At 60.0% G+C, this 57,442-nt stretch carries 51 protein-coding genes and 1 pseudogene; 16 read left to right on the top strand and 36 right to left on the bottom strand.

The window, feature by feature from the left end:
- Positions 1-353: hypothetical protein (locus tag D8U18_RS14855; protein ID WP_131107884.1), on the bottom strand; the 353-nt coding region annotated here is incomplete at its 3' end.
- Positions 354-739: 386 nt separating this feature from the next.
- Here D8U18_RS14855 and D8U18_RS14850 point away from each other — a divergent pair.
- The gene (locus D8U18_RS14850; protein ID WP_131107883.1) at positions 740-2,815 is read left to right on the top strand and encodes an AsmA family protein; all 2,076 of its coding nucleotides are present in this window, start codon (positions 740-742) and stop codon (positions 2,813-2,815) included.
- Between the two features lie 90 nt (positions 2,816-2,905).
- Here the strand turns inward: D8U18_RS14850 and D8U18_RS14845 are convergent, their stop codons facing one another.
- The gene (locus tag D8U18_RS14845; protein ID WP_162250566.1) at positions 2,906-3,820 is read right to left on the bottom strand and encodes a LysR substrate-binding domain-containing protein; all 915 of its coding nucleotides are present in this window, start codon (positions 3,818-3,820) and stop codon (positions 2,906-2,908) included.
- Positions 3,821-3,930: 110 nt separating this feature from the next.
- Between D8U18_RS14845 and D8U18_RS14840 the strand changes: the two genes are divergently transcribed.
- The 3 genes from D8U18_RS14840 to D8U18_RS14830 all read left to right on the top strand — a co-directional run bounded on the left by D8U18_RS14840 (position 3,931) and on the right by D8U18_RS14830 (position 5,873).
- Complete coding sequence (locus tag D8U18_RS14840; protein WP_131107882.1) at positions 3,931-4,569, top strand: NAD(P)H-dependent oxidoreductase; 639 nt, start codon at positions 3,931-3,933, stop codon at positions 4,567-4,569.
- Positions 4,570-4,875, top strand: a complete 306-nt coding sequence (locus D8U18_RS14835; protein ID WP_131107881.1) for a multidrug efflux SMR transporter — start codon at positions 4,570-4,572, stop codon at positions 4,873-4,875.
- 107 nt (positions 4,876-4,982) lie between these two features.
- Positions 4,983-5,873 (top strand): triacylglycerol lipase, encoded by an 891-nt coding sequence (locus D8U18_RS14830; protein ID WP_056852417.1) that lies wholly within the window; start codon positions 4,983-4,985, stop codon positions 5,871-5,873.
- 114 nt (positions 5,874-5,987) lie between these two features.
- Here D8U18_RS14830 and D8U18_RS14825 read toward each other — a convergent pair whose 3' ends face one another.
- Positions 5,988-6,875 (bottom strand): DMT family transporter, encoded by an 888-nt coding sequence (locus D8U18_RS14825; protein ID WP_056852418.1) that lies wholly within the window; start codon positions 6,873-6,875, stop codon positions 5,988-5,990.
- A gap of 96 nt (positions 6,876-6,971) precedes the next feature.
- On the opposite strand from D8U18_RS14825, the gene D8U18_RS14820 reads away from it, so the two are divergent.
- The 3 genes from D8U18_RS14820 to D8U18_RS14810 all read left to right on the top strand — a co-directional run bounded on the left by D8U18_RS14820 (position 6,972) and on the right by D8U18_RS14810 (position 9,251).
- Positions 6,972-7,766, top strand: coding sequence for a helix-turn-helix transcriptional regulator (locus tag D8U18_RS14820; RefSeq protein ID WP_131107880.1), 795 nt, complete (start codon positions 6,972-6,974; stop codon positions 7,764-7,766).
- 64 nt (positions 7,767-7,830) lie between these two features.
- Positions 7,831-8,139 carry a PsiF family protein gene (locus D8U18_RS14815; protein WP_056852420.1) on the top strand — a complete coding sequence of 103 codons (309 nt, stop codon included), beginning with the start codon at positions 7,831-7,833 and terminating at the stop codon, positions 8,137-8,139.
- Positions 8,140-8,237: 98 nt separating this feature from the next.
- Positions 8,238-9,251 carry a hypothetical protein gene (locus D8U18_RS14810; RefSeq protein WP_056852421.1) on the top strand — a complete coding sequence of 338 codons (1,014 nt, stop codon included), beginning with the start codon at positions 8,238-8,240 and terminating at the stop codon, positions 9,249-9,251.
- A 151-nt stretch (positions 9,252-9,402) separates the two neighbouring features.
- On the opposite strand, the gene D8U18_RS14805 is transcribed toward D8U18_RS14810, so the two are convergent.
- Positions 9,403-10,677, bottom strand: coding sequence for an Hsp70 family protein (locus tag D8U18_RS14805; protein WP_056852422.1), 1,275 nt, complete (start codon positions 10,675-10,677; stop codon positions 9,403-9,405).
- A gap of 296 nt (positions 10,678-10,973) precedes the next feature.
- Here D8U18_RS14805 and D8U18_RS14800 point away from each other — a divergent pair, with 296 nt between their 5' ends.
- Together D8U18_RS14800 and D8U18_RS14795 are read left to right on the top strand one after the other, a co-directional pair.
- On the top strand, positions 10,974-11,918 hold the full coding sequence (locus tag D8U18_RS14800; protein WP_056852423.1) for a DnaJ C-terminal domain-containing protein: 945 nt from the start codon (positions 10,974-10,976) through the stop codon (positions 11,916-11,918).
- 23 nt (positions 11,919-11,941) lie between these two features.
- On the top strand, positions 11,942-12,247 hold the full coding sequence (locus tag D8U18_RS14795) for a chaperone modulator CbpM (protein ID WP_056852424.1): 306 nt from the start codon (positions 11,942-11,944) through the stop codon (positions 12,245-12,247).
- 59 nt (positions 12,248-12,306) lie between these two features.
- Here the strand turns inward: D8U18_RS14795 and D8U18_RS14790 are convergent, their stop codons facing one another.
- Both D8U18_RS14790 and D8U18_RS14785 read right to left on the bottom strand, forming a co-directional pair.
- The gene (locus tag D8U18_RS14790; RefSeq protein ID WP_131107879.1) at positions 12,307-13,170 is read right to left on the bottom strand and encodes an RHS repeat-associated core domain-containing protein; all 864 of its coding nucleotides are present in this window, start codon (positions 13,168-13,170) and stop codon (positions 12,307-12,309) included.
- Positions 13,171-13,268: 98 nt separating this feature from the next.
- A complete protein-coding gene (locus D8U18_RS14785; protein ID WP_131107878.1) occupies positions 13,269-14,396 on the bottom strand; it encodes a HAMP domain-containing sensor histidine kinase in 1,128 nt (375 codons plus the stop codon).
- 346 nt (positions 14,397-14,742) lie between these two features.
- Between D8U18_RS14785 and D8U18_RS14780 the strand changes: the two genes are divergently transcribed.
- Complete coding sequence (locus D8U18_RS14780; protein WP_131107877.1) at positions 14,743-20,040, top strand: NEL-type E3 ubiquitin ligase domain-containing protein; 5,298 nt, start codon at positions 14,743-14,745, stop codon at positions 20,038-20,040.
- Between the two features lie 102 nt (positions 20,041-20,142).
- On the opposite strand, the gene ureC is transcribed toward D8U18_RS14780, so the two are convergent.
- The 24 genes from ureC to D8U18_RS14650 form a co-directional block, all read right to left on the bottom strand.
- Positions 20,143-21,843: an urease subunit alpha gene (ureC, locus tag D8U18_RS14775; RefSeq protein ID WP_131107876.1), complete on the bottom strand. Its 1,701-nt coding sequence runs from the start codon at positions 21,841-21,843 to the stop codon at positions 20,143-20,145.
- A 184-nt stretch (positions 21,844-22,027) separates the two neighbouring features.
- A complete protein-coding gene (locus D8U18_RS14770) occupies positions 22,028-22,336 on the bottom strand; it encodes an urease subunit beta (protein ID WP_056852428.1) in 309 nt (102 codons plus the stop codon).
- Positions 22,336-22,869, bottom strand: coding sequence for a GNAT family N-acetyltransferase (locus D8U18_RS14765; RefSeq protein WP_131107875.1), 534 nt, complete (start codon positions 22,867-22,869; stop codon positions 22,336-22,338). Before D8U18_RS14765 ends, D8U18_RS14770 begins: the two co-directional genes overlap by 1 nt.
- A 6-nt stretch (positions 22,870-22,875) precedes the next feature.
- Entirely contained in the window at positions 22,876-23,409 is a 534-nt protein-coding gene (locus D8U18_RS14760; protein WP_056852430.1) for a GNAT family N-acetyltransferase, read from the bottom strand.
- A gap of 9 nt (positions 23,410-23,418) precedes the next feature.
- The gene (gene ureA, locus D8U18_RS14755; RefSeq protein WP_056852431.1) at positions 23,419-23,721 is read right to left on the bottom strand and encodes an urease subunit gamma; all 303 of its coding nucleotides are present in this window, start codon (positions 23,719-23,721) and stop codon (positions 23,419-23,421) included.
- A 138-nt stretch (positions 23,722-23,859) separates the two neighbouring features.
- Complete coding sequence (locus D8U18_RS14750) at positions 23,860-24,699, bottom strand: urease accessory protein UreD (protein ID WP_131107874.1); 840 nt, start codon at positions 24,697-24,699, stop codon at positions 23,860-23,862.
- Between the two features lie 148 nt (positions 24,700-24,847).
- On the bottom strand, positions 24,848-25,546 hold the full coding sequence (urtE, locus tag D8U18_RS14745; protein ID WP_007945247.1) for an urea ABC transporter ATP-binding subunit UrtE: 699 nt from the start codon (positions 25,544-25,546) through the stop codon (positions 24,848-24,850).
- Between the two features lie 162 nt (positions 25,547-25,708).
- Positions 25,709-26,578, bottom strand: coding sequence for an urea ABC transporter ATP-binding protein UrtD (gene urtD / locus D8U18_RS14735; protein ID WP_056852433.1), 870 nt, complete (start codon positions 26,576-26,578; stop codon positions 25,709-25,711).
- A complete protein-coding gene (gene urtC / locus D8U18_RS14730) occupies positions 26,575-27,654 on the bottom strand; it encodes an urea ABC transporter permease subunit UrtC (RefSeq protein WP_131107873.1) in 1,080 nt (359 codons plus the stop codon). Before urtC ends, urtD begins: the two co-directional genes overlap by 4 nt.
- Positions 27,654-29,156, bottom strand: coding sequence for an urea ABC transporter permease subunit UrtB (gene urtB / locus D8U18_RS14725; RefSeq protein ID WP_056852435.1), 1,503 nt, complete (start codon positions 29,154-29,156; stop codon positions 27,654-27,656). Before urtB ends, urtC begins: the two co-directional genes overlap by 1 nt.
- Before the next feature lie 283 nt (positions 29,157-29,439).
- Entirely contained in the window at positions 29,440-30,705 is a 1,266-nt protein-coding gene (urtA, locus tag D8U18_RS14715) for an urea ABC transporter substrate-binding protein (RefSeq protein ID WP_131107872.1), read from the bottom strand.
- A 324-nt stretch (positions 30,706-31,029) separates the two neighbouring features.
- Positions 31,030-31,452, bottom strand: coding sequence for a hypothetical protein (locus D8U18_RS14710; protein ID WP_056852437.1), 423 nt, complete (start codon positions 31,450-31,452; stop codon positions 31,030-31,032).
- A 198-nt stretch (positions 31,453-31,650) separates the two neighbouring features.
- Positions 31,651-32,661: an iron ABC transporter permease gene (locus tag D8U18_RS14705; RefSeq protein ID WP_130903999.1), complete on the bottom strand. Its 1,011-nt coding sequence runs from the start codon at positions 32,659-32,661 to the stop codon at positions 31,651-31,653.
- Entirely contained in the window at positions 32,658-33,608 is a 951-nt protein-coding gene (locus D8U18_RS14700) for an ABC transporter substrate-binding protein (protein WP_131107871.1), read from the bottom strand. The genes D8U18_RS14705 and D8U18_RS14700 overlap by 4 nt, the downstream gene beginning before the upstream one ends.
- A complete protein-coding gene (locus tag D8U18_RS14695) occupies positions 33,605-34,393 on the bottom strand; it encodes an ABC transporter ATP-binding protein (RefSeq protein ID WP_131107870.1) in 789 nt (262 codons plus the stop codon). Before D8U18_RS14695 ends, D8U18_RS14700 begins: the two co-directional genes overlap by 4 nt.
- Positions 34,394-34,595: 202 nt before the next feature.
- Positions 34,596-35,975: a PepSY domain-containing protein gene (locus D8U18_RS14690; RefSeq protein WP_131107869.1), complete on the bottom strand. Its 1,380-nt coding sequence runs from the start codon at positions 35,973-35,975 to the stop codon at positions 34,596-34,598.
- A gap of 113 nt (positions 35,976-36,088) precedes the next feature.
- On the bottom strand, positions 36,089-38,206 hold the full coding sequence (locus D8U18_RS14685) for a TonB-dependent copper receptor (RefSeq protein ID WP_131107868.1): 2,118 nt from the start codon (positions 38,204-38,206) through the stop codon (positions 36,089-36,091).
- Between the two features lie 83 nt (positions 38,207-38,289).
- On the bottom strand, positions 38,290-38,736 hold the full coding sequence (locus D8U18_RS14680) for a DUF2946 domain-containing protein (protein ID WP_056852443.1): 447 nt from the start codon (positions 38,734-38,736) through the stop codon (positions 38,290-38,292).
- A gap of 21 nt (positions 38,737-38,757) precedes the next feature.
- Entirely contained in the window at positions 38,758-39,237 is a 480-nt protein-coding gene (locus D8U18_RS14675; RefSeq protein ID WP_056852444.1) for a copper chaperone PCu(A)C, read from the bottom strand.
- A 48-nt stretch (positions 39,238-39,285) separates the two neighbouring features.
- The gene (locus D8U18_RS14670; protein ID WP_056852445.1) at positions 39,286-39,684 is read right to left on the bottom strand and encodes a DUF2946 domain-containing protein; all 399 of its coding nucleotides are present in this window, start codon (positions 39,682-39,684) and stop codon (positions 39,286-39,288) included.
- A 261-nt stretch (positions 39,685-39,945) separates the two neighbouring features.
- A complete protein-coding gene (locus D8U18_RS14665; protein WP_131107867.1) occupies positions 39,946-40,674 on the bottom strand; it encodes a cobalt-precorrin-6A reductase in 729 nt (242 codons plus the stop codon).
- A complete protein-coding gene (locus tag D8U18_RS14660; protein WP_056852447.1) occupies positions 40,671-41,768 on the bottom strand; it encodes a cobalt-precorrin-5B (C(1))-methyltransferase in 1,098 nt (365 codons plus the stop codon). Before D8U18_RS14660 ends, D8U18_RS14665 begins: the two co-directional genes overlap by 4 nt.
- Complete coding sequence (cbiE, locus tag D8U18_RS14655) at positions 41,761-42,972, bottom strand: precorrin-6y C5,15-methyltransferase (decarboxylating) subunit CbiE (protein ID WP_131107866.1); 1,212 nt, start codon at positions 42,970-42,972, stop codon at positions 41,761-41,763. Before cbiE ends, D8U18_RS14660 begins: the two co-directional genes overlap by 8 nt.
- Before the next feature lie 163 nt (positions 42,973-43,135).
- Positions 43,136-43,780, bottom strand: a complete 645-nt coding sequence (locus tag D8U18_RS14650) for a hypothetical protein (protein WP_131107865.1) — start codon at positions 43,778-43,780, stop codon at positions 43,136-43,138.
- Between the two features lie 284 nt (positions 43,781-44,064).
- Between D8U18_RS14650 and cobG the strand changes: the two genes are divergently transcribed.
- The 6 genes from cobG to D8U18_RS14620 all read left to right on the top strand — a co-directional run bounded on the left by cobG (position 44,065) and on the right by D8U18_RS14620 (position 50,270).
- The gene (gene cobG, locus D8U18_RS14645) at positions 44,065-45,387 is read left to right on the top strand and encodes a precorrin-3B synthase (RefSeq protein ID WP_130931431.1); all 1,323 of its coding nucleotides are present in this window, start codon (positions 44,065-44,067) and stop codon (positions 45,385-45,387) included.
- Positions 45,380-46,006 carry a precorrin-8X methylmutase gene (locus D8U18_RS14640; protein ID WP_056852451.1) on the top strand — a complete coding sequence of 209 codons (627 nt, stop codon included), beginning with the start codon at positions 45,380-45,382 and terminating at the stop codon, positions 46,004-46,006. The genes cobG and D8U18_RS14640 overlap by 8 nt, the downstream gene beginning before the upstream one ends.
- Positions 46,006-46,737: a precorrin-2 C(20)-methyltransferase gene (locus D8U18_RS14635; protein WP_056852452.1), complete on the top strand. Its 732-nt coding sequence runs from the start codon at positions 46,006-46,008 to the stop codon at positions 46,735-46,737. Before D8U18_RS14640 ends, D8U18_RS14635 begins: the two co-directional genes overlap by 1 nt.
- A complete protein-coding gene (gene cobJ / locus D8U18_RS14630) occupies positions 46,737-48,443 on the top strand; it encodes a precorrin-3B C(17)-methyltransferase (RefSeq protein ID WP_131107864.1) in 1,707 nt (568 codons plus the stop codon). Before D8U18_RS14635 ends, cobJ begins: the two co-directional genes overlap by 1 nt.
- A gap of 207 nt (positions 48,444-48,650) precedes the next feature.
- A complete protein-coding gene (locus D8U18_RS14625) occupies positions 48,651-49,466 on the top strand; it encodes a hypothetical protein (protein WP_056852454.1) in 816 nt (271 codons plus the stop codon).
- A 54-nt stretch (positions 49,467-49,520) separates the two neighbouring features.
- Positions 49,521-50,270: a hypothetical protein gene (locus D8U18_RS14620; protein WP_131107863.1), complete on the top strand. Its 750-nt coding sequence runs from the start codon at positions 49,521-49,523 to the stop codon at positions 50,268-50,270.
- A gap of 19 nt (positions 50,271-50,289) precedes the next feature.
- Here D8U18_RS14620 and D8U18_RS14615 read toward each other — a convergent pair whose 3' ends face one another.
- The 6 genes and pseudogenes from D8U18_RS14615 to D8U18_RS14590 all read right to left on the bottom strand — a co-directional run.
- Entirely contained in the window at positions 50,290-50,886 is a 597-nt protein-coding gene (locus D8U18_RS14615) for a MarC family protein (protein ID WP_056852456.1), read from the bottom strand.
- 64 nt (positions 50,887-50,950) lie between these two features.
- The gene (locus D8U18_RS14610) at positions 50,951-53,728 is read right to left on the bottom strand and encodes a hybrid sensor histidine kinase/response regulator (protein WP_131107862.1); all 2,778 of its coding nucleotides are present in this window, start codon (positions 53,726-53,728) and stop codon (positions 50,951-50,953) included.
- A gap of 99 nt (positions 53,729-53,827) precedes the next feature.
- Positions 53,828-55,123 (bottom strand): phosphoribosylamine--glycine ligase, encoded by a 1,296-nt coding sequence (gene purD, locus D8U18_RS14605; protein WP_131107861.1) that lies wholly within the window; start codon positions 55,121-55,123, stop codon positions 53,828-53,830.
- 151 nt (positions 55,124-55,274) lie between these two features.
- The gene (gene purH, locus D8U18_RS14600; RefSeq protein WP_056852459.1) at positions 55,275-56,882 is read right to left on the bottom strand and encodes a bifunctional phosphoribosylaminoimidazolecarboxamide formyltransferase/IMP cyclohydrolase; all 1,608 of its coding nucleotides are present in this window, start codon (positions 56,880-56,882) and stop codon (positions 55,275-55,277) included.
- Positions 56,883-56,963: 81 nt separating this feature from the next.
- Positions 56,964-57,284, bottom strand: coding sequence for a DNA-binding transcriptional regulator Fis (gene fis / locus D8U18_RS14595; RefSeq protein WP_015093301.1), 321 nt, complete (start codon positions 57,282-57,284; stop codon positions 56,964-56,966).
- Positions 57,281-57,442, bottom strand: a pseudogene (locus D8U18_RS14590) (tRNA dihydrouridine synthase DusB); the annotation flags it as partial. The pseudogene D8U18_RS14590 and the gene fis, both read right to left, overlap by 4 nt.

Genomic DNA, 57,442 nt, shown 5'->3' with positions numbered 1-57,442 from the left:
GGAGTGCGGTCGGAGCCGTCAGCGGCGAGGGTTTGGCCTGGAGTGCGGTCGGAACCATCGGCTGCAAGGGTTTGGCCCGGCGTGCGGTCGGAACCGTCAGCGGCAACCGTTTGACCTTGTGGGGTTTGGTCGTAGCCGTCTTCAGTGATCAGGTTTTTTTCTTTCAGGCGATCGTTACCGCCTTCAGCCAGAGTTTGGCCCGGCGTGCGGTCAGAACCATCGGCAGCGACAGTCTGGCTGAATACCGAGTGGTGATCTTTGGCTTGTGGAGTAGCCTGTTCAGCGGCTGGCAGGGCGAAAGCCGTACTGGCCAGCATGGAGAGGGTAAGACTGAGTAGCAATTGGCGTTTCATGATGAGGTGCTCCGTAGGAGGGCAATAAATTGGGTACGAGGGCAATGCTACTCTCGATAAGTCGATATAAAAGTTCATAAACGCAATGGTAATAATCAACGGAATTGATTGTTCTCTGCAGGCCTTGTAGACCGGGGCTTTGCGGGCGGTGCTTTTGCACCGCGGTGGGTATTTTCGACTCACTCACGCCGCGCAAAAGTGCGGGGCCGGTAACGCTGAGGGCGAGAAGAGAGCGCAAGTGAAGGGGTGGTTGCGGCAAAATCGGTTATTCGATTAAACCTGCCGAGCGTTTTTCAGTCGTAGATTCCATAGCGGGTCGGTTTTGGCCCGGCGTTTCTCATGGGCGTCGCCGTCGGGGCGTTCAGTCGTATCAGGAGCTTTGTGCAATGACGCGCACCCGTAGAATTCTCACCTGGTCCCTGGCCAGTCTCGTTGTATTACTGGCTGTGCTGGTGATGATCATCGTGTTTTTCGACTGGAACCGGATCAAGCCCCCCCTCAACGCCAAAGTCTCCGAAGAGTTGCATCGTCCATTCGCCATCAACGGCAACCTGGCGGTGATCTGGCGTCGCGAGCTCGACGAAGGCGGCTGGCGGGCCTGGGTGCCGTGGCCGCATGTCGTGGCTGAAGACCTGACCCTTGGCAACCCGGACTGGTCGAAAACGCCGCAGATGGCCAGTCTCAAACGGGTAGAGCTGCGCATCTCGCCGTTGGCCTTGCTGGGGCAGCGTGTGGTCATCCCGCGCATCGATCTCACTGAACCCAATGCCAAACTGCAGCGCCTGGCCGACGGGCGTGCCAACTGGGTGTTCAAGTTCGACCCCAAGGACCCGAACGCCGAACCTTCCCCGTGGGTCGTTGATATCGGTGCCATAGGCTTCGACAAGGGCCATGTCACCCTCGACGATCAAAACCTGAAGACGCAGCTCGACTTGTTGATCGACCCGTTGGGCAAGCCGATTCCCTTCAGTGACATCGTCGGTGACAAAGCCGCGAAAAACGCTTCGCAGCGGGGCGCCACGCCGATGGACTACGCGTTTGGCCTGAAGGTCAAAGGCCAATACCACGGCCAGGCACTCGCCGGTCAAGGCAAGATCGGTGGTCTGCTGGCACTGCAGGATGCGACCAGGCCATTTCCACTTCAGGCACAGGCGAAAATCGGCGATACCAGCGTCGAACTGGCCGGCACCCTGACCGATCCGATGAGCCTGGGCGCTCTGGACTTGCAGCTCAAACTGGCCGGCACCAGCCTGGGTAATCTCTACCCGTTGACCGGCGTTACCTTGCCGGATACGCCGCCATACGCCACTGACGGCCACTTGATCGCCAAGTTGCATGAGCCTGGCGGGGCGGTGTTCCGTTATGAAGCATTCAACGGCAAGATTGGCGAAAGTGACATCCACGGCGATTTGACTTACGTCGCGGGTCAGCCACGACCAAAGCTCAGCGGCTCGTTGCTGTCCAACCAATTGCTGTTTGCTGACCTGGCCCCACTGATTGGTGCCGATTCCAATGCCAAGCAGAAAGCCCGTGGCGGCGACAGCAAACAGCCGGCGGACAAAGTGCTGCCGGTCGAAGCGTTCAAGACCGACCGCTGGCGCGATATGGATGCCGACGTCGAGTTCACCGGCAAACGCATCGTTCATAGCGAAAAACTGCCCTTCAACGATCTCTACACGCACTTGGTGCTGACCGATGGCGTGCTCAGTCTCGAACCGCTGCGCTTCGGTGTGGCTGGCGGCAACCTGGAGGCGCAGATTCGTCTGAATGGTCACACCGAGCCATTGGAAGGGCGGGCGAAAATCACTGCTCGCGGTTTCAAGCTCAAGCAGTTGTTCCCGACCTTCGAGCCGATGAAAACCAGTTTCGGCGAGCTCAATGGCGATGCCGACATCACCGGTCGCGGCAATTCGGTGGCCGCGTTGTTGGGCAGTGCCAACGGCAACTTGAAAATGCTGATCAACGATGGCGCCATCAGCCGCGAATTGATGGAGTTGGCGGGGTTGAACGTCGGTAACTACGTGGTCGGCAAAATCTTCGGTGACAAGGAAGTGAAGATCAACTGCGCAGCCTCTGACTTCGACATCAAGAATGGTCTGGCGACCACGCGCCTGTTCGTCTTCGATACCGAGAACGCGATCATCTATATCGATGGCACAGCGAACATGGCCACTGAGCAACTGGACTTGACCATCACGCCGGAGTCCAAGGGCTGGCGTTTGATTTCGTTGCGTTCGCCGCTGTACGTGCGTGGCAAGTTCATCAAGCCGGATGCAGGTGTGAAAGCAGTGCCGTTGATGTTGCGCGGGGCCGGGATGGTGGCGTTGGGGGTGATTGCTGCACCCGCAGCGGGGCTGCTGGCGTTGGTGGCACCGAGTGGCGGCGAGCCGAATCAGTGCGCGCCGTTGCTGGAACAGATGAAATCGGGCAAGGCGCCGGTGACCGTCAAACCGACAAAATAATCGGGCGCGTGCAGGGCCTCATCGCGAGCAGCTCCCCTGCCGGAGCGAGCCTGCTCGCAATGGCGGATTGGCAGTGACTGCGTCCGGTCTTCATGCCAAGGCATGCCCCGACGCCAGCGCCTCCTCCCTCAACCACGCAAAAAACGCCCGCACCGGTGGATGCCGCTCGCGTCCCGGCACGCATAACGCGCTGTAACCGGCGCCATCCACTTGCACGTCACCGCGATAAGCCAGCAACAATCCGCTGGCCACACTTTCCGACACCAGGATATTGCTCGCCAACACCAGGCCCTGCCCGGCGATGGCCGCTTGCAGGGCGTAATGCTCTTCGTCGTATTCGCGCACGGCGGGTTGGCCGGCCAGCCAGGTTTCGCCTGACTGCGCGCACCAGGCCTCCCAGCCATGGGCATAGAGCTTGGAGTTGTGCCAATGCACGCTGATCAGCGTCGGTGCGCGGGTCGACGCCAGCGCCACCTGTTCTGGCGATCCGTAGACGCCAAACGACTCATCGAACAGGCATGAACCATAAAGATGGGGATATGTTTCGAGGCTGTAGCGCACCACCAGATCGACGCTGGCGTCCTGATGCAGGTCGATAACTTCGCAATGGGTGTCCAGGCGTACGTTGATATTCGGGTGCCGGGCATAGAAACGTCCCAGGCGAGGGACCAGCCAAAGGGCGGCGAAAGCAGCGGTGGTGGAGATCGTCAGACTGGTTCCGCTGCGTTGCGGGCGCAGGGTATCGACGCTTTGCGCCACATCGAGAAAAGCACCGTGCAGGCTGCGGAACAGCCGTTCGCCGCATTCAGTCAGGCGCACCCGACGGGGGAGGCGCTCGAACAGCGGCACCCCGAGCCAGGTTTCCAGCGAGCGGATCTGATGGGACACCGCCGTGGGTGTCACTGACAGTTCTTCGGCGGCCGCCTTGAAGCTAAGCAGGCGTGAGGCGGATTCAAAGGCGCGCAAGGCAGTCAGCGGCAACGAAGCAAACATTGATTTCTCCACGGATGAAATGGATTCATCCCGACTGATTTTTGCTCATTTGAATGACTGAGGCGGTCAGCGTCAATCTGCAGCCACTTGTGTTTTCAGTCTAGACCTTGAGGAAGATTCAGATGAGTAAAATTCTTGCAGTGCATGCCAGCCCACGGGGTGAACGTTCGCACTCGCGGCGATTGGCCGAGGTGTTTCTTTCGGCGTTGCAGGCGCGCAATCCGCAGGTGCAATTGACTCGCCGGGAAGTGGGTCGGGCGTTGATACCGCCGGTCAACGAAGCATTCGTGGCTGCGGCGTTTTATCCCGAGCCCGAGGCCCGCCCCTTGTCGATGCAAGCGGATCTGGCGTTCAGCGATGAGCTGGTCGGGGAGTTGCTTGACCACGATGTGCTGGTGATTTCTACACCGATGCACAACTTCAGCGTGCCTAGCGGCCTCAAAGCATGGATCGATCAGATCGTGCGGCTCGGCCTGACCTTCAATCACACGCTGGACAATGGCGTGGCTCAATACGAACCCTTGGTGCAGGGCAAAAAGGCGCTGATCATCAGCAGCCGTGGCGGCTTCGGTTTTGGCCCTGGCGGTGAGCTGGAAGCCATGAACCACGCCGACACGTTGCTGCGCACAGTGTTGGGATTCATTGGCATCACCGACGTCACCGTGGTCGCCGCCGAGGGCGAGGAGTCCGAGGCGCGGACCTTCGCGGTGTCCGCCGCCGAGGCCGAACAGCGCTTGCTGGCGCTGGCCAGGGAGTTCTAGATGGCCTGGCTGTTTTTACTGATCGCCGCCGGGTTCGAAGTCACGTTCGCCATGGGCATGAAGTACGCCGAGGGCTTCACCCGGCTCTGGCCATCGCTGATCACCGTGGTGGCGGCGGTGGCCGGGATCTACTTCCTGACCCTGGCCATGCGTGAGTTGCCGGTGAGCATCGCCTACCCGATCTGGACTGCCATTGGTTCGCTGGGCACGGTGTTTCTCGGATTTGCGTTGCTGGGTGAAAGCCTGACCGCTGTCAAGTTGCTGTCGGTGGGGCTGATCGTGGCGGGAGTGGCGGGGCTGAAGTAGGCGGGATGTCATAGACTGGTCGTCGAGTTGTCATGTTCGCTGGCGATGCTTGGCGGGTGTCTTGCATCACGCCTTGCGTCACCTATCGATCACAAGGATGTCCGCCCATGTCGCAAGGTTCTGCCCCGCGTTATCCAATGGTGCTGGTCCCGGGAATGCTCGGGTTTATCCGTCTGGTGCTCTACCCGTACTGGTACGGCATCGTCGAGGCGCTGCGTCGTGGTGGTGCCGTGGTGTTCGCGGTGCAGGTGTCGCCGCTCAATTCCAACGAGGTACGTGGTGAGCAATTGCTGGCGCGGATCGAAGAGATTCTGCGCGAGACCGGGGCCGACAAGGTCAACCTGATCGGCCACAGCCAGGGCTCGCTGACCGCCCGATACGCGGCGGCCAAACGTCCCGACCTGGTCGCCTCGGTCACTTCGGTCGCGGGCCCGAACCATGGTTCGGAGCTGGCCGATTACCTGCACCGGCACTATGCCCATGACAGCCTCAAGGGCCGCTTGCTGAGCTGGTTGTTGCGAGTGATCAATGCCTTGATGTGTCTGCTCGATACCGGTTATCACGGGCCGAAGTTGCCGGTGGACGTTCATGGATCGCACCATTCACTTACCACAGAAGGCGTCGCGCTGTTCAATCAGCGTTATCCACAGGGCCTGCCCGAGACGTGGGGCGGGCACGGCCCGGAAGAAGTGAACGGGGTGCGTTACTACTCCTGGTCCGGGACCCTGCAACCGGGCAAGACCGATCGCGGGCGCAACCTGTTCGATGGCACCAACCGCAGTTGCCGGTTGTTCGCCAAAACCTTCGTGCGCGAAGCCGGACATTGCGACGGAATGGTCGGCCGCTACAGCTCGCACCTGGGAACGGTGATTGGCGACGATTTTCCGCTGGATCACTTCGACATCGTCAATCAGTCACTGGGATTGGTCGGCAAGGGCGCCGAGCCGATACGTTTGTTTTTGGAGCATGCGGCGCGGCTGAAAGCGGCCGGGCTTTAGATCGCGTTATCGTTCATCGCGGGCAAGCCACGCTCCCACAGGTTTTGTGTCGGATTTGATTTCTGTGAGCAACCGAAAACCTGTGGGAGCTGGCTTGCCAGCGATGGCGGCAAATCAGGCAACGCTGACCTTGCGGCCTAACACGGTGGTCCAACGCTCGGAAACAATCACCCCACCCAACGTCAATACCCCGCCCACCAAGTGATACAGCGCCAGCTGCTCACGCAGCACCACCGCCGCGATCAGCGCAGTAATCACCGGCAGCAAATTGAAAAACATCACCGTCCGACTCGGCCCCAGGCGCACCACCGCCTGCATCCATGCCAGTGGCGCGACCATCGAAGCCAACAGGCAGGCATACAGCACCAGCGGAATATTGTGCAACGTCGGACCGACTTTCGCTGACGCGAGGAACAGCGGAAACAACACCACTACCGCCACCAGCACCTGCAAGTAAAGCAACACCAGCGGCGGCAATTTCAGCTGCCATTTTTTCAACAGGGTGCTGTAGACCGCGTAGGCCAGCGTTGCCACCAGCATCATCGCGTCGCCCAGGTTCACGCCGTGTTCCAGCAGCAAGCCGAGGCTGCCGGAGGACACGACCACCAACACGCCGGCAAACGACAGCACCGCACCGGCCAGTGCGCCGGCGGTCAGGCGCTGGCCGAGGCTGATGATCGCCATGGCCAGCGACATCAGAGGCATCAAGGACAGGATGATGCCCATGTTGGTGGCTGAGGTCAGGGCCGCGGCGAAGTACGCCAGGCTCTGATAGACCGCCATGCCAAGCACGCCGAGGATGAAAATCTTGCCCAGGTTCGGGCGAATCGCTGGCCAGTGCGCGATCACCGGTTTGAGCATGAAAGGCGTGAACAACAAACCGGCGAGCAGCCAGCGGTAGAATCCGATCTCGGCGGGGAAGATCGCCCCGGCCGACATTTTGGTGATCACGGTGTTGCCGGCCCAGATAAAGATGGCCAACAGGGGATAAGCGTATTGCATCGGGAAAAACCAGAACGTTAATGAAGGGCAATTATCCTCTGTCTGGATACGAGCCTATACTTCAATCCAGACAACCTGCCCCTGAATCCGGACAGCATGACCCGTAAACACATCGACCTGCTGGATTTCAGCGAACTGCCTGCCCCCGTGTATTTCCGCTACGCCGATTTCGATGCGCACCGCTTTGCCTCGGCCCACCGGCATCCGTGGGGCACACTGGAATACTCGGCACATGGTGTGTTGCACATGGAGATTGGCGGCAGCCGCTTCATGTCGCCGCCGCAGTACGCAGTGTGGGTGCCGCCCGAGACTGAGCACAGCTTTTACAGCCATCAGCCGATCAATTATCGAGCGGTGTGCCTGGCGCCGACGATGTGCGCCGATTTACCGCAACAAGCCTGCACCCTCGCCATCAGCGACATCCTCAAGGCAATCCTCAAGGACTTTGCTGCCCGCGACGTAAAGGTGCCGAGGCAGGAGGCAGACCAACGTCTGGCCCAAGTGCTGGTCGATCAACTGAAGCAGGCGCCGGTGCATGAGTGCTATTTACCCTACGCGCGCAGTGCCGGGTTGCTGAGTATCCTCGAAGCCTTGCAGGCCGAACCCGGGGATAACCGGCCCCTGGCGGATTGGGCTGCGCAGATTCATGTCAGTGAGCGCACCCTGGCGCGGCAGTTCGTGCGTGAGTTGGGCATGAGCTTCGGCGAGTGGCGCCAGCGCGTGCGTTTTCTCGCCGCCATCGATGCCCTGGACAGCAACCGCAGTGTCCAGGACGTTGCCTTCGACATGGGCTACAGCACCGGTTCGGCGTTTATCGCGATGTTCCAGCGTCAAGCCGGGAGCACGCCGGAGCAGTATCGACGCAGTCATTTGACGAACAGGAAGGTGTAACAGGCGTTGTCTACACTCCAGAGCAAGGCCGTTCCCCTTGGTGCGGCGATAAGGAGAAAACTCCATGCAAATGTTGCGTGCCCCTTTATTGATGATCGGTTTGCTGCTCTGTTCCCAGGGTTTCGCCGCCACTGACCAACAGAACAAGATGACCACCTGCAACGCCGAGGCGACTGCCAAAACCCTCAAGGGCGATGAACGCAAAGCCTTCATGAGCAATTGCCTGAAGGCCACCCCGGCGGCCAACGATGCCGGCAAAGCCTTGACCCCGCAGCAAGAGAAAATGAAAACCTGCAATGCCGATGCCGCCACCAAGGCCTTGAAGGGTGATGAGCGCAAGGCGTTCATGAGCGATTGCCTGAAGAAAAAATAGCCAGAACCCAGACCAAGGTCGCCCCACACAATCCCTAGTGCTGACACCGGATCGCTGGCAGACTGCCAATCCTTTTACGCCGTTCGTTTTGAGGCTGTATGCCAACGTTTTCTCAGCGTCAAGTTTTGCTGGTCATCAGCTGGGTCATTATTTTTGGCGGACTGCTGCTGGTTATCCCGCTGCGATTGCTGCCCAGCCTGCTGGCCGGGTTGCTGGTGTTCGAACTGGTCAACATGCTCACCCCGCAGTTGCAGCGGTTGATCGAAGGGCGCCGTGCGCGCTGGCTGGCAGTGGCGTTGCTGGGGACGTTGATTGTCAGTGTGCTGGCGCTGGTTTTCGCCGGCGCCATCAGCTTCCTGCTGCACGAAGCAGAAAATCCCGGGGCTTCCCTGGACAAATTCATGGGCGTGGTCGACCGCGCACGCGGGCAATTGCCGCCGTTCATCGACGCCTATCTGCCGGCCAGCGCCGCCGAGTTCCGGGTGGCGATTGGCGAATGGATCAGCAAGCACCTCAGCGATTTGCAGCTGGTGGGCAAGGACGCGGCGCACATGTTCGTGACGCTGCTGATTGGCATGGTGCTGGGCGCGATCATCGCCTTGCAGCGCATTCCCGACCTGACCAAGCGCAAGCCGCTGGCCGCCGCACTGTTCGATCGCCTGCACCTGCTGGTCCAGGCCTTTCGCAACATTGTGTTCGCGCAGATCAAGATTTCCCTGCTCAACACCTTCTTCACCGGGATCTTCCTGGCGGTGGTGCTGCCGATGTTCGGCATCAAGCTGCCGCTGACCAAGACCCTGATCGTCCTGACCTTCCTGCTCGGCCTGTTGCCAGTGATCGGCAACCTGATGTCGAACACCCTGATCACCATCGTCGGCCTGTCGCTGTCGATCTGGGTGGCGATGGCAGCGCTGGGCTACCTGATCGTCATCCACAAGCTCGAGTACTTCCTCAACGCGCGCATCGTCGGCGGGCAGATCAGTGCCAAGTCGTGGGAGTTGCTCTTGGCGATGCTGGTGTTCGAGGCCGCGTTCGGCCTGCCGGGTGTGGTGGCGGGGCCGATCTACTACGCGTATCTGAAGAGTGAGTTGAAGCAGGTGGGGATGGTGTAACCCCGCCCGATCATTCCCACGCTCTGCGTGGGAATGCATCCCGTGACGCTCCGCGTCACAGCCTCAACAGCGGACGCAGAGCGTCCATGGCGGCATTCCCACGCAGAGCGTGGGAACGATCATTAAAGCTCCCTCGCCACAGAGGACCTGATCAGCCCATCGGGCCGTAGCGTTTTGCAGCTTCGATCGCCAGACCGCTGCCGATGCTGCCAAAGATGTTGCCTTCCACATGCCGCGCATTCGGCAACATTGCCGAGACGCTGTTGCGCAGTGCCGGGATGCCGCTCGAGCCACCGGTAAAGAACACCGTATCCACCTGATCGACCCGCACATCGGCGTCCGCCAGCAACTGGGTGACGCTGTTGCGCACGCGTTCGAGCAGGTTGTCGATGGCCGATTCGAACAGGGCGCGACTCAGCTCCACGCTCAATCCGGCTTCGATGCGGTCCAGCGGCACATGGCGGCTGTCGGCATGGGTCAACTGAATTTTGGTTTCTTCGACTTCCATTGCCAGCCAGTGCCCGGCGCGCTGCTCGATCAGCTTGAACAGGCGATCGATGCCGCCGGTGTCTTCGATGTCGTAGCGCATGCTGCCCAGCGCCAGCGTGGACTTCTGCGAGTACACCGAGTTGATCGTGTGCCAGGTCGCCAGGTTCATGTGGTGGCTGGTCGGCATGTAGGCGCCGCTCTTCATGCGGCTGCCGTAGCCGAACAATGGCATCAGGCCTTGCAGGCTCAGTTGTTTGTCGAAGTCGGTCCCGCCGATGTGCACGCCGCCGGTGGCGAGGATGTCATCGTGACGGTTGTCGTGGTTGCGACGTTCCGGGGACAGGCGCACCAGCGAGAAGTCGGAAGTACCACCGCCGATGTCGACGATCAGCACCAACTCTTCTTTTTCGATGGTCGACTCGTAGTCGAACGCCGCGGCAATCGGTTCGTACTGGAACGAGACTTCCTTGAAACCGATGGCGCGGGCCACGTCCACCAGCGTGTTTTCCGCTTCCTGGTCAGCCATTTCGTCGTCGTCGACGAAGAACACCGGACGACCCAGCACCACTTCTTCGAATTCCCGACCGGCGGTGGCTTCGGCACGCTTCTTCAACTGGCCGATGAACAGCCCGAGCAGGTCCTTGAACGGCATCGCCGTGCCCAGGACACTGGTGTCGTGCTTGATCAGCTTGGAACCCAGCAGGCTCTTGAGCGAGCGCATCAACCGGCCTTCGTAGCCTTCCAGGTACTCGTGCAGCGCCAGCCGGCCGTACACCGGGCGGCGTTCTTCGATGTTGAAGAACACCACCGACGGCAGGGTGATCTTGTCGTCCTCCAGCGCGATCAGCGTTTCCACGCCGGGACGCAGCCAGCCGACAGTGGAGTTGGACGTGCCAAAATCGATACCAACGGCACGGGCTGGAGATGCGTTGTTCATGTCTTTCAAGTTCCGGTTAAAAAACGGCCGCGCAGTGTATGTCAGTGCGGCACAGAATCGAAGGCCGACTATCCGCTAAATCTTGCCTTTCGGCGCCTTGAAAGATGCCTCGGCACCCCCAAACTACCCTGCATCAACCGGACAGCCTGGGGCAACCGCAAGAAGCCCCGCCCGCTGCCGATAAACTTCTGATGCGCTGCCCGGTCACAAACTTGAGATTGGTCAAGCCCTGCGCTGCAAACAGGCGCATGCTGTGGCAGGTAGCGCGATTTCGATAACGGATGGTGATTCGAGCGATGGACTTCAAAGACTATTACAAGATTCTCGGCGTGGAGCCGACGGCGGACGACAAGGCGATCAAGGCCGCCTATCGCAAGCTCGCCCGCAAATACCACCCCGATGTCAGCAAGGAAAAGGACGCCGAGGCCAAGTTCAAGGACGCCTCTGAAGCCTATGAAGCCCTGAAAAGCGCCGACAAGCGTGCCGAATACGACGACCTGCGCCGTTATGGCCAGCATGGCCAGCCGTTCCAGGGACCACCGGGCTGGCAGAGCCGTGGCGGTTTCGGTGGCGGTGGTCAGGACACCGGCGATTTCTCGGATTTCTTCAGTTCGATCTTCGGTAACCGTGGCCCCGGTTTTGGCGCTGGACAGTCGCGTCGCAGCAGCGGACGCAGAGGGCAAGACGTGGAAATGGAACTGGGGATTTTTCTTGAAGAAACCCTCTCGAACGAATCGAAGAAGGTCACTTTCCAGGTACCGCAATACAACGCCGCCGGCCAGCACGTCAGCAATACCCCGAAAAGCCTGAATGTGAAGATTCCCGCCGGCGTGAGCGACGGCGAGCGCATCCGGCTCAAGGGCCAGGGCGCACCGGGTGTCGGTGGTGGTGCCAATGGCGATCTGTACCTGACCATTCGGTTTGCGCCGCATCCGAAATTCGACGTCGAAGGCGAGAACCTGATCATCACGTTGCCCCTGGCACCGTGGGAGTTGGCGCTGGGCACTGAAGTGGCGGTGCCAACGCTGACCGGCAAGATCAACCTCAAGGTCCCGGCCGGCAGCCAGAATGGCCAGCGCATGCGCGCCAAGGGCCACGGCCTGCTGAACAAAGCGGGCGAGCGCGGTTACCTGTTCGTGCAATTGAAGGCCGTCATGCCGAAAAAATCGGACGATGACATCAAGGCCTTGTGGCAAGAACTGGCGAAGAAAGCCGCCTTCGACCCGAGAGAAAATTTCTGATCCCCGAGACGGAGTAGCCCATCATGAGCAACCCCCTGATCGTTCAACTGGACCTGGCAGAATTCTGTGAGGCGACCGATTTGTCGGACGTCTACGTGATCGAAATCGTCGAGCACGGCATCCTCGAACCTCAGGGCACCGTGCCCAGGGACTGGCGTTTCACCGATTACGAACTAACCCTGGCCAAACGCGCCGCCAAGCTGCGGCGTGATCTGGAACTGGACTGGGAAGGCGTCGCCCTGGCGCTGGACCTGTTGGAAGAGGTCCAGCAACTGCGGGCGGAGAACCGGATGTTGAAGCAGCGGTTGGGGCGGTTGGTGGTGGAGTAGACCAATGTTGATGTAAGTGAAGTAACTTCGACGCTGCCCTGTGTGATGCTGTTGGTGCCTTACGTTAGTCTCAGAAGCTCGGAGTACTTTGCCAAGTCCACACGTTCGACATCGTCAGGATCAATAGTAGAGACGGAACGATACTCATCGGCAGTAAGTTCACGAATATGTTGGGAAGCTCTCTTCGGCTTAGTGGACCTGTCAACATAGGGAGCAGAAGGTGATTGGCTTGCCAAACTTGATGTCGAACCACTTCCAGCGGAGCGTTCTCGTTGAGCCATTTGTTCATATGTCATCATCTCTTTCGGTAGAGGAGATGATGACTGAGGAGTCCAGGTTCGCCGCGAAGGCAAAGCCTGGAAAATTGGCTCGCCAGTACTTTCATCCAGTGGAAAGGACGAAACGGTTGACTCTTCAATAGTTCCCGGTAAAGCGGGAAGCGGACGTTTTACTACAGGGGGAGTATCGGGCTTGATAAGTGGGCTAAGGCTCGATGTACTGGGTGCTGATGTCAAAGTCTTAGGCGTTTTTTTCGTAAAAAATTTTAAAATTTTCTTGGGCATATGCCCCGTCGGATCCGAATAATTCACCGGATCTCCCACGCAATACACATACGCATTCAACCCGCCCTTGCCAAACGGGCTCAAACTATCCGGGCTATGAAAACGCATCAACGCCGGGTTATAAGCCCTGTAGCCATTACCCAACAGATACCAGCCCATGCGAGCCTCGCGCAGCTCACCGTTAAAACCCAGCCGCCCGCTAATCGCCTGCCGCCCGGATTGTTCACCATAGGCTGAATACGCAATTGAGCTTGTCTTGCCGTCCACTGCTTCGGCGAGCACCGAGTTTTTGCTGTCGGTGGCCAGCAGGAGAATATGTGACTGGCGCAAAGGGTAATTACTGCTGACGGAGCGGGACATCGCGAGGCCTGCCTTTCATATTGAATGTGTGCTCCAGTTTTACTCAGGCGGCCAGGACTTGGGAACTATCAGAACTGATAGTGCGGTGGCCCCGGCTTTCAGACATTCCTGGGCAACACCACCGTAAACAACGTGCCATCGGCCTCATTGGAAGTGACGTCGATCGTGCCCTTATGGGCATCGACCACTTCCTTGACGATAAACAAGCCCAACCCAAGACTGGTGGTGGGCTCGCCGAGCTCTTCGCTGGCGCTGCGCACCAGCGGGTCGAAAATCGTCGGGATCGCGTCGGCGGGAATCGGGATTCCGTCATTGTGCACCGTCAGTTGGACGCTGTTTTGCTCCCCCCTGATTGTCACGGTCACCTGGCGTTTGTCCGAGCCATGCTGGAGCGCGTTGCCGATCAGGTTTTGCAGCATTTGATCCAGCCGTCGCGAGTCCCACACGCCCTTGGTGTCTCCGAGAATATTCAGGATCGGATCACATTCCGGTTGCGCGGCACATGCCCGGGCAATGGCTTCCTGTGCCGTTTCGGCCAGGTCCATGGGCGCGGGCTCGATGGGCAGGCTCTTGCCCAGACGGCTGCGCACCAGTTCCAGCAAGTCGTTGACCATCATCACCATGTGCCCGGTGCCGCGTTTGATGTTGCCCGCGCATTTCAACGCATCACCTTCGAGGGCGGCTTTACGCAGCAGCATTTCAGTAGACATGCTCACCGCTTGCAAAGGTGAACGCAGGTCGTGGCCGAGGACGGCGAGGAAAATGTCCCGCGAACGATTGACCCTTTCGGCATAGGCGGCCGTGGACTCGGCCAGGGCTTCGTCGATGGCTTCATTGAAACGAATCATGTCCTGGAAATAGGTCATGTCGGGGGACTCGAGGCTGTCGACCCACAGACGGATCACACAGGCGCGCAAGTGGCGAAATTCGCTGGTCATCTGCACCAGATCGAAACCCACGGTGTGACGCAGTTCGCCGTGACTGGCGCCGGCCTCATCCAGGCTCGGAGTTTTTTCCGGGCCTTCGCCTTTGGCCTTGGCCGCTTGTTCATCGGGCGTTTGAGGCTTGCTCATGTCCCGAGCGGCGGCCAGCAGGATCGCCCTCGAATGGTCGCGTAGCGCGGCGCTGTCCATGAGATCGGCCGCGGGGGTGATGGTTTCGGCGAACAGCTCCCATTCATCGACGATTCGATCAACGTTCAGCACGATGAACTCGGAAAGACGCATGGCAATTTCCTGAACATGAACAAGGGAGACCGATTCGAATAGTAGCCCCTTTGGCGAGAAATACACGACCGCTCATGCCGAGGCAAAACCCGTCGACATCGCCCCGCCGAAATCGGGCCTGTGAATGGCAATCGAGCGCTCGAGGGCATTTCCAGGCTAATAACAGCATGTCGCCGGCGGCGGACATAGTTGGCAGGCGTGTGGTGTTATTTATATATGTGCAACTCTTTGATGTTCGAAGGGTTATTCAGTTTTATCCAGAGGAGTTCAGCAGGTTTTTAGTCTTTTGTTTTATGTCTGGCGGCTTAAGCTGAAGGCTTCTCGGGTTGTTCTGGATTGTAAGTCAATGGATGAGTTACAGAATATTAATGAAGTTTCAAGTTCGTCGTTGTCACCGGCGCAAAACAACGGTGTTCATTATGAGCGTATTGTTCAGGTGCTTCCGCCCGCCATAAAAACGGCGCCGCCACCGAGGGTATCGAGGCTTGCCAGCACCACGGTCTCGACACCGGGCTGGTACCTGAAAGCTTCCGCCGTCGATCGGCAATACCTCAAGGAGTTGATCGACAAGCGCTGGTTGTTGCAGCGACTGGTGGAGGCGCCGTTGCAAGACCTGCAACAGGACATCAGAGCGTTTGCCAAACCCTTGCTGTCCCAGTTGATGAGTTCGAACTTCAACAGTCATGACGACGTCGGCCAGTTGACCCTTAAACTGTATGTGCCGGACAAAATCATCTTCGGTATCGATCGCGGTGCCAGCCATATGCGTGAGTCCACCCTGTTGGACGCGGCGCTGCATAACTTCGAAGAGCCGGAAACCGCCGCTGATTATTTCAGGAGTGGTTCCGGTGTTTACCGCAGCGACTTGCGAGGGGAGCCGTCGCTGATACCGTCGATGTCAGTCAGCAAAATCGCCAGGCTGTGTCGCCGGCTGGACGTCGGCGCCCAGTATCAAAACCATCTGAAATCCCTGCTGCTGCCGGCCGACACGCAGCAAAGGCAAGTGCTGGAGCAGCGCGGTGCGGCCAGTGAGAAAGCGGCGTTTGAACTGGCTTCACTGATTGCCCTGTTGAAAGACGATATCAGTTCGTATGCCTACGGTGTCCTGCGTGATGTTCGCGACAATAAAAGCGCCATCAGTTTCCATCACCGACCGCTGCATCGACATCGGCTGTCCCTGATGGGTTTTTCGCTGCACGGTGTGGTGTTGTTCAGCGCCGAGGGCGACGGCGGCAAAATCCAGGCTGCCGTGGAGGCCCTCGCGCCTGATGAGCGTGCTGCCTGGCTTAACCTGTCAAGCATGTTATCGGTGGTATTGCCAGGCAACGACATCGACAAGTTCAAACTGCTGCAGGCGTTTTTCGCCAACGGCCCTACCGGGGTCAGCGAAGAGATGCTGCGCCAGCGGGACATCTATAAACAAAACCGCTTGAGCGGCCCGGTGATCGCCTATGTACCGGACGACCCAGTGCACCCTTTGAAAGAATACGCTTCGCTGACGGACTTCATGAAAGTGCTGATCATCCAGCTGCGTGAGCCGGACTATCAGGCATTCTTCAGCCGTTTCGTGGCGCAGAAAGACAAGGGCCGGTTCTTTGCCCGGGTCAGGGAACGGCTGAGCCGGATAACCTGGCAGCAACGCGAACCGCTGGACATGGGGCCATGGTGGCGGGAAACCGCGGTCGAGAATCCGAATGCCGAGCCCGTCACCCACCGGCTGTCCGGTGAGCTGTGGGCACAGCTGTACCGACTAAAACGTGACAAGGCGATCAGCGATGCTCGGGTCATCGCGGTGCCGACCGGCGATGAAGACGCCACCACCCGCTGGAAACGCCTGACCAGCTATCTGGACATTGGCTGGAACCTGTTCAACTTTGCCGCGATGCTGGTTCCAGGGCTGGGCGAAGCCATGCTGGCGTTGATGGTGGCGCAGATTGGCGAAGAGCTGCTGGAGGGAATCGAGGACTGGAGCAAGGGCGATCGGGACGAAGCATCGACGCACATCAACTCGGTCTTGATCAACTTTGCGCAACTGGCCTTGATGACCACCGGGCATGTCTTGCCCAGCGGCGCCCGGGTGGCGGTCACACCCAGCCCGATGATCGACAGCCTCAAACCGGTGGAGCTGCCCGATGGCAAGACCCGCCTCTGGAAACCGGATCTGGCGCCTTATGAGCAGTCGGCGATGCTGCCGGCGGAGGCCAGGCCCAATGATCTGGGGATTTATCAGTACAACGATCAGCAGTGGCTGCGCCTGGAGAAAAAGCATTATCGGGTGCGCCAGGACCCGGTGACGGGCGAGCATCGTCTGCAGCATCCGACCCGGCCAAGCGCCTATCAGCCCAGGGTGGAGCACAATAATGCCGGCGCCTGGAAAGCTGAAACCGAGCACCCCTTGAGGTGGGACGCGGCTCAACTGATGTCTCGCCTGGACAACTCACTGGATAATTACTCGGCATCTACCCTGACCAGGATCCAGCAAGTGAGCGGCGTTGAAGAGGGGCTGTTGCGCCGGTTGCATGTTGAACATGAAACGCCGCCTGCGCTGTTGCGCGATACGTTGACACGTTTCAATACCTATGCGGACGCGCAACGCTATCCCGAGCAAATCCTGTCGGATCAGGTGTCGGAGGAAATGTCCGGTTTTCTGCCGGCGACGCTGGTCGAGCTGCCGCGCTGGCCGGAGTCCCGGGCCCTGGAGGTGTTTGAACGCGATGACCGCACCGGTGCGTCCGTCAAACATGGCAACACCCTGGCCGCTGAGCCACAGACCCTCAAAATCAGCCGCTCGGAGTTGGTGGCCGGGAAACTGCCTGAACGGGTGATTGAGTCGCTGGACACGGCTGAACTTCGCGAGATGCTGGGTGCGAAGGTCGCCAATGACACGTCCTCACGGATCGACGCGCTGCGCAGTCGCCTGGCCATGCAGGCGCGCAAGCAACAAAAGCGTCTGTTCGACGCACTCTACAAGAGCCGCGATGTGTCCGGCAGCGCGCAAGTGCGTTTGCTGGTGGATGATTTTGCGCAGCTGCCCGCCAGCGTCGCGCAAGAATTACTCGAGAGTGCCGAGCCTGCGGACCTGCAGCATCTGACCGAGAAACGCCGCCTGCCGCTGCGTTTGCGCCGGCAGGCCCGCCTGGCGCAGGAGCACGTGCGCTTGAACCGGGCCTATGAGGGGCTTTACCTCGATGAACTGGTAAGTGCCGATACCCGCCGGCTCGAACTCGCCACGCTGGCCAGCCTGCCCGGTTGGTCGACGCAAGTGCGGATCGAAATTCGTCATCTGGGATTTTCCGGGGATTTGCTCGCCAGCGTGGGGCCGGCGCAGGCACCGATCCGTAAGGTGCTGGTGCTGGACGAAGATGGCCTCTACCAGGCGCGTGACGCAAATGATCACCACTTGCACGGTACCGACGACCTCTATGCTTCGGTGCTGCATGCGCTGCCTGACAATGAGCGCAACGCACTGGGTTATGACATTCACGAAAATGCACGGCTCAAGGAAGCGGTGCGGCGTTCGCCACTGAGCCATGAGCAGTTCGAGCCGATTCTGCTGGAGCAGCCGATCCGTAAACCGTTGTACGACCCGCAAGCCATGCGTTTGCCAGGTGGAATGTTGGGGTATTTGCGTGAACTCGTTGGCGGGCGTGCTGAGCAAAGTCCGCAGGCGCGGATAAGAAGGCTCTATCCCGCTTTCACGGAGCAAGAGTCCACTGCGTTGCTGGAGCGTTTCAACCGCCAAGGGATATTGGTCGACCTGCAGCTTGAAGCACTTGAACTTGAATTCGAACGGTTGAGCTCAACGCTCAAGCAATGGGTGAACTCGCCGACCCGGGATTTCCGTTTTAGCCCCAGTGGCTTCGACGAACGGAACGCGAGGAGTCAGTTCGCCCGCAAGATCAGGCAATGCTGGCAACGCACGGGGCCAAAACAGTTCGACTCATTCGGCAATGTGATTGGAGAGAAACTGGACTTGAGCAGCTTTCCTCTGAACCTGCATTTCAAAAACATGCCGGCGCTGGAAGGCAATTTCGACCATGTCACTTATCTGAAGATGTTCAACTGCGGCGTGACCGATGCGCAACAATCCTTTCTTCAGCCGTTTCGCAAGTTGCGCGCCCTGGACCTTGGCAACAATCGACTGACGGCTTTGCCGCGACACATCGCCCAGATGCCGCACCTCAATTTCCTCGAGCTCTCGGGCAACCGGATTGTGCTGATGGCCTCCGATGTCGACGTGCTCGGTCGCTGCACGAAGCTGCAAACCCTGGGGCTGGCAGGAAACCCGTTGGGTCTGCTGCCGAACATCAGTCGCATGCCCGACCTGCATACGCTGCTGCTGTACGACACCGGCGCGACCACGTGGCCTGCGGGGCTGTTCGACCTTCCACGCCCCCGGCATATCCATCTGGACCTGCAACGCAACGTGCTAACGCACATACCCGAAGTCACCCCGGGTTCGGTCGATGCAGAGTTACTGGCGCGTACGTTGCTCAGCCGCCAGCCGCCCTTCATGTCAGCCGAAAACCTGGAACGGCTCAAGGAGTACATCAGGTCGACAGGGCTGGACCCCGATCGCCCGTACCCTCCCCGGGGCGTGCGTGACACCCTGCAATGGCAGCAAGGCATTACCTTTGACCAATGGGTACAAAATCAAATGCTCTGGGATGCGCTTGAAGATGAGTTCAACTCGCACGGTTTCTTCGACGAGATCAGGCGCCTGACCCAATCGGCAGACTTCACCGCGGGCGGCGCCTATCGAACCGATCTGACGGCCAAGGTGTGGCGAATGATCGAGACCATGGCGAGGGACGCTGAGCTGCGCACAAAATTTTTCAGCGAAGCGTCGATGCGCACCCAATGTGTGGATGGCGCGACCCAGCTGTTCAATGTTCTGGGGGTCGATGTGCTGGTCCAGGAAGCCCTCGAACTGGGCAACGCCAGTTTGATCGAAACGCAGTTGGTCGAATTGGCCCGGGGCAAGAGCCGCCTGGATGAAATCGAGCGAATCGCCCGTCGTCATATCATCGACCGCGAAGCCGCGGGCGAGCGATTTCGACGCATCGATGAGGAAGGCAATGTGACTGGAACCATCGATGAGGTCGAGGTCCATCTCGCCTTCATGACGGACCTGGCGGAGCGCCTTGACCTGCCCTGGCAGGCGCGCGGTATGCAGTTTCGCCAGATCGCAGGCGTTACCAGTGAAATGATCGAGGACGCCTACCAGCGGGTCCTGGGGCTGGAGGAGGGCGATCTGCTGCGTGATTCGATTGCCGAGCAGCCGTTTTGGCGGACCTATGTGCAGCGCTCGAATCGCGCACGGTTCAGGGTCTTTGATCGCAAGATGGAAGCGACGACCGAGTTCAAGGTCGCTCTGGATGATCGTGCCGCCGGTTCGGACCTGACGCTCAAGGAAAGAGAGAAGCTGAAGGAAGACATCAGGGTGCTGGCCGCGGAACTCGGTAAACCTGAAAGCGCCTTCGGGCCGGGGAAAGTCGTGACCGATGAAGCGTTCGCCGCAGAGCTTGACCTGATCAGGGACGAGCGCGAAACCCTCCTCAAGCAATTGACTCAGCAAGCCATGGACCGGGCAAAACTGCGACGGGTTGAACCGCCTGCCTTTACGCTCGAGACCACTGACTGACACGGTTCTGTTCTTCGATGTGAAGGCGCAACCAGCGCATCCATAGATGCCATTAAAACCCTGAGTGATCGCGCACTCAGGGTTTTTTCTTGCCTTGAATGTTCAGAAGAGGAAATAGCGCTGCGCCATCGGCAACACATCCGCCGGCTCACACCACAACAACTCGCCGTCAGCCTTGACCTGATAGGTCTGCGGATCGACGTCGATGTTCGGCAAGTAGTCGTTGTGGATCAGGTCGGTTTTCTGCACGTCGCGACAGCCTTTGACCACGGCGATTTTCTTCTTCAATCCCAGGGCTTCGGGCAATCCGGCGTCATGTGCCGCCTGGCTGATGAAGGTCATGCTGGTGGCATGCAATGAGCCGCCGAAGCTGGCGAACATCGGGCGGTAGTGCACCGGTTGCGGCGTCGGGATCGAAGCGTTGGCGTCGCCCATCAGGCTGGCTGCAATGGCACCGCCTTTTAGAATCAGCGTCGGTTTGACGCCGAAGAATGCCGGGCGCCAAAGCACCAGGTCGGCCCATTTTCCCACTTCCACCGAGCCCACTTCGTGGCTGATGCCGTGGGTGATCGCCGGGTTGATGGTGTACTTGGCGATGTAGCGTTTGGCGCGGAAGTTGTCGTTGGCTGTGCCGTCACCCGCCAGCGGCCCGCGCTGTTTTTTCATCTTGTCGGCGGTCTGCCAGGTGCGCGTGATGACTTCGCCGACACGACCCATGGCCTGGCTGTCGGAGCTGATCATCGAGAACGCACCGAGGTCGTGGAGGATGTCTTCGGCGGCAATGGTCTCGCGGCGAATGCGGCTTTCAGCGAAGGCCACGTCTTCGGCAATGCTCGGGTCAAGGTGATGGCAGACCATCAGCATGTCGAGGTGTTCGTCGATGGTGTTACGGGTGAACGGTCGGGTCGGGTTGGTCGAACTCGGCAGCACGTTGGCGAAGCCGCAGGCCTTGATGATGTCCGGTGCGTGACCGCCACCGGCACCTTCGGTGTGATAGGTGTGGATGGTGCGGCCCTTGAAAGCGGCGAGGGTGGTTTCGACGAAGCCTGATTCGTTGAGGGTGTCGGTGTGGATCGCCACCTGCACGTCGAACTGATCGGCGACGCTCAGGCAGTTGTCGATGCTTGCCGGGGTGGTGCCCCAGTCTTCATGCAACTTGAGGCCGATGGCGCCGGCCTTGACCTGTTCGATCAACGGCTCCGGCAAGCTGGCGTTGCCTTTGCCGGTGAGGCCGATGTTCATCGGGAACGCATCGGCGGCCTGGAGCATGCGCGCCAGGTGCCATGGCCCGGAGGTGCAGGTGGTGGCGTTGGTGCCGGTGGCCGGACCGGTGCCGCCGCCGATCATGGTGGTGACGCCGCTCATCAGCGCCTCTTCGATCTGCTGCGGGCAGATGAAGTGGATGTGGGTGTCGATGCCGCCGGCGGTGAGGATCATGCCTTCGCCCGCGATGACTTCGGTGCTGGCCCCGATGGCAATGGTCACGTCCGGTTGCACGTCCGGATTGCCGGCCTTGCCGATGCCGGCGATGCGCCCGTCCTTGAGGCCGACGTCAGCTTTGACGATGCCCCAGTGATCGATGATCAGCGCATTGGTGATCAACGTGTCGACCACTTCGGCGGCCAGCAATTGGCTCTGGCCCTGACCATCGCGGATCACCTTGCCGCCGCCGAACTTCACTTCTTCGCCATAGGTGGTGAAGTCTTTTTCCACTTCGATCCACAGTTCGGTGTCGGCCAGGCGCACCTTGTCGCCGACGGTGGGGCCGAACATGTCGGCGTAGGCTTGTCTTGAGATTTTCATGCGCTTGCCTTGTAAATGATGGGTGTCAACCTGCGATCCATTGGGGCGAGGGAGCTTGCTCCCGTTGGGCTGCGCAACAGTCCTGAAACCTGCAATCGGATATCGTCAGGTACACCCCATGTTTCTGATTAGCGAGCGCTTCGCACTCGAGCGGGAGCAAACTCCCTCGCCACAGGGGAACATTTCAGTCGAGATTGCCCATGACCCTGCCGGCAAATCCGAACACCCGACGATGCCCCGCCAGATCCACCAACTCGACGTCGCGACTCTGCCCCGGTTCAAAGCGCACGGCAGTGCCGGCGGGGATGTTCAGGCGCATGCCGCGGCTGGCGGTGCGGTCGAAGGTCAACGCGTCGTTGGTTTCGAAAAAGTGGTAATGCGAACCGACCTGGATCGGCCGGTCGCCACTGTTGGCCACGGTCAGGCTGATGGTGCGGCGACCGGCGTTGAGTTCGATGTCGCCGGGCTGGATCTGGTATTCACCGGGAATCATCAATGGGCTCCTTGGAGAATCTTGTAGTAGAGGGCGGTGGGCTTGTAACGGCCGCTCGGGTCGCAGGCGTAATCGGGGATTTCCCCGGCGCGGGTGTAGCCCAGGGCTTTGTAGAAATCCTCAGCGGGCGAGCCGGCTTCAGTGTCGAGGTAGAGCATGCCGCGCTTGTGTTGCAAGGCGGCCTGTTCCAATGCGGTCATCAACTGTTGGCCCAGGCCACGACGTCGCGCATGTTCGCGCACCAGCAATTTCTGCACTTCGGCGCGGTTCAGGCCATTGGCTTTGCGGCACAGGCCCAGTTGCACGCTGGCTTGCACCTGTTCGTCCTTGACCACCACCCACAGCAACAAATTGCCATTGTTGAGATTGTCCTGAACCTCATCGAAATAGGCGTGGGCCTGCGTGGCATCAAGGTCGGCCATGAAGCCGACACTGGCGCCATAGCCGACGGCATCGAGCAGCAGATCAATCAGGCCCTGACGGTAGTGCGCAAAGCTTTCTACATTGACGCGTCGCAGTTGGGCGGGATTCATGAGCGATCACTCCTTGTGGGCGGCAGGTGGCTGTGCGCCAGGATTGAGGGTCAGTTGCATGAAGGTCAGGTCCAGCCAGCGCCCGAATTTGGTACCCACTTGTGGCATTTGCCCGGTGGTGACGAAACCGATGCGCTCATGCAAGCGGATCGAGGCGGTGTTGCCACTTTCGATGGCCGCGACCATGACGTGTTTGCCGCAACCTCGGGCGCGCGCTACCAGCACATCCATGAGTTGCGGCCCCAGGCCATTGCCGCGTTGATCGCTGCGTACGTAGACCGAGTGCTCGACGGTGTGGCGGAAGCCGTCGAATGGGCGCCAGTCGCCGAAAGAAGCGTAGCCCAGTACGGCGTCGTCCATATCGACGATTACCAGGATCGGATACGCCTGCGCCTGTCGGGCGTGGAACCAGGCCTGACGGTTGTCGAGGTCCACGGCATGTTCGTTCCAGATCGCGGTGGTGTTGAGCACGGCGTCGTTGTAGATGTCGCGGATCGCCGCAAGATCGGCATGCACGGCATCGCGGATGTGGTAAGTCATGGCGGGGCCTCAGGCGATCGGTTGGTGGACGGTGACCAGTTTGGTGCCATCGGGGAACGTCGCTTCGACCTGGATCTCCGCAATCATCTCCGGGATGCCCTCCATCACTTGTTCGCGGCTGAGCAGGGTGGTGCCCAAGTGCATCAGTTCGGCCACGGTTCGACCATCGCGCGCGCCTTCGAGCAGCGCCGCGGAAATGTAGGCCATGGCTTCCGGGTAATTGAGTTTCACACCGCGCGCCAAACGCCGCTCGGCGACGAGGCCGGCGGTGAAGATCAGCAGCTTGTCTTTTTCACGTGGGGTCAGGTCCATTGGTGCAATCCATCAGGGCAGATTAAAAGGTATTCGGGCATGTAAACACGAACCCTGTGGGAGCTGGCTTGCCAGCGATGGGGACCTCGATGCCGCCAAAAGCATCGCTGGCAAGCCAGCTCCCACAGGGTTCGGTGTTCAGGTGTTCCAGATGCGTGGTGGCATGGCTTCGCGATCCAAAAGGGCTGGGCGCAGCAATTTCCACAATTCAATCAGCCAGCCCCGTGCCAGCAATGCCTCACTGGCCAGGCATCGAGCCACCAGCAACCCGGGCAACTGGGTCAGGTCCCCGCGCACTTCGTTGGACAGCGAACGGCATTTCTCCAGCAACTCACTATCTATCTCGCCAGTCACCAACAAGGTGCCGAACACCGGTTGCCCATCCAGCCCGATCGGTGAATCGAGCAGGCCGTCATTGCCGACAATGCGCTGGCGTTCATGCCAGAGCAACTGGCCGTCGCGACGGATCTCCAGTTGCGCCTGAAAGTGCCCGAGGTTGAAACGCTCACCGCTGGCCGGACGGCCCAGGGCCACCACATCCCAGTAGAACAGACGGGCATCGCCTTCAAGCTCGACAGAGGTGCTGAGTTCGGCCTGCGCTGCACTGAAAATGATCGTTTCCTGGGGCAGCCATTCCAGTGTCGCACCGGCGGCTACTTTCAAGTCCAGCCGCTGATAGGCAGGGCCTGCCGCGCGATACCACTTGGCTGCCCCGGGACTGGTGATTTGCGCCCAGGCGCGGGAACCGACATCGGCCGAAATGTTCAGGCGATCACCGCCGGCAATCCCGCCCGGCGGGTGGACGATGATGTGCTGGCAGACTTCGGGACCTTCGGCATACAGGTGTTTTTGCACCCGCAGCGGGCCTTTGTGCCGGCGCTGGACCGGGCGCGTGGCGTCGTTGAACCGGGCGTAGCCCAGTTCCAGCTCGGCATGCCAACTGGGGGTAAACGAAATGCCGGATGCGGGAAGAGTCATGGTCAATGCTTTTCGGGAGTTCGACAGCAGGGTTGCAAAGGCTGTGCCGCAGGTATTTATTCGCAAGAGCAGGATTGTTAAGGCGCGCCGCGCACCAGCAAGGGGCGCGGCGCAACGAGGAGCGCGACAAATTGGTGCTTTGAATGACTCAGATCGTGACCAGTCCGCGCACGCCTTCCGCTTCCATGTTCTCGCCGCGACCCTGTTGCACGATTTCGCCCCGGGACATCACCAGGTATTGATCGGCCAGTTCGGCGGCGAAATCGTAGAACTGCTCCACCAGCAGAATGGCCATGTCGCCACGGGCAGCGAGTTTCTTGATCACTGCGCCGATCTCCTTGATCACCGAGGGCTGGATGCCTTCGGTGGGCTCATCGAGGATCAGCAGGCGTGGGCGGCTGGCCAGTGCGCGACCAATGGCCAGTTGCTGTTGCTGACCACCGGAAAGGTCGCCACCGCGGCGTTGCTTCATCTGCAGCAGCACCGGGAACAATTCGTAGATGAACGCCGGGACTTCTTTCGCTTCACTGCCTGGAAAGCGTGAAAGACCCATCAACAGGTTTTCTTCCACGGTCAGGCGGCCGAAGATTTCCCGGCCTTGCGGCACGTAGGCGATGCCGGCGTGCACCCGTTGGTGCGGCTTGAAGGCGGTGATCGGTTTACCTTCCCAATTGACCGCACCTTCCTTGGCCGGCAGCAGCCCCATCAGGCATTTGAGCAACGTGGTCTTGCCCACGCCGTTACGCCCGAGCAGGCAGGTGACTTCACCGACCTTCACCTCAAACGTCAGGCCGCGCAGGATGTGGCTACCGCCATAATATTGGTGCAGCTTGTCGACTTGTAGCATGTCCATGTTCTCCCCGTGATCGTTCCCACGCTCTGCGTGGGAATGCATTCCGTGACGCTCAGCGTCACCATGCGCAGGACTTGAGCCCTGCATTGTCAGCGGGACGCGGAGCGTCCCAGGCGGCATTCCCACGCGGAGCATGGGAACGATCAATTCGCAAAATCAGCGACCGAGGTAGACCTCGATCACCCGCTCGTTGTCCTGCACCTGCGCAAGCGACCCTTCGGCCAACACGCTGCCCTGATGCAACACGGTGACGTGGTCGGCAATCGAGCCGACGAAGCCCATATCGTGTTCCACCACCATCAGCGAATGCTTGCCGGCCAGGGTCTTGAACAGCTCGGCGGTGAATTCGGTTTCGGCGTCGGTCATGCCGGCAACCGGTTCGTCGAGCAGCAGCAGTTGTGGGTCCTGCATCAGCAACATGCCGATCTCCAGAAACTGCTTTTGCCCGTGTGACAGCAACCCGGCGGGGCGATTGACCGACGCGGTCAGGCGAATCGTGTCGAGCACTTCGGCGATGCGATCCTTTTGCTCACCATTGAGCCGCGCCCGCAGGCTGGCCCACACCGACTTGTCGGTTTTCTGCGCCAACTCAAGATTTTCAAAAACGCTCAGGGCCTCGAACACTGTGGGCTTCTGGAACTTGCGGCCGATACCGGCCTGGGCGATCTGCACTTCGCTCATCTGTGTCAGGTCCAGGGTTTCGCCAAACCAGGCCTTGCCGTGGCTGGGCCTGGTCTTGCCGGTGATCACGTCCATCAACGTGGTCTTGCCCGCGCCGTTGGGGCCGATGATGCAGCGCAGTTCGCCGACGCCGATGTACAGGTTCAGATCGTTCAGGGCCTTGAAGCCATCGAAGCTGACGCTGATGTCTTCCAGGGTCAGGATGGTGCCGTGGCGGGTGTTCAGGCCCTTGCCGGCGCGTTGACCAAGGCCGATGGTGTCGCGGCTGGTGCCGGCGTCCTTGTTGGGCTCCACGGGGAAAAACGCGGGTTCGAGCATGAATTGCGCCGTCGCAGTGACTCTCATTGCTCACCTCTCTTTTTCAGCAAACCGATCACGCCTTTGGGCAAATACAAGGTCACGACAATGAACAGCGCACCGAGGAAGAACAGCCAGTACTCGGGGAACGCCACGGTGAACCAGCTCTTCATGCCGTTGACCACGCCGGCACCGAGCAACGGACCGATCAAGGTGCCACGACCGCCGAGGGCCACCCACACCGCCGCTTCAATCGAGTTGGTCGGCGACATTTCACTCGGGTTGATGATGCCGACTTGCGGCACATACAACGCGCCGGCCAAACCGCATAGCACAGCGCTCAACACCCACACGAACAACTTGAAACCACGCGGATCGTAGCCACAGAACATCAAGCGATTCTCCGCATCGCGCAGCGCGGTCAGCACTCGGCCGAACTTGCTTTGCGCCAGCCGCCAGCCGATGTACAGGCTCGCCACCAGCAACAGCACCGTGGCGAAAAACAGCACGGCGCGGGTGCCGGGTTCAGTAATGCCGAAGCCGAGAATCGTGCGGAAGTTGGTGAAGCCGTTGTTGCCACCGAAGCCGGTTTCGTTGCGGAAAAACAGCAGCATCCCGGCGAAGGTCAGGGCCTGGGTCATGATCGAGAAATACACGCCCTTGATCCGCGAACGGAAGGCGAAAAAGCCGAACACCAGCGCCAGCAGACCCGGCGCCAGCACCACCAGACACATGGCCCAGAGGAAGCTGCTGGTGCCGGTCCAGTACCACGGCAATTCGGTCCACGACAGGAACGTCATGAACGCCGGCAAGCCATCTCCCGAGGCCTGGCGCATCAGGTACATGCCCATCGCGTAACCGCCGAGGGCGAAGAACAGACCATGGCCCAGGGACAGCAGGCCGGCGTAACCCCAGACCAGGTCCAGCGCCAGGGCAACGATGGCGTAGCAGAGAATCTTGCCCACCAGCGTCAGCGTGTAGGCGGATACATGCAACGTGCTGTCCACCGGTAGCAACGACAGCAGCGGCAATGCCAGCAGCAGGGCGAGGATCACCGCGCCGACAGCGATCGTGACTTTCGGGCCGGCCTTTTGGGTAGCCGTGACAATCAGAGGCTGGTTCATCAGTCGATTACCCGTCCTTTCAGTGCAAAGAGACCTTGCGGACGTTTCTGGATGAACAGAATGATCAGCGCGAGGATGAGGATCTTGCCGAGCACGGCGCCGATCTGCGGTTCGAGAATCTTGTTGGCGATCCCCAGGCCAAACGCGGCGAACACGCTGCCGGCCAATTGCCCGACGCCGCCGAGCACCACCACCAGGAACGAGTCGATGATGTAGCTCTGGCCCAGATCCGGGCCGACGTTGCCGATCTGGCTCAGCGCAACGCCACCCAGACCGGCAATGCCCGAACCGAGGCCGAAGGCGAGCATGTCTACGCGTCCGGTGGGCACGCCGCAACAGGCCGCCATGTTGCGGTTCTGGGTGACGGCGCGCACGTTCAGGCCCAGGCGTGTCTTGTTCAGCAGCAGCCAGGTCAGCACCACCACAAACAGGGCGAACGCGATGATGACGATGCGGTTGTACGGCAGCACCAGATTGGGCAGCACTTGAATGCCGCCCGACAGCCATGCGGGGTTGGCCACTTCAACGTTCTGCGCGCCGAACACCAGACGCACCAGTTGAATCAGCATCAGGCTGATGCCCCAGGTGGCGAGCAGGGTCTCCAGTGGGCGGCCATAGAGGTGGCGAATCACCGTACGCTCCAGCGCCATGCCGATGGCGGCGGTGACAAAAAAGGCCACGGGCAAGGCGATCAGTGGATAGAACTCAATGGCCTGCGGCGCGTAGCGCTGGAACATCAATTGCACGACATAGGTCGAGTAGGCACCGAGCATCAGCATTTCGCCGTGGGCCATGTTGATCACGCCGAGCAGGCCGAAGGTGATCGCCAGGCCCAACGCCGCGAGCAGCAGAATCGAACCCAGCGACATGCCGCTGAAGGCCTGGCCCACAAGCTCGCCGATCAGCAGTTTGCGTTTGACCTGGGCCAGGCTGGTTTCGGCCGCTGTGCGTACAGTGGCATCGGTTTCAACGGCGGGATCGAGCAAGCCTTCGAGCCGGGTGCGGGCCAGCGGGTCACCGGTTTCACCGAGCAGGCGCACAGCGGCCAGCCGCACAGCCGGGTCGGCATCGACCAATTGCAGGTTGGCCAGGGCAAGGCTCAGTGCGGCATGGACGCTTTCGTCCTGTTCGCCAGCAAGCTGCTGGTCGAGGAATTTCAACTGCGCCGGTTTGGCGCTTTTCTGTAGTTGCTGTGCAGCGGCCAGACGCAGTCTGGCGTCGGCGGCGAGCAACTGATGGCTGGCCAGGGCGGTGTCGATCAACCCCCGCAAGCGATTGTTCAGGCGCAAGGTTTTCGGTTGGCCGTCGACGGTCAATACGCCTTGTTGCAGGGCATTGATCAGCTCGACGCGGACCGGATCGGGCTGCGCGGCCCAGGCTTCGAGCAACTTGGCTTGCTGCACGGGATTGGCGGCGACGAAGTCTTCGGCGTCGCCGGCGTGAGTGGCCATCGGCAGCAACAACGCGAGGGCGAGGAGAAAGCGGTAGAGGGCAGTGGGCATAGAGAGTCGCCTTGCTCGGACTAATGTGAAGGCTGGCTCTTGTGGCGAGGGAGCTTGCTCCCGCTGGGACGCGAAGCGGCCCCAAAAAAGGACTGCTGCGCAGTCCAACGGGAGCAAGCTCCCTCGCCACAAAAACCGCTCCCACTGGGGGTTGGTTTTGATCGTTCCCACGCTCCGCGTGGGAATGCAGCCCGGGACGCTCCGCGTCCCTGAAGCGGACGCAGAGCGTCCGTTGAGGCATTCCCACGCAGAGCGTGGGAACGATCAGGTTGAGCGGGATAACTCAGTTGCTCTTCACCGCATACTCCGGCTTCTTGTCGTTGCCCGGAATGAACGGGCTCCACGGCTGGGCGCGAATCGGGCCTTCGGTCTGCCATACGACGTTGAACTGACCGTCGGCCTGGATCTCGCCGATCATCACCGGCTTGTGCAGGTGGTGGTTGGTCTTGTCCATGGTCAGGGTGTAGCCGGACGGCGCGGCGAAGGTCTGGCCGGCCAGGGCTTCGCGGACTTTGTCGACGTCGGTGGACTTGGCTTTCTCGGCGGCTTGCGCCCACATGTGGATGCCGACGTAGGTGGCTTCCATCGGGTCGTTGGTCACCGCTTTGTCGGCGCCCGGCAGGTTGTGTTTCTTGGCGTAGGCTTTCCAGTCGGCGACGAATTTCTTGTTCTGCGGGTTCTCGACCGACTCGAAGTAGTTCCACGCCGCGAGGTTGCCCACCAGCGGTTTGGTGTCGATGCCGCGCAGTTCTTCTTCGCCCACCGAGAACGCCACGACTGGAACGTCGGTGGCTTTGAGCCCCTGGTTGGCCAGTTCTTTGTAGAACGGCACGTTGGAGTCACCGTTGACGGTGGAGATGACCGCCGTCTTGCCGCCGGCCGAGAACTTCTTGATGTTGGCGACGATGGTTTGATAGTCGCTGTGACCGAACGGGGTGTAGACCTCTTCGATGTCCTTGTCGGCCACACCTTTGGAGTGCAGGAACGAACGCAGGATTTTGTTGGTGGTGCGCGGGTAGACGTAGTCAGTGCCGAGCAGGAAGTAACGCTTGGCGCTGCCGCCTTCTTCACTCATCAAATATTCAACGGCGGGGATCGCTTGCTGGTTCGGCGCGGCGCCGGTGTAGAACACGTTCGGCGACATCTCTTCGCCTTCGTACTGCACCGGATAGAACAGCAGGCCATTGAGCTCTTCGAACACCGGCAGTACCGATTTGCGCGACACCGAAGTCCAGCAACCGAACACCACGGCGACCTTGTCCTGGGTCAGCAGCTGGCGGCCCTTTTCGGCGAACAGCGGCCAGTTGGACGCAGGGTCCACGACCACCGGCTCCAGCATCTTGCCGTTCACGCCGCCCTTGGCATTGATCTCGTCGATGGTCATCAGCGCCATGTCTTTGAGCGACGTTTCGGAGATCGCCATGGTGCCGGACAACGAATGCAGAATACCGACCTTGATGGTCTCGGCGGCCTGGACCGTCCAGGCCATGCCCATCGCGGCAATGCTTGCCGAAAGTGTGAAAGCCTTGATCAAACTGCGACGCTTCATTGTGCGATCTCCATGAACTTATGAATTTTCTTGGGTGGCAGATGCGGACTACTGAAGGGTCTTTAGCAAGGGCTGTGCCCGGTCGGGCAAAGGTAGGAAAATGTCGGTTTAGAGCGATTGAGCGTTGGCGGGATGCACCATGAGAGAACGCTGTTGGCGCGCTGGTGCAGGTGGCCGCGCCAGATTGGGGCGAGCCGTGCCGATCAAACTGTAGGCGCGAGCCTGCTCGCGATAGCGGTAGATCAGACAACATCTGCGCTGGCTGAAAGATCGCCACCGCGAGCAGGATTCAACAGTGGGTATCAGTTTTGTAAGCGACGAGTGTCAGCTTTTGATGCAGGTTTCAAAACCATGTCCGCCACCTTCGTACTCCGGGCCGTAGTAGTACTTGGTGAATGAAGTTTTCCCGTCAGGCGTGGACGCGATGTTTGCTATCCCGACACCGTAGTCCTTGAGCGACGGGTCGGTATGGGCAAAGTAAATCGCCAGGGAATTCAAGTTGGCGGCGGCAAACCCGTCATACCGCGAGTTGTCGGGCAATGTCAGGGTAAAACCGTAGGCGCCATGTTCGCCGGTACTTTGTTCGGCATTGAGTTTCATGTCGACAACCCCTTCAAACGGGCCGATATGACTGTCCATTCCGGTACATTGATATCGGCCGCTGTAGTCAACGCCAGTAAAGGGTGGCTTGGCTGCCCATGCAGGCGTTGAAACAAGTGCGATGGCTATGATGAGTTTTTTGAACATGGTTACCTCTTTCCGCTCCTGTAAGAATTATGACGGTTAAGGTGTAGGAATAATCGTCATTAATGTGCGCAAGTTTTTTATTATGTAACTTGCTGGAGCGGAGTATGAGCGTGGTCATGGATTTGTTAAGTGCCAACTCAATACGAGACTTTTCCAGACCTCCATGTGGTTTTTAGTTTGTTTTAATTAAACATGATGTTAACGACGTCGCATCAAACCGATGAAAAACAAGCCGCCAATCGCGGCGGTGGCCACGCCGATGGGCAAGTCTTCGGGCGCGATCAGCGTCCGGGCGGCGACGTCGACCCATACCAGAAACACGCTGCCGAGCAGTACGCACACCGGCAGCAATCTACGGTGTTCCGCGCCGACCAGTCGCCGCGCAATATGCGGCACCATCAACCCGACAAAACCAATGGAGCCGCTGATCGACACCAGCACCCCGGTCATCAGCGAAGCGATCACGAACACTCGCAACCTCTCGGATCGCGCATTCAATCCCAGCGTCACGGCAGTCTGCTCGCCGGCCATCAACGCATTGAGCGGTCGAGCCATGCCCAGCAGCAGCACCAACCCAATCAACACGCTGGCGGCGGGCACCGCGAGCAATTCCCAGCGCGCCAGCCCGAGACCACCGAGCATCCAGAACATCACCGCCGAACTGGCGCGATGGTCGCCCATGAACAGCAGCAAGTTGGCCACCGCCATCATCACGAACGACACCGCCACGCCGCACAGCAGCAGGCGTTCACTTTCGAGTCGACCGTGGCGGCTGGCGATCATCAGCACCACCAGCATGCTCAACAATGCACCGATGAATGCTGCAATCGGCAAGGTCAGCAAGCCAACGATTTCACCGACATGCAACATCACGATCACCGCGCCCAGGGTTGCGCCGGAGGTGACCCCCAGCAGATGCGGATCGGCCAGCGGATTGCGGGTCGCCGCTTGCAGCACCGCGCCGACCAGCGCCAACCCGGCGCCGACAAGCGCACCGAGCAACATGCGCGGTACGCGGATCAGCCAGACGATATGTGCCTGCCCGGCGCTCCACTCCTGCACACCAACGCCGAACAACTTGTGCAGGAGAATCCGCCAGACCACGTCCACCGGCACCCGCGCCGGGCCGAATCCCAGCGATACCACGCACGACACCAGCAGCAGCGCGCCAAGGGCCATCAGCAACAAGGCGTAGCGACGATTGATCATGTGCCGTGCAAACCCTTGGCCAGGGTTTCCACCGCCAGGACGTTGTCGATCCCCGGCGTGGCCTGCACGTAGGGAATGACGATGAAGCGTTGGTGCTTGATCGCGTCCACCGATTGCAGCGCCTTGTTGCTGCGCAGGAATTCAATCTTCTGTTCGGCGGTGACTTCGCCATAGTCGACGATCACGATCACCTGCGGGTTGCGCTCAACCACGTTCTCCCAGTTGACCCGAGTCCAGCTCGCGTCGACATCGGCGAGAATGTTTTGCCCGCCGGCGGCATCGATCAGCGCTTGCGGCATGCCCAGGCGACCGGACGTCATGGCCCGGTCTTCACCGCTGTCATAGAGAAAGACCCTGGGCTTATCGGCGGGCAGACCCTTGCGAATCCTGCTGACTTGCGCCTGCATTTCACTGATCACGGCATCGGCGCGATCCTGCACGTCGAAAATCCTGCCGAGGTTGCGCAGGTCGTTGTACGTGTCTTCGAGGCTGGCCGGTGGACGCTTCATCACGAATGCGCAGGACTCGGTCAGTTCGTAGACATTGATGCCCAACGGTTGCAGGGTTTGCGGCGTGAGGTCACCGCCGACACGCATGCCGTAATCCCAACCGGCGAAGAAGAAATCGACATTGGCGTTGAGCAGGGTTTCCACCGACGGGTACTTGGCCGCCAGCTCCGGCAAGCCGTCGAGGATGCTCTGCATCTGTGGCGTCACCGCTTTCCAGCCACTGACGCCGCTGTACCCGACCATCTGTGGCTTGAGGCCAAGGGCGAGCATCATTTGGGTCATGTTGATGTCGTGGCTGACCGCGTGTTTCGGCGCCTGCTGGAAGGTCACTTGACGATTGCAGCTCTGCACCGTCAACGGGTAATGCGTGGGCTCGGCATACGCCTGGGCGCTGCCCAGCAACACCGCGAGGTAAAGACTGGAACGCAGCAGATTCATGGTTGGGTTATCCAGGTAATACGGGGGTAGCCGTGCAAGGGATGTTCATCGATCAACGCTTCGACGCCGAACACGTTACGCAACAACGCGGCGTTGAGGACTTCTTTCGGTGTGCCGCAAGCGACGATGCGGCCGTGATCGATCACGTACAGCCGATCGCAGAACGCCGCGGCCAGATTCAGGTCATGGATGCTCGCCAGGGTGCCGATCTTCAAGCGCTTGACCAACTGCAACAGCTCCAGCTGATAGCGCGGATCAAGGTGATTGGTCGGCTCGTCGAGGATCAGCAGTTGCGGTTGCTGGGCCAACGCGCGGGCCAGGATCACCCGCTGCTTTTCACCGCCGGACAGGGTGGTAAACGCATGGTCTTCGAAGCCCTTGAGGCCAACTGATTCCAGAGCGTGGAGGGCGAGGTTTCGATCCTCGACATTGTCGCCATCGAACAGGCCTTTGTGCGGCGTGCGCCCCATGGCGACGACTTCTTCGACGGTCAGCCCGAAGGCATCGGGAAACTCCTGCAGCACCACGGCGATGCGTTGCGCGCACCAGCGCGAGGATTGCTTCCAGACGTTGTGATGGCCGAGCCCGACCTCGCCGCTTTGCGGTTTGCTGAAGCGCCACGCACAACGCAACAGGCTGGTCTTGCCACTGCCGTTAGGGCCGATCAACCCGACAAACTCACCGGCGGCCACGCGCAGCGAGGCATCACGCAGCTGGAACTGGTGATGACAATGGCCGTGGCCAAGGGGAGACCAGGAAATATTTGTGAGGTTCAGCGAAGTCATGCAGTGACTCTTTAGGTGAAGCGAACGGACCCTTCGCTGGCAAGCCAGCTCCCACAGGTGTTATGTCGATCACAAAAATTGCGTAAGACATGGACCCTGTGGGAGCGGGCTTGCCCGCGATGAGGCCAGCAAGTAACCCTGAGTTGCCAGGATGACGCGCGGGCAGTTTACAGGGCCAAGGCTCCCGCGCATCTCGCCTGACTCACGATGAAGATGAGGCGCTTTCAGTTTCCCGGATGAAGCGCGACAGCACCAGGCGATCGAGCAACCAGACCGCCACCAGCGAAGCGCCCACCAGCGGAAATGCCACCGCCAATGCGAACATGATGACCATCGCGGTTTTCCACTTCGGCAGATCATGACGCAGCGGCGGCACACCGAGCTTGCCTTGCGGGCGACGCTTCCACCAGATCACCACCCCGCTGACGGCGCTGAGCAGGATCATCAGGCAGATCAGCAGCACGATGATCTGGTTGACCACACCGAACATCTTGCCTTCGTGCAGCATCACGCCGATTTCTGTGGCGCGAGCGACAGCGCCGTAATGCTCGTAGCGCACATCGGCGAGGACCTTGCCGGTGTACTGGTCGACGTGCAGCGTGGCGTCATTGCGCGGGTCGTCGGCGAACACCGCGATGGTGAAAACACCGGTGGCGGTCGTCGGCAAGGTGATGCTGTAACCCGGTTCGACCTTGCCTTGGGTGGCGATGTTCTGCACGTCTTGCAAGCTGATGCTCGGCGCCGCCGGGCCAGCCTGGGCACCACCGTGGGCCATGTGTTCGGCGTGAGCGCCGGACATCGGCATCGGGGTGTTTTCCATGGCCCAGGGCACAGTCTGGCGCGTGGCACTGTTGAGGCTGCGCGCTTCGACGTCGGATTTCGGTACGTCGTCCCACATCGCCGCCGGAAACACGTTCCACACGGCCGCATATTGTTGGCCCCAGAACCCGGTCCAGGTCATGCCGCTCAGCAGCATCACCAACAACAGGGATGCGCCCCAGAAACCGGTGACGGCGTGCAAGTCGCGCCACAGCACGCGGCCACGACTACTGAGGCGCGGCCACAAGATGCCCGCTGCCTGACCGCGCGGCCACCACAGGAACACCCCGGAAACCACCAGCACCACGCCCCACCCGGCAGCCAGTTCCACCAGTCGGTCACCGACGGTACCGATCATCAGTTCGCCGTGGATCGCCCGGGCAATGGCTTGCAGGTTCTTCTTGGCGTCCTGTTCGCCAAGAATGTCGCCATGGTACGGATCGACGAACACATTCAGCTCGGTGCCGTCTTTGATCACGACAAACTGGGCGCTGCGCTCGGCGTTGACCGGTGGCAGGTATTGCTTGATCGTCGCTTGTGGATAGGCGTCTTTCACGCGTTTGAGCAAGTCATCGGCCGGGATCGTGTGATGGCCGGCCGGGACGTTGAGCAGGCTGCTGTACATCAGCGAGTCGAGCTGCGGTTTGAACAGATAAATCGTGCCGGTCAGCGCCAGCATTACCATGAATGGTGCAACGAACAATCCGGCATAGAAATGCCAGCGCCAGGCCAGGTTGTAGAAATTCACTTTGGGCTGTTTCATCACGTGTGCTCCGCTTGGCTGGATCTTTTAGTTGTTTGTTTTGCGGTTGCTGTACAACCGATCGCGGGCAAGCCTTGCTCCTGCTGTAGGAGCGAGGCTTGCCCGCGAAGCTCTCAGAAGCTCATATCCACCTTGGTCCAGAGCGTGCGCCCCGGCTCCTTGATGGCTTGCGGGTCATTGGCCGGGTAGCCGAAACCGGCGTTGCCGGCCAGGTTCAAGTGTTCGGCGTACGCCTTGCCGAACAGGTTGTCGATGCCGCTGCTGACCTTCCAGTGGCTGTTGATCCGATAGGCGCCGTTGAGGGAGAACACGCCGAAGCCCGGCGTCTTGTCGAAGTCCTTGCCAACCACGTTGCCTTTGTTCTGGTCGATACGGTTTTGCGCGGCGACCACTCTCCACAGTGCGCCGGCGCTCCAGTTGTCTTCGCTGTAGGTCAGGCCAAAACGCGCATCCAGCGGCGGCATTTGCGGCAATGCACTGCCATCGCTGCTGTTCTTGCCCCAGGCGTAGGCCAGGGTCGCATCGGCTTTCCAGTGTTCGGTGAAGTTGTAGGCGGCGCCCAATTCGCCACCCATGATCCGCGCGTCGATGTTCTCGGCTTGTGAGGTCGTGCCCATCATTGTCGGGGTGTAGTTGAACAGGATGTAGTCGTGCACCTGACCGACATAAGCCGAAGCCCAGGCTTCGAGGTCTTCGGTCTTGTATTGCAGGCCGAAGTCGAGCTGGGTGGTCTTTTCCGGTTTGATCGAGTCGAAGGCATTCACCGAACCGGCGGGGCCGGACTTGGGCGAAAACAGCTCCCAGTAATCCGGGAACCGCTGGGTGTGCCCCAGGCCCGCATACAGCGTGGTCGGGCTGTCGGCCAAGTCATGTTCGTAGCGGATGAAACCGCTGGGCAGGGTGTCCGCGCGGGTGTCATCGGCAGTCGGGTTCGGCCGGGTCATCATTCCTGAACCGGTGGTCTGCCGGTAATCCTTGGCCGAAGCGCGGTCCAGGCGCGCACCGCTGATCAAACGGTCACGGTCGGCGGCGTACCAGGTCAATTCGCCGAACACCCCGTAGTTATGGAAGTCGGCATCCTTGGTGTAGGGCAGGTACTTGTAGGCGTCGACACCCATGGCGCTGCGCTGGCGATGTTCGTTGGTCTGCGCGTCGATGCCACTGATCAATTGCACGTCGGCCCAACGCCAGGTGCCCTTGATTCGCGCGCCGAGGGTCCGGCGGTCGACATTGGACGCCATTGGTCCGGCCATCATCCCGGTACCGGACGGCGTGCGCAGGGTGTAGTTGTCCATCACATGGTCGGCGTAGTTGTAATAGACCTGGGCTTCGAGCTTTTCCAGTACGTCGCTGAGGTTGGATTTCTCGAAGCGCAGGCCCAGGCTTTCGCGCTTGAATTGTGAACCGTCCATGCCGCGACCGGCGTACCGGGCCTCGCCGTCACCCTTGCCTGCGGTCAGCTCCAGCAGGGTATCGGCGTCCGGGGTCCAGCCCAGTGCGACATCGCCGTTCCATTTGTCATAACGCGAGGCGACGGTGTCGTTGTTGCCGTCCTTGTAATCGTCGGCCTGGGCGGTGTTGCCAATCACCCGCACGTAGCCCAGTGGCCCGCCAGCAGCGGCGTCCAGCACTTTATCGAAACGGCCATTGGAGCCGGCCAGCACACTGGCGTTAACCCGCGTGCCGAGTTCGCCGAAGCTTTCCGGTTCGCGATCGAAGAGGATGGTGCCGGCCGAAGCCCCCGGTCCCCAAAGTACGGTCTGCGGGCCTTTGATGACCGTAAGCTTGTCGTAGGTTTCCGGTGAGATGTAGGAGGTGGGGGCGTCCATCCGCCCTGGGCAAGCGCCAAGCATCATGCCGCCGTTGGTGAGAATGTTCAGGCGCGAACCGAACATGCCACGCAGCACCGGATCGCCGTTGGTACCGCCATTGCGAACCTGGGCGAATCCCGGGATGGTTTTCAGATAATCCGAACCATCGCTGGCCGGCACCGGTTGCCGCGGGTCTTTCGGATTGGTGACGATGGTCAGCGGCGAACTCGGGGCAATGGCGGTGATGACCGTCGGGCTCAGTTCTTCAGTATGACCTGGGTGTTCATCGGCCAACACCGAAGGTGTCAGCAAGGCTCCGCACAGAATCGCGGTGGCGTGCCTGAAACGAATCATGGATTCGTTCGGGGTAAAAGACACTTGGGCAGGGCTCAAGCGTGTGTCAGCAGAAAACCTGGACATTGCAATTTCCATCGAGCAGTCGTAAACGACACGGCGGACAACCAGAGCTGTCTTCTCAACCGTGTGAAATCAGAGGTGGCTGTTTACGCGACGATGGGCGGGGCGCGGGTGCGGGCACCGGGGAAAAAGGTTTGCCGGGCATGGCCCAGGCGTGGGGAGGGGATGGTGAACGTGTTGACGGGCGGGATGTTGAATGCGACGAAGGATCCGCCGCCGGTCAATGCCGGGCAATTGAACAGCAGGCTGCAATAGCCGCATTTTTCCCAGATCGCATGGTGCCCCGATGCTGGCGGGCAGTGTTCAGCCGGTGGTTGCGTGCCGTGGTCGGCGTGCTCCATCGCCGACATGTCCATGCTCATGTCCATCGACATGTTCATCGACATCGGGGCGCGCTGATCCATCGGCATCGACTGAGAAATCAGTGGACCGATAAAGATCATCAGCATGGCGAACAGGCTGATCCAGCTGCCGCTCCTCAGGCGTGAAGGCTGATGGCGGTGGGCGGATGACCTGGCGCTTGACGTGCGCATGGACGGATTCGGCTCAGCGGGTTACTGAGCGTGCGCGTGCTGGTGCGTGACCTCGGGTGGCTGCTTCTGCACCGCCACTTCAACCGTCACGTCACCGGCCTTCTCGAAATGCAGGGTCAACGGGAAACGCTTGCCATCGACCAGCAGGCCACGGTCTTTCAAGTTCACCAGCATCACGTGGTAGGCCATCGGTGCAAACGTGACGTTGGCGCCAGCAGGGATATCCACGTTGGGTACCTGTTGCATTTTCATCAGGTCGTTTTGCATCACATGTTCATGCAGTTGCGCTTCGCCAGAAAGGGGCGAGTCGACGCTGAGCAAGCGGTCGGCGGTATTGCCCGCGTTGTGAATGACGAAATACGCGGCAACGGTTGGCGCATTGGGCGGCAGTTCCTGCGACCAGGGATGAGCGATTTCCAGGGCGCCAACTTTGTATTCGTGGGCATTGGCAAAACAGGCAGGCAGCAGCAACGCGGCCAGAACGATGAATTTGTTCAACATGGCAGTTCTCCAGAACGATTCGAAACGCAGGTCAATTGCGAGAAGAAATCACACCAGAGGGGAGGCACGGGGATTGAGGCTTGGCCATTGCTGGCGCGGTGTCGGCGTGTTGAGCGACGACGCTGGCAGGCTTCGATTGGACTCGAACTGCGCGAAATACAGTCGCGGTTCATGGCCGGGCAACGCCACCAAGGGAGCAGAGCCCGAGCAGCACCAGCAGTGCTGCATGTTGGAATGATCGTCGTTTTGCGGGGCTTTTTGTTCGATTTTGCCCAGGGAGATCGCCACCATTTTGGTGCCGCTCGATGTGCAAAAGCTGCCCCACAACAATTGTTCGGCGGGTGACTTCGCCGACTGCGCCATCGCTCCGGACATCGGCATGGCGAGCATGTTGAACAGCACTGCGAAGCAGGCTATCCAGGCAATTGCGAGCCGTTGTCGGGACATGGGACAAAATCCGGTGGGTGAGCGATCAGGCGCGGGCTATTTAGCCTGATCAGGGCCGATAAGTAAAAAAGCGGCGTGCGGTGTGGTGTCGCAGCGTCGACCGTTCTTAGTGTTCATGATAGTCGTGAATTCAAAATGCCAGTGCCACTTAAGCTTTGTTCAGATTTTCTAGACCTCAGTGGACACCCACTCAAAAACCAGACAACGCAATCCTGTGGGAGCGTACCTGCTCGCGACGATGACCTATGGTAATCAGAGTCCCTATGTAAATTGCTGCATTCTCAATACTTGTAACACTTCCGTCACCGAACCAAACTCCCGCTCAACCCCCGGCAACACCGGCCGTTTCAACACCAGCACCGGCACCCCACGCTCACGCGCCACGTCCAGCTTCGGCTCGGTCGCCGTGCTGCCGCTGTTCTTGCTGATCAGCACGTCGATCTGCCGACGCTCGAACAACTCGCGCTCATCGTCGATCAGGAACGGGCCGCGTGCACCGATCACTTCGCAGAGCTCGTTGCCGGGATAAACGTCGAGGGCGCGCAGGGTCCAGAATTGCTCCGGGGGAATTTCGTCCAGGTGCTGCAACGGTTCGCGGCCGAGGGTGAACAGCGGGCGGCGAAACGGTTTCAGGGCTTCGATCAAGTCGGCCCAATCGCTGACTTCCCGCCAGTCATCACCGGCCTGTGCTTGCCACGCCGGACGCCGCAGTGCCCAGCAGGGAACACCGTTTGAACGTGCAGCAGTTGCCGCGTTCCGACTGATTTGTGCGGCGTAGGGGTGAGTGGCGTCCAGCAACAGATCGATGCCTTCATCGCGAATGAATTGCGCCAACCCTTCGGCACCGCCGTAACCGCCGACCCGAACCTGACATTGCAGATCCGTCGGCACGCGACCGATGCCGGCCAGACTATAGATGTGCTGCGGCCCCAGGGTTCGGGCAATGGCCAGGGCCTCGGTCACGCCACCGAGCAACAGCATTCGTTTCATTGAAAAGCCCCCGCATGCCCGACGATCCCGCCCTGGCGGTCGATGGCGAACACTTCGACCTGAACCTGCGCAGGGACCACGCTACGGGCAAACGCCAGGGCGTGACGGCATACCGCATCACCGAGGGCGATACCGGCGGCGCTGGCCATGGCCAAGGCCTGCTGACTGGTGTTGGCATCACGGATGCCTTGCTGCAACGCTGCATCGGCACCCACTGCAGCGGCCCATTCGGCCAGCTGCGGCAAGTCGATGCTCGAATGACGACTGTGCAAGTCCATGTGCCCTGCGGCCAGTTTGCTGATCTTGCCGAAGCCGCCACAAAGGCTGAGTTTATCCACAGGCACCTTGCGCAAATGCTTGAGCACCGCGCCGACGAAATCGCCCATTTCGATCAGGGCGATTTCCGGCAGGCCATAGACCCGGCGCATGGTGTCTTCGCTGGCGTTGCCGGTGCAGGCGGCGATGTGCAGGTAACCGTTGGTTTTGGCGACATCGATGCCTTGGTGAATCGAGGCGATGTAAGCCGCGCAGGAAAACGGCCGGACAATGCCGCTGGTGCCGAGAATCGACAGGCCACCGAGAATACCCAGGCGCGGGTTCATGGTTTTCAATGCCAGTGCTTCACCGTTTTCGACATTCACCGTGACCTCGAAGCCGCCGCTGTACCCGTGTTCTGCGGCGAGTTGGGTCAGGTGATCGCTGATCATTTTGCGCGGCACCGGATTGATCGCCGGTTCACCGACGCCCAGTACCAGCCCGGGCCGGGTGACGGTGCCGACACCGTGTCCGGCAAGGAAGCAAATACCTGGCTCAGCGCGCAGTCGCACTTGGGAATAGAGCAAGGCACCGTGGGTGACGTCGGGATCATCACCAGCATCCTTGATCGTGCCGGCTTCGGCGCTATCGTTCGTCAGCCGACAGAACTCCAGGCGCATCTGCACTTGTTTGCCCTTGGGCAAGATGATGTGTACCGCGTCCGCCGCCGCGCCGGTGAGCAACAGGCGAGCCGCCGCGAGACTGGTCGCTGTGGCGCAACTGCCAGTGGTCAGGCCACTGCGCAGGGGGGCAGGTTGTTCGGCGGTTTCGTCACGCATCGAGAGGTTTCGTCGTGTCCAGAAGAGTAATCGGCAAGGCCTGACGCCAGGTATCGAAGTCACCCAGCGGTTGCGCCTGCGCGATGTGGATGCGCGTCAGTTCCCCGCCGTGCTGTTCACGCCATGCCATCAGGGTCATTTCACTTTGCAATGTGACCGCATTGGCAATCAGCCGGCCACCGGGTTTGAGGGCGGCCCAACAGGCGTCCAGCACGCCTTCGCGGGTGACGCCGCCACCGATGAAAATCGCGTCCGGACGTTCCAGGTCTTGAAGTGCTTGCGGTGCATGGCCGCGAATCAGCTGCAGGCCAGGCACACCGAGGGCATCGCGGTTATGTTCGATCAATTGCTGCCGCCCTGCATCGGCCTCGATGGCCAGTGCCCGACAACTCGGGTGGGCACGCATCCATTCGATGCCGATCGAGCCGCTGCCAGCGCCGACATCCCATAGCAGTTCGCCGGGCGTCGGGGCCAGGCGTGCGAGGGTGATCGCCCGGACATCGCGCTTGGTGATCTGGCCGTCGTGCTTGAAGGCCGAGTCTGGCAGGCCGGCCAGCCGTGACAGACGGGGTGTGGAGGGGGCGGCAAGGCAGTCGATCGCGATCAGGTTCAAGTCGGCGATGACCGGGTCGGCCCAGTCGCTGGCGATGCCGTCGATACGTCGTTCGGCTTCGCCACCCAAATGTTCCAGCACGGTCAGACGGCTCGGGCCAAAGCCTCGTTCACGCAGCAGCGCGGCGACTGCGGCGGGGGTGCGCCCATCGTTGCTCAGCACCAGCAAGCGCACGCCGTTGAACAGCTGTGCGCCGAGTGCGGCGATCGGGCGGGCAACCACTGACAGCGTGACCACTTCCTGCAACGGCCAGCCCATCCTGGCGGCGGCCAGCGAACAGGAAGAGGGCGCCGGTAGCGTCAGCATTTCCTCGCAGGGCACGTGTCGTGCAAGACTGGCGCCCACGCCGAAGAACATCGGATCGCCACTGGCCAGGACGCATACCGGTTCGCCACGCCGGGTCAATACCGGTTCAAGTGTGAATGGACTTGGCCACAGTTGCCGTTGCCCACGGACGCAGGCTGGCAGCAAATCCAGTTGCCGTTGCCCACCGATGATCCGCGCAGCGTTCAGCAGGGCGTGTCGGGCATTTTTGCCAAGCCCCTTGAAGCCATCCTCTGCGATGCCTACCACTGTCAGCCACGGGGTCATGCTGTTCCTCACCTATCAATCGACGCCAAACATCAGGGTGCCGGTCCGTGTCCGGCTGGCGGTCGCACATGATAACGCGGTATGGAAGTCATTCGCCTGTGGTTGTCGGGTGAAATCGTGGTTGGCGTTGACAGCCTTCCAAGTGGCAGAAGAAGTGATTCAATTATCGTTTTTGCAGGTTGAATCTCTTCATTGCGATCTCGTGTATTTTCTTATCGATTAACGGCCTTTTATGTTCGAGTCGGTACCTGTCAAGTTTAAGGCTGGCCCGGCGCTGTATGATTTTTGCATCTTGATTTTCCCAGTTCCAGAATAAGAAACTGCTTCTCTTGGTGCGGACTACCAGCTCAAGATTGAATACTGCTATTTCCAGAAAGCCTTTCGAATCGTACCGCGCAGGAATAACTTGAAAGCGTTCCCCCATGAGACTTTCTTCATCCAGTGAAACCAGCGCCGGTTTGTCGGGTTTCAGCGCGTCGAGGGTGTCAATCATGGCGTTCCCTTGTCGGGGGTCCTGCATGCCCTGAGCGCTCTGGACCAGAAAATCCGCAACGCTATGCGAAATGACACGGCTGATGCGGGTGAAAATGGCGTCTTCAAAGACAGACCATCCGAGGAACTCCAATGTTTTTACATACTCATGCAGCCATGTCGACGAATCGACGAAGCGGCTGCAGAGCATGTCGGCGGACTTTGTGGCTATTTGCGTGCAATCGGTCAAGTCGGTGTAATCTTGAAGTGAGAGAGTCTCCATGCAGGAAGCAAGACTGTGGCCAGTCAACATTCCGATTATTTTGTTTTCATTCATGTGCTTCTCCTGAGTCATAAGTCTTAGGTGTGATTAGTTGTCTTCGCATTTAAACGAAAGTACAGATTGCGCGAGCACGATGAAATAAAAGAAAGAAAAGGAATTGATACTGGCTGTTAGTGTTTTCGCCAAACTCATGTCTGAGCTGCCCAAGTAAGACTTGGCGTCGATCGAGACAATCCGATGCCGGCATCGAGCGCGTTTCGTCGTCTGTCGTTGCGGACTTTTCATCCCGCCAGACAAAGCAGGCATAATGCTGCCCTTTATCCTGTACCGGTCAGCCTGTGAATTCTCGTCAGACACCCATCCCTTTACGCCCTACGGCCTGTCCCGGGTTGTTGCGTATCGTCCAGGCGTTGGACGGCGGTATATGTCGAATCAAACTCAGTGGTGGCGCCATCCGCTCAGAGCAGGCTGTTGCTGTCGCTGATGCAGCCGAGCTCTATGCCGGAGGCATAATCGAGGCAACTAACCGCGCCAACTTGCAGATTCGCGGAATCGACGGCCAACAAACAGCCTTGATCGACCGCCTGCTGGCTGCCGGGTTGGGACCCGGCAGCGCGGCGGCCGACGATGTTCGCAATCTGATGCTGAGTCCCACAGCCGGCATCGATCGGCAAATGCTGTTCGATACTCGCCCGCTGGCCGACCGGATTCTGACCACGGTGCAGCAGAACGAACGTTTTCATGACCTCAGCGCCAAGTTCGCCGTGCAACTCGATGGTGGTGAGGCCTTGGCGATGCTTGAGCATCCCCATGATGTGTGGCTGTCGGCCTTCGAGCGAGACGGTGAGTGTCGGCTGGCATTCGGCTTGGCGGGTTGCCCAACGGACACACCCGCAGGCTCTGTCACGCTCAACGATGGTCACGACCTGGTCGTCGCGGTGCTGGATTTGTTCCTTGAACTGGCACGCCCCGAGCAATCGCGAATGCGTCATTTGTTGGCCGAGCACTCGGCTGATGATTTTCTGTCCCGACTGGCCGAGCGGGTACGTTTTCAAGCCATTTGCGATGGACTCCGCACCACGCGCCCAGGCGCTCTGCACATTGGCATTTGCCCGCAGGCTGAATCCGGTCGGGTCTACATTGGCGCCCAGCCTCCTCTTGGACGGCTTGACCCCGCGATGCTCCGTGGTACCGCCGAACTGGCGCAAGAGTTTGGCGACGCGAGTCTGCGTTTCACCCCTTGGCAGAGCCTGCTGTTGCCCAATGTTCGCGATGAACATGCCGCAGACGTCGTTCTACGCCTGGAGCAACTGGGCCTGCTGTGTAGCCCCGATCTGGCGTTATCACGATTGATCGCCTGCACCGGATCGGTGGGATGCGGCAAAGGCCTGGCAGACACCAAGGGCGATGCCTTGCAACTGGCCGGGCTGCTGCAGCGATACGGGCACGTACTGCACGTGCATCTGAGCGGTTGCCCGCGCTCCTGTGCCGCCGCGCATATCGCACCGGTCACGCTGCTGGCCGTTTCAATCGGCCTTTACGATCTCTATTTTCGCGATGCCGCGCAGCCCGGTTTCGGCGCGCTGCACGCACGCAACCTTACTATTGAAGCGGTCGCGACGTTGCTCGACGCCCGCGCACGGAGCCCCCTTGATGCTTGATTACATCCGCGACGGTCAGGAGATCTATCGCAACTCCTTCGCGATCATCCGCGCCGAAGCCAACCTGGCGCGAATCCCGGCCGATCTGGAAAAACTCGCGGTTCGGGTGATACACGCCTGTGGCATGGTCGAGGCCATCGACGGTTTGCAGTTTTCCGCAGGCGCGGGCCAGGCCGGGCGCGATGCGCTGGCGGCTGGCGCACCGATCCTGTGTGATGCGCGGATGGTCTCCGAGGGTGTGACCCGTGCACGATTGCCGGCGAACAACCAGGTGATCTGCACCTTGCGCGATGAAAGCGTTCCGGACCTGGCGCGAGAGCTGGGCAACACCCGTTCCGCCGCTGCGCTGGAACTGTGGCGGCCGCATCTGGAGGGCAGTGTCGTGGTCATCGGCAACGCGCCTACCGCGCTGTTTTACCTGCTGGAAATGCTCGACGCCGGTGCACCGAAACCGGCATTGATCCTCGGCTTCCCGGTAGGCTTCGTCGGCGCCGCCGAATCCAAGGCGGCGTTGGCGGCGGACAGCCGTGGCGTGCCTTTCGTCATCATGCAGGGTCGCCTGGGCGGTAGCGCCATGGCCGCCGCCGCCGTCAATGCCCTCGCCACGGAGATCGAATGATGCACAAACCAGGACGTTTGATCGGCCTTGGCGTGGGTCCCGGCGATCCGGAACTGATTACCGTCAAGGCGCTGCGCCTGCTGCGCGAATCGCCGGTGGTGGCGTACTTCGTCGCCAAGGGTAAAAAGGGTAATGCGTTCGGCATCATCGAGGCGCATCTGCAAGAGGCACAAAATCTGTTGCCACTGGTTTACCCGGTAACCACTGAGGCGTTGCCGGCGCCGCTGTCCTATGAGCAAGTGATCAGCGACTTTTACGACGCCGCCGCCGCCGAAGTGGCGACGCATCTCGATGCCGGTCGCGACGTGGCAGTCATTTGCGAAGGCGACCCGTTCTTCTACGGTTCCTACATGTACCTGCACGACCGGCTCGCCGAGCGTTATCAGGCCGAAGTCGTGCCGGGTGTGTGTTCGATGCTCGGCGGTGCCTCGGTACTCGGCGCGCCGCTGGTGTATCGCAATCAGAGCCTGTCGGTATTGTCCGGCGTGCTGCCCCATGACGAACTCAAGCGTCGCCTGGCCGACGCCGACGCAGCGGTGATCATGAAACTGGGGCGCAACTTTCCCAAGGTGCGCCAGGTGCTGGAAGAACTGGGTCTGGCCGAACGTGCGTTGTACGTCGAGCGCGCGACCATGGCCAATCAGAAAATCGTGCCGCTGGATCAGGTGGAGCCCATGTCTTCGCCTTATTTCTCGCTGATCATCGTTCCCGGCGAAAGGTGGCAAGGCTGATGACCCGATCCGTTCCGGCGATTGTCATTCTCGGCAATGGCAGCCTCTCCACCGCGCGCAGGCTACAGCAGGTTTACCCCGGCGCCCTGATCCATGGGCTGGCCGAACGTGTCGATGGCGCGGACCGTGTCTATCACGAGTTCGGTGCGACCCTGCGAGAACTGTATCAACAGGACACGCCGATCATCGCCTTGTGCGCGGCCGGCATCGTCATCCGCACGCTGGCGCCGTTGCTGCTTGAAAAAGGCGCCGAGCCTCCGGTGCTGGCAGTGGCCGAAGACGGTAGCGCGGTGGTGCCGTTGCTCGGTGGCCTGGGCGGCGTCAACGTGATGGCGCGAGAGATTGCGAGCCATCTCGACGTTGCTCCGGCGATCACCACCAGTGGAGAGTTGCGCTTCGGTACTTGCTTGCTCAACCCGCCCAGCGGCTACACCCTGGGCGATCTGGAACTGGGCAAGCGTTTCGTTTCCGATCTGCTCGCCGGCGAGACAGTGCGCATCGAAGGTTCGGCACCGTGGCTGGCGCAAGCGCAACTGCCTGAGGATGCACAGGCGCGGCTGGCGGTGCATGTCAGTCACGCCGAGCGCTTGCCGGCGGCCAACGAATTATTGATCTATCCGCATAGCGTATTGGTAGCGGTCAGCGCCGACGTTACCGATGTGCCGAACGTGGTGCGTCAGGCGCTGCAGCGAGCCGGCATTGCTGTGCAATCGCTGGCGTGTCTCCTGGCGCCCGACAGCGCAATGGCCAGCCCTGCGTTGCGTGAGGCCGCACTCGAACTGGGGGTGCCGTTACGTTTTGCCCGTGCTGAGGGCGGTGCCTGCGAATTGGCGCGTCAGGCTATCGGGCCGGTCGTGTCCATTACGGGTGATGATGCCGTTGCCGTTGCGCTGGCCGAGCAGCCATTGGACCCGATGCAGATCGGCCGCGCGCGCGGGCGTCTGGCGGTGGTTGGTCTGGGGCCGGGCGCCGCCGAACTGATGGTGCCTGCGGTGAAGGCTGAACTGGCCCGCGCCAATGATGTGCTGGGCTACGAAACCTATGTGCGCATGGCCGGACCATTCCGGGCGGATCAAGTGCTGCACTGCACGGATAACCGCGAAGAGATGCAGCGTGCTCGCCACGCTTTCGAACTGGCGGCCCAGGGGCGCTCGGTGGTGGTGGTGTCGTCCGGCGATCCGGGCGTTTTCGCCATGGCCGCCGCCGTGCTCGAAGCGCTCCACGAGTCCACGGATACTCATTGGCACAATGTCGAGCTCGAAATCTTGCCGGGGGTATCCGCTTCGCTGGCAACCGCCGCCCAGGCTGGCGCGCCTTTGGGGCATGACTTTTGTGTGTTGTCGCTGTCGGACAACCTCAAGCCTTGGTCGATCATCGAAAAACGTCTGGACCTGGCTGCGCAAGCCGATCTTGCGCTGGCTTTCTATAACCCGATTTCTCGTTCACGTCCTTGGCAACTTGGCCGGGCGCTGGAGATTATCCGCCAGCACCGTGAGCCTGGAACTCCCGTCGTACTGGGGCGGGATATTGGCCGTCCGGGTCAGACGTTGCGGGTGATCACGCTGGGTCAATTGGAAGTAGACCAGGTGGACATGCGGACGATGGTACTCATCGGCTCTTCGACAACGCGTGTGTTCCCTCGCCTGGATGGTAATACATGGGTGTACACGCCACGCAGTTATGGCGACAAGCTTACCCCTATTTGATAATTACCATTGTTGCTACTCCATAAGTCCAGGTCGTTATTTAATAGTAACGACCTGGGCGGTGGTGCCTGTCTGTTCCCGGTTTCGGGGTGTTGAGGTTATATACACATGTTGTATTTGGTTGTGGTTGGTAGTTATGAATGAATTGCGTTAGTTTTCAGTGCGCTTCCAGATGAAGCGATTATTGATAAATAAAGGAGTGTATTCATGGACGATTTTGAAAGCTCTGTAAGTGTTTCTGACAGTGCTGATTTTGTAAGGGCGTGCATTAATAAGCGCAAAAGTGTATTGACCGTTCAACCGCGCACGATGTCGTTGAGCTCTTCGGTCGTTTCGAGCCCTACCAAAGAGTTGGACGCACTGGTGCTGGGCAACAGCCTGATCGGTTATGGTGACCAAATCTCAATCGAAAACATGGCGATCATTGAAAACCTGATTACCATGTCGAAAATGGAAGCGAATATCGAGGTGCCCGGAAATAAAGACCCCAAGGCTTGGTACCATGCGTTTACGTCCTGCATGGAAGACCTGGGCTGTTTCGTTCCGGATAAAGGTTACTCAAAGTACAGTGCCACATCGTTAAATATCACGATGGATAATGTCATGGTCGATATTATCCAGGCCGCTGTCGATGCCGCAAAGACTGCCATTCCTGGCGCTACGGCGCTCAGTGCATTGACCAACTCTACGTTGGCTGCATTGAAGAAAGAGCCGGAAGCAATCAATCTGTTTAATACACAAGCGAAGAATACTGAAGGCGTACGTTTGTCCACTATTCCCTGTGAACAAATGGCTAACGGAATTATCCTGATCGCAGTGGGGGCAGTCGATCACCAGGGAGGCGGTAATGATGGCGGTCTCCTGTTCGTGGACTGGAAGACTTCTTCTCTGAATATTTTCCATGGCAAGTCATTCATAACGTTCAATCCTGCCCGTTATGCGTACATCAAGTCGGATATCGAAGAATACCTCGGTATTCACCGCAAGGAAATTTTGGCCAAGCGTTTCAGCCGACGCAAGTAAAGGGACAAGGCCAGAGGCTTTTGGTCTCTGGCCACCCTCGAATAAGGAAAGCGTATGGCGTACTCAATAGTCATAAACTCTTGCAGCCTTTTGTTGTTGTCGACGCTGTTGCCGCCTGAAGTCAGGCAGGACACGCTCGACACTGTGTTGTTCGCTCAACTTGCAGCAGAGGAGGACTTTCCGCACGCCAGGGACAACGCTCAATGGTCCGGCGTGTTCATGGATACTCTGGCCGCTTGTGGATGGAAGTTCCATGATCAGGGCGCAACCTCGGGGATGTTCCCTTCTTCCGGTGTTCGAAGTTTCACTTTATCTGAAGCTGTTCACGCAGCGTTCCAATCAGGTCTGTCGGCTCAACAGGTCACTCTGCCGGCAACCGCTTTGCGCAGGGTCGCGCAGTTGCCTGAACAGTCGCCGGGGGCCCGTGTCTTTCGTGAACGCTCGATAATGGGGTGTGGCAGTCAGTCAGGCGGCATGGACGCAAGCTTCAACGGCATGCATCGTTTGAGAGTACTGGTCGGCATTGCTGAGTCTGATGGCTTCCTGACGTTGGCCACTGTGTTCTTTGAAACGGATCAGCCGATCGAAAGCCAGTATATCCGGCAGGATTTTGCATTGAGTAGCGTGATGGGAGGGGTGAAGACCGCGTTTTTTCACGCCCGGTTTTCAGTGGACGAGTACAAAGCGTTCAGGGACGACACCGTGCAGTGGTTAGGGCCGCAACGATTGGCACTGTGCATCAATGTCGGCGAGCATGACGTGCCGTTGACTGGTGTCGGATTTGCACCACCGGCCAACGGATGACATTGATAGACATGGCGGGTCAAGGAACCAGGTAACCCTTCACCCCGGTGAAAATAATCTGCGCCGCCAGCGCGCACACAAACAAACCCATCAATCGGCTGACAATCTGCAAACCCTGGTCACCGAGAATGCGTTCGATGTGATTGGACAGATACAACACCACACCGACGGTAAAACTGGCCAGCGCGATACTGACGATGGCCATGAGCTTGTCGTCCCAATGCGGCTGGCTCACGCCCATTACCAGCAATGCACCAATGGTGCCGGGGCCGACCGTCAGAGGAATGGTCAGCGGGACGATGGTTACGTCCTGCTGCACATTGTCGGTCTGGACCGCCGACTTGCCTTGGGCCATGCCCAGCGCGGAAATGAACAGCACACTGCCGGCGCCGATGCGAAACGCATCCACCGTAATGCCGAAGACACTGAAAATCACCCGGCCAAACAAGTACAGCAACACGCTGGAAACCAGCGTTGCGACTGCCACTTTCCAGGCCAGTCGACGCTGCTCCTTGCGTGAGTAGCCGCGGGTCAGGCTGATGAAGCAGGACAGCACGAAAAACGGGCTGTAGAGCACCAGCATCTTCAGGTAAACACTGAACAACACGTGAAGCATGGTGCGGGCTCACTGGCGAGAGAAGTCGAGGGGGAGTCTATCAGGCGTTGCAATAACTGTCGGCTCAGGGCGTTGGGGTTACGCTGCGGTTTTGCAGGTCACGCTGGGCAACCCAGTGTTCGATCAGTTCGCGCAACTGCGAAAGCTCCACCGGTTTGGCCATGTGGCCGTCCATGCCGGCCTGGCGCGCGCGCTCCTTGTGTTCGGCGAGGATATGCGCCGTCAATGCCACCACCGGCGTGCGAATCCGCTGGTTGCCGACTTCCCAGGCACGCAGTTGCTGGGTGGCCGAGAAACCATCGAGGATCGGCATTTCACAGTCCATCAGTACCAGGTCATAGCGCTGGGCCTTCATCGCCTGTAGCGCTTCTTCGCCATTGCTGGCGGTATCCGGTTGCAGATTGAGCTTGCCCAGCATGCCGCGGATGACCTTGGTTGAAATGCTGTTGTCCTCGGCAACGAGAATGCGGAAATCGCTGGGCACCTTGATCGGCAGGGTAGGGCTGGAGGGCGCATGCGGCATGACGGCGAGCCCTTTGTTGCGCTGGGTCAGCTCGTCGGCCAGGGTGGTCTTGAGGGTGTAGCCGGCCACCGGCTTGGCGAGGATGCGTTTGACCCCGGAGTTGCGTGCAATGATCTTGCTGGGCGCATTGCTGATCCCGGTGAGCATGATCAGCAGGATGTCGTGATTCAGACTCGGGTCTTCCTTGATCTTGGCGGCCAGTTGCATGCCGGTCATGCCAGGCATGTTCTGGTCCAGCAGGACCACGTCGAAGTAGTCACGCAAGTGCGCCTTGGTGCGCAACAGCGCCAGCGCTTCCTTGCCGGATGGTACGGCGCTGACGTTGAGGCCCCATGCGCTGCATTGCTGTACCAGCACTTTGCGGCAGGTGTCGTTGTCGTCCACCACCAGCACCCGCGCACCTTGCAATGGGCCGTCCAGATCGGATGTCGGGTGTTCGAGCCGGTCCGGGTCCAGTGGCAATGTCAGCCACAGCGTACTGCCCTGTTGGGTGCCACTCTTGATGCCGAACTCGCCTTGCATCAAGCGGATCAGCTGACGGGCGATCACCAGCCCCAGATTTCCGCCCAGGCGATTGGCCGAAAGGAAGTGCTTGCTGTGCAGCTCGGCGTGCATCAACGCATCGCGTTCTTCGGCATCCATCGGTTCGCCGCTGTCCTGCACGGCGATGCGCAGGCGCGGTTTGGCGCTGCGTTCATCGAGGGCAACGACAATCAGGATTTCGCCTTCGTCGGTTTTCTTCAGGGCATTTTCAAGCAGGCTCAACAGGGTCTGGCGCAGACGTGTCGGATCGCCGCTGATGACCCGCGGCACTTGTGGCTGGATGAAGCTGATCAGCTCGACGTTCTGCTGTTCGGCCTTGGCGCGGAAGATGCTCAGGCAATCTTCGATCAAGGCGTTGAGATCGAACTGCACATCATCGAGTTCGATCTGCCCGGACTCGAGTTTGGAGATGTCGAGAATTTCGTTGATCAGCGTCAGCAATTCGTTGCCGGCGCTATGAATGGTTTGCACGTAATCGCGCTGCTTGACCGACAGCGGCGTGCCAAGCAGCAGTTCGGTCATGCCCAGCACGCCGTTCATCGGCGTGCGGATTTCATGGCTGATCTTTGCCAGGAACTCGGCCTTGGCATTGATTTCGGCATTGCTGGCGGCCAGGTCGCGACTGATGCTGAAGCGGTCTTCGGTGATGCTGCGTTGGCGCTCGCTCAAGGCAATGCTCATCAGCAGGCCGCTGATGCAGATGAAAGCCAGCAGGATGGTGATCAGGCCGTGGGGCTCGACCAGTGTCAGCCCCAGCAATGCCGGCAGGATAATCAGCGTTCCGAGGTTGAAAGCCACCATGGCCGCAACGAACAGCCGCGCCGGGCGATAGCCTTTCTGCCAGTGAAAGGCGCTGACGAACAGCATGGTCAGGCCCGCCAGGGCGACCAGGCCATAGGTAATGATGTTCAGCGGCAATGTATTGACGAACAACAGCAGCAGGCCGCAGGTCGTGATGACCAGGATCTCGCCCAGCAGCAACCGGTTGAGCGGGTGGGGGCCAAGGGGGGCAAAAAAGCGATAGGCGAGCATCAGGCCGCAGGGGGCTGTCAGCAACAACGCGAGGTATGCCCCCGGTGTTTGCACGGCTTGCCAGCTTGGTATCCATGGCCCCGCGAGGTTCAGCAAGAGCACCAGGCTGAGCATCAGCAAGCCCTCGCAGGCGGCCAGCCAGAGACTGCTGCGCGAACGGGTGTAGGCGTAGCGGATGAGGTTGTGCAGGATCAGCATGCCGACACAGCCCAACAGCAGTCCGTAGACCAGCGTCTGGTTCTGATTGGCCGCGGTCATGACCGCCGATTGCAGGGTGATGTAGGGCCGCAGCTGGTTATCGGAGACCAGTCTGAGGTACACATCAAGGGGTTTGTCGCTCTGCGGCAACGGCAGCATGAAGTCGCTGCTGGGCAGTGGCCGGTCGGTCTGGGGTTGTTTGTTGCCGGTACTCGATTGGTCGATCAGGTTGTCGCCATCGAGCACATACAGGTTGAGACGCGACAAGTCGGGCGCGAACACCCGCAGTAGCTGTTCATGCTTGCCGGGGGCGAGGCGGAAGCGGATCCAGAGTGCGCCGTCGGGCTCGGCTGCGGTGAGGCGGTCGAGTTCGATGGGACTGAATTGATTGTTGTAGCGGGTGGAGCGGATGTCGCTCAGTTGCAGATCGCCCTGTTCGTCGAGCAATACCGCCCAGCCACTGCCTTGCGCGGCCTGGGCCGGGAGCATGCAGAGCAGAGTCAGCAGAGTGACGGTGAAACCTATGGCAATCCTGAGCCAGCGCACGGCGAAATCCCTTCGTAGGTTGATGCCAGAATATAACTATGCGCGGCGCCGGAATAGTCAGGCAAGGGCTTGAAGCCCCTGCCCGGCTCAAAGGATAGCTTATTCCTGATTTTCGCCACGCTCGCGGGCAATGGCACGGTAGCCAATGTCCTTGCGATAGAAACAGCCTTCCCAATCAATTTTCGCCGCCAGCTTGTAAGCCTGCTGCTGAGCCGCATCGACACTGGCACCCATGGCCGTAGCGCAAAGCACGCGACCGCCGGCCGTTACCACTTGATTGTCTTTGAGCGCAGTGCCGGCGTGGAAGACTTTGCCTTCCAGCGCGGCGGCTGCATCCAGGCCATTGATGGCCACGCCTTTGGCGTAGTCACCAGGATAACCGCCCGCCGCCAGCACGATACCTACGCTTGGACGTGGATCCCATTGCGCCTCGACCTTGTCCAGCGCCTGCGCCAGAGCAGCTTCAACCAGCAGCACCAGGCTCGACTGCAAGCGCAGCATGACAGGTTGGGTCTCAGGGTCGCCGAAACGGCAGTTAAATTCGATAACTTTTGGGTTACCAGCCTTGTCGATCATCAAGCCGGCGTACAGGAAGCCAGTGTAGACGTTACCTTCCTCGGCCATGCCGCGAACCGTCGGCCAGATCACCAGATCCATGACGCGCTTGTGCACTTCGGCGGTGACCACCGGGGCAGGGGAGTAGGCACCCATGCCGCCGGTGTTCGGCCCGGTGTCGCCGTCGCCGACGCGTTTGTGGTCCTGGCTGGTGGCCATTGGCAGGACGTTCTTGCCGTCGACCATGACGATGAAGCTGGCTTCTTCGCCATCCAGGAACTCTTCGATCACGACGCGCGAGCCGGCGTCACCGAAGGCATTGCCGGCGAGCATGTCACGCACGGCGTCTTCGGCTTCGTCCAAGGTCATGGCGACGATCACGCCTTTACCGGCGGCAAGGCCATCGGCCTTGATCACGATTGGCGCACCTTTTTCGCGCAAGTAAGCCAGGGCAGGCTCGATCTCGGTGAAGTTCTGGTAGTCGGCGGTCGGGATCTTGTGGCGAGCCAGGAAGTCCTTGGTGAACGCTTTCGAACCTTCCAGCTGTGCGGCGCCAGCGGTCGGACCGAAGCAGTCCAGGCCGCGGGAGCGGAACAGGTCCACGACGCCCGCAACCAGTGGCACTTCCGGACCAACGATGGTCAGGGAAACGTTTTTCTCGGCGAAGTCCGCCAGTTGCTCAAGGGCCAGCACGTCGATGGCGACGTTCTCGCACTTGGCTTCAATGGCCGTACCGGCGTTGCCCGGGGCCACGAAAACCTTTTGCACGCGCGGATCCTGAGCCACTTTCCAGGCCAGGGCGTGTTCACGGCCACCGCTGCCAATGATCAAAACATTCATTTCAAAAACCTCGGATGACGCTAATTCTGTGGGGGCTGATCGTTCCCACGCTCTGCGTGGGAATGCCTCAACGGACGCTCCGCGTCCGAGGGACGCGGAGCGTCCCGGGCTGCGTGCCCACGCAGAGCGTGGGTACGATCAAGCAAACAAATCAGTGACGGAAGTGGCGCATGCCGGTGAACACCATCGCGATGCCGGCTTCGTCGGCAGCAGCAATCACTTCAGCATCACGCATCGAGCCGCCTGGCTGGATCACAGCCGTCACGCCCGCCTTGGCCGCATTGTCCAGACCATCGCGGAACGGGAAGAATGCGTCGGACGCCATCACCGAACCGGCTACCTGCAAGCCTGCATGCTCAGCCTTGATCGCAGCGATGCGAGCCGAGTTCACGCGGCTCATCTGACCGGCGCCGACACCGATGGTCTGACGGTTCTTGGCGTAGACGATGGCGTTGGATTTAACGTACTTGGCGACCTTCCAGGCGAAGATCAGGTCGTGGATTTCCTGTTCGGTCGGAGCGCGTTTGGTCACGACTTTCAGGTCATCGGCGCTGATCATGCCGATGTCACGGCTCTGCACCAGCAGACCACCATTGACGCGTTTGTAATCCCACGCTGCTGCACGATCGGCCGACCACTCGCCGCAGGCCAGCAGGCGCACGTTGGCTTTGGCTGCAACGATGGCGCGGGCTTCTTCGCTGACGCTTGGGGCGATGATCACTTCAACGAACTGGCGCTCGACGATCGCCTTGGCGGTCTCTGCATCCAGTTCGCGGTTGAAGGCGATGATGCCGCCAAACGCGGATTCGGTATCGGTGGCATAAGCCAGGTCGTAGGCTTTGCGGATGCCGCCTTCGGCATCAGGGCTGACAGCCACGCCGCACGGGTTGGCGTGCTTGACGATCACGCAGGCTGGCTTGACGAAGCTCTTGACGCATTCCAATGCAGCGTCGGTGTCGGCCACGTTGTTGTACGACAGCTCTTTGCCCTGCAGTTGGGTCGCGGTAGCGATGCCGACTTCGGCAGGCTTGGCTTCCACGTAGAACGCCGCGCTCTGGTGCGGGTTCTCGCCGTAGCGCATTTCCTGGGCCTTGATGAACTGGCTGTTGAACGTGCGCGGGAATTCGCTGCGACCTTCTGTGCTGAGCGTCTCGGCAGCCTGGTTCACGGTACCCATGTAGTTGGCGATCATGCCGTCATAGGCAGCGGTGTGTTCGAAGGCCTTGAGCATCAGGTCGAAACGCTGAGCGTAAGTCAGGCCACCGGCCTTGAGGTTTTCGAGGACGCTGGCGTAATCGCTGGCATTGACCACGATGGCCACGTCTTTGTGGTTCTTGGCAGCCGAACGGACCATGGTCGGGCCGCCGATGTCGATGTTCTCGATGGCGGTCGGCAGGTCACAGCCTGGCTTGTTGATGGTGGCTTCGAACGGGTACAGGTTGACCGCCACCAGATCGATCGGCTTGATGCCGTGTTCGTTCATGATGGCATCGTCGATACCGCGACGACCGAGGATCCCGCCGTGGATTTTCGGATGCAGGGTCTTCACCCGACCGTCCATCATTTCGGCAAAACCGGTGTAATCAGCGACTTCCACAGCGGCAACGCCGTTGTCCTGCAGCAGCTTGAACGTCCCGCCGGTGGAGAGGATCTCGACGCCCAGGGCTTCAAGCTCTTTGGCGAATTCAAGGATCCCGGTCTTGTCGGAAACGCTGATCAAGGCGCGGCGGATCGGCAGGCGGGTAGTCTGGTCGGTCATTTCAATTTCCATCAAAAGCAAAGGAGTCAGCAAAAAAGGCGACCGGTTTTACGCGGGCGCCTTTCTGGTTTGATTGAATGCTTACAGCAAATCGTACTGCTTGAGTTTCTTGCGCAGCGTGCCCCGGTTGAGTCCGAGCATTTCGCTGGCCTTGGTCTGGTTGCCCTTGACGTAGTTCATCACGCACTCGAGCAGGGGAGCCTCGACTTCGGAGAGCACCAGGTTGTACACATCCGTGACGGCAGCGCCCTCAAGGTGGGCGAAATAATTGTGCAGCGCCTTCTCGACACTCCCGCGAAGGGTCTGGCCTTCTTCGCTCGGCGTGTTGAGGTGCTGTTTCAAATTCACGTTGTCGCTCACGGGTGTTGTTCCACTCACTAAAGTCTCGGTCATCATCGTCATGCGGCCACCCCCTCTCCGTCCCCTGTCAGGCTCTTGTAACGTTCGGCGAAGAACCCCTGAACGTTGGCGCATTGTGCTTCCGTATCTTCCAAACGATTGAAGTGGGCGCGAAACTCCCTGGCGCCCGGCAAGGTTGCGAGATACCAGCCCACATGCTT

It is taken from the genome of Pseudomonas sp. Sample_10, from assembly GCF_004321495.1.
Lineage (GTDB): Bacteria > Pseudomonadota > Gammaproteobacteria > Pseudomonadales > Pseudomonadaceae > Aquipseudomonas.
The sequence above is the reverse complement of the archived record's forward strand: the minus strand, read 5'-3'. Positions and strand labels throughout refer to the sequence as shown.

Excerpts from the sequence above, each read along its gene's own strand:
- D8U18_RS14850 (WP_131107883.1), top strand. The coding sequence starts at position 740 with ATGACGCGCACCCGTAGAATTCTCACCTGGTCCCTGGCCAGTCTCGTT.
- D8U18_RS14840 (WP_131107882.1), top strand. The coding sequence starts at position 3,931 with ATGAGTAAAATTCTTGCAGTGCATGCCAGCCCACGGGGTGAACGTTCG.
- D8U18_RS14835 (WP_131107881.1), top strand. The coding sequence starts at position 4,570 with ATGGCCTGGCTGTTTTTACTGATCGCCGCCGGGTTCGAAGTCACGTTC.
- D8U18_RS14830 (WP_056852417.1), top strand. The coding sequence starts at position 4,983 with ATGTCGCAAGGTTCTGCCCCGCGTTATCCAATGGTGCTGGTCCCGGGA.
- D8U18_RS14825 (WP_056852418.1), bottom strand. The coding sequence starts at position 6,875 with ATGCAATACGCTTATCCCCTGTTGGCCATCTTTATCTGGGCCGGCAAC.
- D8U18_RS14820 (WP_131107880.1), top strand. The coding sequence starts at position 6,972 with ATGACCCGTAAACACATCGACCTGCTGGATTTCAGCGAACTGCCTGCC.
- D8U18_RS14815 (WP_056852420.1), top strand. The coding sequence starts at position 7,831 with ATGCAAATGTTGCGTGCCCCTTTATTGATGATCGGTTTGCTGCTCTGT.
- D8U18_RS14810 (WP_056852421.1), top strand. The coding sequence starts at position 8,238 with ATGCCAACGTTTTCTCAGCGTCAAGTTTTGCTGGTCATCAGCTGGGTC.
- D8U18_RS14805 (WP_056852422.1), bottom strand. The coding sequence starts at position 10,677 with ATGAACAACGCATCTCCAGCCCGTGCCGTTGGTATCGATTTTGGCACG.
- D8U18_RS14800 (WP_056852423.1), top strand. The coding sequence starts at position 10,974 with ATGGACTTCAAAGACTATTACAAGATTCTCGGCGTGGAGCCGACGGCG.
- D8U18_RS14795 (WP_056852424.1), top strand. The coding sequence starts at position 11,942 with ATGAGCAACCCCCTGATCGTTCAACTGGACCTGGCAGAATTCTGTGAG.
- D8U18_RS14790 (WP_131107879.1), bottom strand. The coding sequence starts at position 13,170 with ATGTCCCGCTCCGTCAGCAGTAATTACCCTTTGCGCCAGTCACATATT.
- D8U18_RS14785 (WP_131107878.1), bottom strand. The coding sequence starts at position 14,396 with ATGCGTCTTTCCGAGTTCATCGTGCTGAACGTTGATCGAATCGTCGAT.
- D8U18_RS14780 (WP_131107877.1), top strand. The coding sequence starts at position 14,743 with ATGGATGAGTTACAGAATATTAATGAAGTTTCAAGTTCGTCGTTGTCA.
- ureC (WP_131107876.1), bottom strand. The coding sequence starts at position 21,843 with ATGAAAATCTCAAGACAAGCCTACGCCGACATGTTCGGCCCCACCGTC.
- D8U18_RS14770 (WP_056852428.1), bottom strand. The coding sequence starts at position 22,336 with ATGATTCCCGGTGAATACCAGATCCAGCCCGGCGACATCGAACTCAAC.
- D8U18_RS14765 (WP_131107875.1), bottom strand. The coding sequence starts at position 22,869 with ATGAATCCCGCCCAACTGCGACGCGTCAATGTAGAAAGCTTTGCGCAC.
- D8U18_RS14760 (WP_056852430.1), bottom strand. The coding sequence starts at position 23,409 with ATGACTTACCACATCCGCGATGCCGTGCATGCCGATCTTGCGGCGATC.
- ureA (WP_056852431.1), bottom strand. The coding sequence starts at position 23,721 with ATGGACCTGACCCCACGTGAAAAAGACAAGCTGCTGATCTTCACCGCC.
- D8U18_RS14750 (WP_131107874.1), bottom strand. The coding sequence starts at position 24,699 with ATGACTCTTCCCGCATCCGGCATTTCGTTTACCCCCAGTTGGCATGCC.
- urtE (WP_007945247.1), bottom strand. The coding sequence starts at position 25,546 with ATGCTACAAGTCGACAAGCTGCACCAATATTATGGCGGTAGCCACATC.
- urtD (WP_056852433.1), bottom strand. The coding sequence starts at position 26,578 with ATGAGAGTCACTGCGACGGCGCAATTCATGCTCGAACCCGCGTTTTTC.
- urtC (WP_131107873.1), bottom strand. The coding sequence starts at position 27,654 with ATGAACCAGCCTCTGATTGTCACGGCTACCCAAAAGGCCGGCCCGAAA.
- urtB (WP_056852435.1), bottom strand. The coding sequence starts at position 29,156 with ATGCCCACTGCCCTCTACCGCTTTCTCCTCGCCCTCGCGTTGTTGCTG.
- urtA (WP_131107872.1), bottom strand. The coding sequence starts at position 30,705 with ATGAAGCGTCGCAGTTTGATCAAGGCTTTCACACTTTCGGCAAGCATT.
- D8U18_RS14710 (WP_056852437.1), bottom strand. The coding sequence starts at position 31,452 with ATGTTCAAAAAACTCATCATAGCCATCGCACTTGTTTCAACGCCTGCA.
- D8U18_RS14705 (WP_130903999.1), bottom strand. The coding sequence starts at position 32,661 with ATGATCAATCGTCGCTACGCCTTGTTGCTGATGGCCCTTGGCGCGCTG.
- D8U18_RS14700 (WP_131107871.1), bottom strand. The coding sequence starts at position 33,608 with ATGAATCTGCTGCGTTCCAGTCTTTACCTCGCGGTGTTGCTGGGCAGC.
- D8U18_RS14695 (WP_131107870.1), bottom strand. The coding sequence starts at position 34,393 with ATGACTTCGCTGAACCTCACAAATATTTCCTGGTCTCCCCTTGGCCAC.
- D8U18_RS14690 (WP_131107869.1), bottom strand. The coding sequence starts at position 35,975 with ATGAAACAGCCCAAAGTGAATTTCTACAACCTGGCCTGGCGCTGGCAT.
- D8U18_RS14685 (WP_131107868.1), bottom strand. The coding sequence starts at position 38,206 with ATGTCCAGGTTTTCTGCTGACACACGCTTGAGCCCTGCCCAAGTGTCT.
- D8U18_RS14680 (WP_056852443.1), bottom strand. The coding sequence starts at position 38,736 with ATGCGCACGTCAAGCGCCAGGTCATCCGCCCACCGCCATCAGCCTTCA.
- D8U18_RS14675 (WP_056852444.1), bottom strand. The coding sequence starts at position 39,237 with ATGTTGAACAAATTCATCGTTCTGGCCGCGTTGCTGCTGCCTGCCTGT.
- D8U18_RS14670 (WP_056852445.1), bottom strand. The coding sequence starts at position 39,684 with ATGTCCCGACAACGGCTCGCAATTGCCTGGATAGCCTGCTTCGCAGTG.
- D8U18_RS14665 (WP_131107867.1), bottom strand. The coding sequence starts at position 40,674 with ATGAAACGAATGCTGTTGCTCGGTGGCGTGACCGAGGCCCTGGCCATT.
- D8U18_RS14660 (WP_056852447.1), bottom strand. The coding sequence starts at position 41,768 with ATGCGTGACGAAACCGCCGAACAACCTGCCCCCCTGCGCAGTGGCCTG.
- cbiE (WP_131107866.1), bottom strand. The coding sequence starts at position 42,972 with ATGACCCCGTGGCTGACAGTGGTAGGCATCGCAGAGGATGGCTTCAAG.
- D8U18_RS14650 (WP_131107865.1), bottom strand. The coding sequence starts at position 43,780 with ATGAATGAAAACAAAATAATCGGAATGTTGACTGGCCACAGTCTTGCT.
- D8U18_RS14640 (WP_056852451.1), top strand. The coding sequence starts at position 45,380 with ATGCTTGATTACATCCGCGACGGTCAGGAGATCTATCGCAACTCCTTC.
- D8U18_RS14635 (WP_056852452.1), top strand. The coding sequence starts at position 46,006 with ATGCACAAACCAGGACGTTTGATCGGCCTTGGCGTGGGTCCCGGCGAT.
- cobJ (WP_131107864.1), top strand. The coding sequence starts at position 46,737 with ATGACCCGATCCGTTCCGGCGATTGTCATTCTCGGCAATGGCAGCCTC.
- D8U18_RS14625 (WP_056852454.1), top strand. The coding sequence starts at position 48,651 with ATGGACGATTTTGAAAGCTCTGTAAGTGTTTCTGACAGTGCTGATTTT.
- D8U18_RS14620 (WP_131107863.1), top strand. The coding sequence starts at position 49,521 with ATGGCGTACTCAATAGTCATAAACTCTTGCAGCCTTTTGTTGTTGTCG.
- D8U18_RS14615 (WP_056852456.1), bottom strand. The coding sequence starts at position 50,886 with ATGCTTCACGTGTTGTTCAGTGTTTACCTGAAGATGCTGGTGCTCTAC.
- purD (WP_131107861.1), bottom strand. The coding sequence starts at position 55,123 with ATGAATGTTTTGATCATTGGCAGCGGTGGCCGTGAACACGCCCTGGCC.
- purH (WP_056852459.1), bottom strand. The coding sequence starts at position 56,882 with ATGACCGACCAGACTACCCGCCTGCCGATCCGCCGCGCCTTGATCAGC.
- fis (WP_015093301.1), bottom strand. The coding sequence starts at position 57,284 with ATGACGATGATGACCGAGACTTTAGTGAGTGGAACAACACCCGTGAGC.